This window comes from Phocaeicola intestinalis, from assembly GCF_014837065.1.
In the GTDB taxonomy this organism is placed as follows: Bacteria; Bacteroidota; Bacteroidia; order Bacteroidales; family Bacteroidaceae; genus Phocaeicola; species Phocaeicola intestinalis.
The window spans coordinates 1-52,884 of the sequence record NZ_JACSPP010000023.1; the positions used below are offsets into that span (position 1 = coordinate 1).

Annotated in this window: 28 protein-coding genes, 3 pseudogenes and 1 riboswitch; of the genes and pseudogenes, 19 read left to right on the forward strand and 12 right to left on the reverse strand. The window is 50.1% G+C overall.

Going from position 1 to position 52,884, the window contains the following annotated elements; all coding sequences use genetic code 11:
• Positions 1 to 193 precede the first annotated feature (193 nt).
• Positions 194 to 340 carry a hypothetical protein gene (locus H9625_RS08830; protein WP_162608538.1) on the forward strand — a complete coding sequence of 49 codons (147 nt, stop codon included), beginning with the start codon at positions 194 to 196 and terminating at the stop codon, positions 338 to 340.
• 833 nt (positions 341 to 1,173) lie between these two features.
• Here the strand turns inward: H9625_RS08830 and H9625_RS08835 are convergent.
• The gene (locus H9625_RS08835) at positions 1,174 to 1,560 is read right to left on the reverse strand and encodes a hypothetical protein (RefSeq protein ID WP_087251656.1); all 387 of its coding nucleotides are present in this window, start codon (positions 1,558 to 1,560) and stop codon (positions 1,174 to 1,176) included.
• Between the two features lie 197 nt (positions 1,561 to 1,757).
• Positions 1,758 to 1,863: riboswitch (SAM-I-IV-variant riboswitch) on the forward strand.
• Here H9625_RS08835 and H9625_RS08840 point away from each other — a divergent pair.
• The 3 genes and pseudogenes from H9625_RS08840 (at position 1,862) to H9625_RS08850 (ending at position 5,266) form a co-directional block, all read left to right on the forward strand.
• Positions 1,862 to 2,095 carry a hypothetical protein gene (locus H9625_RS08840; RefSeq protein ID WP_072531315.1) on the forward strand — a complete coding sequence of 78 codons (234 nt, stop codon included), beginning with the start codon at positions 1,862 to 1,864 and terminating at the stop codon, positions 2,093 to 2,095. Its footprint overlaps the riboswitch before it by 2 nt.
• 103 nt (positions 2,096 to 2,198) lie before the next feature.
• Positions 2,199 to 3,941: pseudogene (locus H9625_RS08845) on the forward strand (helicase-related protein); the annotation flags it as partial.
• 68 nt (positions 3,942 to 4,009) lie between these two features.
• Positions 4,010 to 5,266: a clostripain-related cysteine peptidase gene (locus H9625_RS08850; RefSeq protein WP_225226377.1), complete on the forward strand. Its 1,257-nt coding sequence runs from the start codon at positions 4,010 to 4,012 to the stop codon at positions 5,264 to 5,266.
• On the opposite strand, the gene H9625_RS08855 is transcribed toward H9625_RS08850, so the two are convergent.
• On the reverse strand, positions 5,232 to 5,939 hold the full coding sequence (locus tag H9625_RS08855; RefSeq protein WP_087251655.1) for an RNA polymerase sigma factor: 708 nt from the start codon (positions 5,937 to 5,939) through the stop codon (positions 5,232 to 5,234). The genes H9625_RS08850 and H9625_RS08855 overlap by 35 nt on opposite strands.
• 238 nt (positions 5,940 to 6,177) lie before the next feature.
• Between H9625_RS08855 and H9625_RS08860 the strand changes: the two genes are divergently transcribed.
• The gene (locus H9625_RS08860) at positions 6,178 to 6,891 is read left to right on the forward strand and encodes a DUF3592 domain-containing protein (protein WP_191763964.1); all 714 of its coding nucleotides are present in this window, start codon (positions 6,178 to 6,180) and stop codon (positions 6,889 to 6,891) included.
• Positions 6,892 to 6,909: 18 nt separating this feature from the next.
• On the opposite strand, the gene H9625_RS08865 is transcribed toward H9625_RS08860, so the two are convergent.
• On the reverse strand, positions 6,910 to 8,610 hold the full coding sequence (locus tag H9625_RS08865) for a DUF3592 domain-containing protein (protein WP_191763966.1): 1,701 nt from the start codon (positions 8,608 to 8,610) through the stop codon (positions 6,910 to 6,912).
• A 237-nt stretch (positions 8,611 to 8,847) separates the two neighbouring features.
• Between H9625_RS08865 and H9625_RS08870 the strand changes: the two genes are divergently transcribed.
• Entirely contained in the window at positions 8,848 to 9,561 is a 714-nt protein-coding gene (locus tag H9625_RS08870) for a DUF3592 domain-containing protein (protein WP_191763968.1), read from the forward strand.
• A 16-nt stretch (positions 9,562 to 9,577) separates the two neighbouring features.
• Here H9625_RS08870 and H9625_RS08875 read toward each other — a convergent pair whose 3' ends face one another.
• Positions 9,578 to 10,264, reverse strand: coding sequence for a hypothetical protein (locus tag H9625_RS08875; protein ID WP_191763970.1), 687 nt, complete (start codon positions 10,262 to 10,264; stop codon positions 9,578 to 9,580).
• Between H9625_RS08875 and H9625_RS08880 the strand changes: the two genes are divergently transcribed.
• Both H9625_RS08880 and H9625_RS08885 read left to right on the forward strand, forming a co-directional pair.
• On the forward strand, positions 10,258 to 10,572 hold the full coding sequence (locus tag H9625_RS08880; RefSeq protein WP_191763972.1) for a hypothetical protein: 315 nt from the start codon (positions 10,258 to 10,260) through the stop codon (positions 10,570 to 10,572). The genes H9625_RS08875 and H9625_RS08880 overlap by 7 nt on opposite strands.
• A gap of 7 nt (positions 10,573 to 10,579) precedes the next feature.
• A complete protein-coding gene (locus H9625_RS08885; protein WP_191763974.1) occupies positions 10,580 to 12,199 on the forward strand; it encodes a TIM-barrel domain-containing protein in 1,620 nt (539 codons plus the stop codon).
• Positions 12,200 to 12,348: 149 nt separating this feature from the next.
• Here H9625_RS08885 and H9625_RS08890 read toward each other — a convergent pair whose 3' ends face one another.
• The 8 genes from H9625_RS08890 to H9625_RS08920 form a co-directional block, all read right to left on the reverse strand.
• Positions 12,349 to 14,934, reverse strand: coding sequence for a glycoside hydrolase family 2 protein (locus tag H9625_RS08890; RefSeq protein ID WP_191763976.1), 2,586 nt, complete (start codon positions 14,932 to 14,934; stop codon positions 12,349 to 12,351).
• Positions 14,935 to 15,338: 404 nt separating this feature from the next.
• The gene (locus H9625_RS17695; RefSeq protein WP_317173097.1) at positions 15,339 to 15,758 is read right to left on the reverse strand and encodes a transposase; all 420 of its coding nucleotides are present in this window, start codon (positions 15,756 to 15,758) and stop codon (positions 15,339 to 15,341) included.
• Between the two features lie 12 nt (positions 15,759 to 15,770).
• Positions 15,771 to 16,178 (reverse strand): IS110 family transposase, encoded by a 408-nt coding sequence (locus tag H9625_RS17700; RefSeq protein ID WP_225226378.1) that lies wholly within the window; start codon positions 16,176 to 16,178, stop codon positions 15,771 to 15,773.
• 6 nt (positions 16,179 to 16,184) lie between these two features.
• The gene (locus H9625_RS08900) at positions 16,185 to 17,621 is read right to left on the reverse strand and encodes a DUF1593 domain-containing protein (protein WP_191763978.1); all 1,437 of its coding nucleotides are present in this window, start codon (positions 17,619 to 17,621) and stop codon (positions 16,185 to 16,187) included.
• Positions 17,622 to 17,665: 44 nt separating this feature from the next.
• Positions 17,666 to 20,173 (reverse strand): glycoside hydrolase family 2 TIM barrel-domain containing protein, encoded by a 2,508-nt coding sequence (locus H9625_RS08905; RefSeq protein ID WP_191763980.1) that lies wholly within the window; start codon positions 20,171 to 20,173, stop codon positions 17,666 to 17,668.
• Between the two features lie 19 nt (positions 20,174 to 20,192).
• Complete coding sequence (locus tag H9625_RS08910) at positions 20,193 to 23,075, reverse strand: glycoside hydrolase family 31 protein (protein ID WP_191763982.1); 2,883 nt, start codon at positions 23,073 to 23,075, stop codon at positions 20,193 to 20,195.
• A gap of 154 nt (positions 23,076 to 23,229) precedes the next feature.
• Positions 23,230 to 27,201 carry a hybrid sensor histidine kinase/response regulator transcription factor gene (locus tag H9625_RS08915; protein ID WP_225226379.1) on the reverse strand — a complete coding sequence of 1,324 codons (3,972 nt, stop codon included), beginning with the start codon at positions 27,199 to 27,201 and terminating at the stop codon, positions 23,230 to 23,232.
• 187 nt (positions 27,202 to 27,388) lie between these two features.
• Complete coding sequence (locus tag H9625_RS08920) at positions 27,389 to 28,639, reverse strand: glycoside hydrolase family 5 protein (RefSeq protein WP_087208890.1); 1,251 nt, start codon at positions 28,637 to 28,639, stop codon at positions 27,389 to 27,391.
• A 915-nt stretch (positions 28,640 to 29,554) separates the two neighbouring features.
• Here H9625_RS08920 and H9625_RS08925 point away from each other — a divergent pair.
• The 11 genes and pseudogenes from H9625_RS08925 to H9625_RS08970 all read left to right on the forward strand — a co-directional run bounded on the left by H9625_RS08925 (position 29,555) and on the right by H9625_RS08970 (position 52,744).
• Positions 29,555 to 31,993: a glycoside hydrolase family 95 protein gene (locus H9625_RS08925; protein WP_191764000.1), complete on the forward strand. Its 2,439-nt coding sequence runs from the start codon at positions 29,555 to 29,557 to the stop codon at positions 31,991 to 31,993.
• A gap of 76 nt (positions 31,994 to 32,069) precedes the next feature.
• On the forward strand, positions 32,070 to 34,424 hold the full coding sequence (locus tag H9625_RS08930; protein WP_191763984.1) for a glycoside hydrolase family 3 N-terminal domain-containing protein: 2,355 nt from the start codon (positions 32,070 to 32,072) through the stop codon (positions 34,422 to 34,424).
• Positions 34,425 to 34,676: 252 nt separating this feature from the next.
• A complete protein-coding gene (locus tag H9625_RS08935; protein ID WP_225226381.1) occupies positions 34,677 to 36,821 on the forward strand; it encodes a glycoside hydrolase family 43 protein in 2,145 nt (714 codons plus the stop codon).
• Positions 36,822 to 37,209: 388 nt separating this feature from the next.
• Positions 37,210 to 40,392, forward strand: a complete 3,183-nt coding sequence (locus tag H9625_RS08940; protein WP_191763985.1) for a SusC/RagA family TonB-linked outer membrane protein — start codon at positions 37,210 to 37,212, stop codon at positions 40,390 to 40,392.
• A gap of 24 nt (positions 40,393 to 40,416) precedes the next feature.
• The gene (locus tag H9625_RS08945) at positions 40,417 to 42,063 is read left to right on the forward strand and encodes a RagB/SusD family nutrient uptake outer membrane protein (protein WP_191763987.1); all 1,647 of its coding nucleotides are present in this window, start codon (positions 40,417 to 40,419) and stop codon (positions 42,061 to 42,063) included.
• A 12-nt stretch (positions 42,064 to 42,075) separates the two neighbouring features.
• Complete coding sequence (locus H9625_RS08950; protein ID WP_191763989.1) at positions 42,076 to 43,590, forward strand: glycan-binding surface protein; 1,515 nt, start codon at positions 42,076 to 42,078, stop codon at positions 43,588 to 43,590.
• 19 nt (positions 43,591 to 43,609) lie between these two features.
• Positions 43,610 to 45,061, forward strand: coding sequence for a cellulase family glycosylhydrolase (locus H9625_RS08955; RefSeq protein WP_191763992.1), 1,452 nt, complete (start codon positions 43,610 to 43,612; stop codon positions 45,059 to 45,061).
• 110 nt (positions 45,062 to 45,171) lie between these two features.
• Positions 45,172 to 46,695, forward strand: a pseudogene (locus H9625_RS17705) (glycoside hydrolase family 43 protein); the annotation flags it as partial.
• Positions 46,696 to 46,803: 108 nt separating this feature from the next.
• Positions 46,804 to 48,072 (forward strand): annotated as a pseudogene (locus H9625_RS17710) (glycoside hydrolase family 43 protein); the annotation flags it as partial.
• Positions 48,069 to 50,531, forward strand: coding sequence for a beta-galactosidase GalA (gene galA, locus H9625_RS08965; RefSeq protein WP_225226382.1), 2,463 nt, complete (start codon positions 48,069 to 48,071; stop codon positions 50,529 to 50,531). The pseudogene H9625_RS17710 and the gene galA, both read left to right, overlap by 4 nt.
• A 269-nt stretch (positions 50,532 to 50,800) precedes the next feature.
• Positions 50,801 to 52,744, forward strand: a complete 1,944-nt coding sequence (locus H9625_RS08970; RefSeq protein WP_191763996.1) for a glycoside hydrolase family 97 protein — start codon at positions 50,801 to 50,803, stop codon at positions 52,742 to 52,744.
• Positions 52,745 to 52,884: the final 140 nt, after the last annotated feature.

Sequence of the window (52,884 nt, forward strand, 5' to 3'; positions counted from 1 at the left end):
TTCTTTCATTTACAAATTTAATAATTCTCTTGGCTTTATGCTATTTTGCTAGCACATTACAAACATAGGAACTAAATTTGCACAAGGAAATATGATTTGACTTCTCCGGAAATTCATCTGAAAAAGTATCTCATCCGTACAGGTTCCGTGATGAAGCAACTGCCGGTTTGGAATTTGCAGCAAGCGTACTTCGATGTCCATGCTGCCCGGGGTCAGTGTAGGTGAAGGGGCATACATCAGCCGGCTGTTGAAGCTGGGGGAAGGAGGCTGCCGTCAACGGAAAAAGAAGGAAGGGTGTATCCTAATAAAAGAAGGGATATTGCCGGAAGGACGGCTGTGAAACCGGAGCGGTAACCGACCTATGTCAGCCGCCAGATACAACACTGGAGGAAGAGGGAAAAAGGTCTGTGCTACACACACCGAAAAATGGAAGAAGACAACAAAAGACGGAAAGGCTTCAGCCACATAAAAAGACGCACTTTCGAGACTCCGCTTTCTCCTGGTGCCTGAAGGCACCGGGTCATTTCCAGGGTGGGTTAAAACCGAGCTGCTGCAAATTGCCAAACTGCATATCTCACCAGATGATCTTGAGTATGTAGTGTGAGGTGCTGAATTTGAAAGCCGGAAGTTTTATTCCTTTAGACAAGTGTAGTCCCAAAGAAGGAAACAGGCGGATTACAGCTTAATCCTTAGATAGGGTGGGGAGGAAATATTTTACACTCACTTACAACGGATTACAGTTATTATGTAATTACGTAAGAAAGTAATTACGTTACAATGTAACATTATTACTTTTAAACCATATCTAAGATTCAATTCTCACCTTATGCGCACATACGTTTTGCAATAAGAGGCATGTCCTTATTCTTCACCCTCAGAATTTCATCATGGAACTCAGAAACCTTATTATACCGCCCTCTGTTCTGAACCACATTCATGGTCTCCAGTGGAACCTCGATTGTTTCTGTTTCCACTCCGTCCACCACAGCCGAGAAGATAAGTGAATTATCATCATTGAAATATTCAATGGAAGTATGAGATGAAAGTTGGACAATTCGCCATACCTAATCTGAGTAAAAGTTGCTATCGCGGTGCCGGAAGATACCCACAGACCCCAGTTATGCATATCCCCTAAACCTTTCATAAGGGCATAAGGGCACAATGAGCCAAGGCTTATTTATAATTGGCTGATTCACCGACAAGCTTCACACCTTCTTCTGTATAGTCAAAGAGATGAATGCTGGCATAGACATCATCTCCGTCTGTCAAACACAAGTAAACTTTCCACGCTTTTGCTTCGGCGACTTCGTCCGATGCCTTCCCCTTCTCGTCGAGGAAACCATCATTCACCAATATGGGATATAATTCTTTGTGGAATAGCCTCGTCATGCTCTTTTTGCAAGGATATTCGCCATAGTCAATTTCGTCATCAGATGTGACAAGCGACAAAGACACTTCCACAAAGTCCTTTGTTACCTTTGGTGTGATATTTTTCAATTCTGACACATAATCATAGTGGCAGATATAGTCCAAGGCTTCTTCAAATCTATCTTTCGTCATATATACTCCCTATATTACTTGTTCATTAATGAATGAAACAAAAGTAGGCATTTTATATCTGTTTATATGGGAACAAGATGCGATTAACAAAAATTTCATAGAAGCCGACTAAAAGTGGGACTGTAATGAAAAAGGCTATTAACACAAATTATCCTGTAAAATTTGCAAACCGACCTTTCACGACCTTATATTTGTAACCGAAACATCAAGAGCCGTTTAAGTACGCACCAACCGAGTTCCGATATTGTAACCACGGTGGTAAGACGATGTGGATTTGTCTAATAATCAAAATATAAACAATATGGATGATTTTACAATCACGGGGGAAAACCGCCCCGAATTCTCTTTTTACCAATCACTTTTTAAATATTTTGTGTTGGGACATATGGAAACGTACGATGCCAGCAAGCTGGACTGTTGGGCTTTCCATAAGTCTACAGACGAGAGGGATGACATGCCTCTTCGCATGGGAAACCTTTGTGGAGGTTATCCGTTCTCTTTTTACAGACATATTTCTCTACTTATGATTAAATAAGGCAATCCGCAACAACGCTTGGTAAAAAATGGGAAAGCTTGAAATTACAAAGAATGACTTGAAAAAACGTTTTGCGGAATACAACGATTTGTATTTTCAGAACAAGCTGGCGGCGTTCTACAACGAGATAACCGACTACCGCACGGCGGAGGACGTGGGCGTGGACCGTCCGAAGAAGAACGAGATACTGCACCACATACCGCCCACGCCCGACCAGGAGGTGTTTATCGAAAAGCTGATGCAGTTCGCCAAGTCGGGCGACGCGACCATTCTGGGCAGACCGCCACTGTCTGAAACGGAGGAAAAGGCGAAGATGCTCATCGCCACGGACTACGCAAGGAAGATGGCACTGGACATGCGCATGATTGACCCGGATTACGAGGACCACCCCGACAACAAGGCGAGCCATTGCGCCAAGATGATAGCGGAGTATTACCGCAAGTATGACGCGCACAAGGGGACGCAGTTCGTCTTTTCGGATTTGGGCACGTACCAGCCCGGTGGCGGCTGGAGCGTCTATACCGAAATCAAGCGCAAATTAGTAGAGGACTACGGCATACCCGCCCATGAAATCCGCTTCATTCAGGAGTGCAAGAACGAGAAGGCGCGGAAAGCGGTGATAGAGGCGATGAACGAGGGTCGTGTACGTGTGCTGTTCGGCTCTACCAGTATGCTCGGCACGGGCGTAAACGCCCAGCGAAGGGCTGTAGCCATCCATCATTTAGATTGTCCCTGGCGTCCGTCCGACCTGCAACAGCGTGACGGCCGGGCGGTCAGAAAGGGCAACGAGATTGCCAAGCTCTATGCGGACAACAAGGTGGATGTCATCATCTATGCGGTGGAGAAGTCGCTGGACTCGTACAAGTTCAACCTGCTGCATTGCAAGCAGACGTTCATCAGTCAGCTGAAAAGCGGCGCGTTGGGCGCACGAACCATCGACGAGGGGGCGATGGACGAGAAGTCGGGCATGAATTTCTCGGAGTATATGGCGATACTGTCCGGCAACACGGATTTGCTTGACAAGGCGAAGCTCGAAAAGAAGATAGCCTCATTAGAGGGCGAACGCAAGTCGTTCAACAGGGGAAAGCGCGATTCGGAATGGAAATTGGAGGGCAAGACAAAGGAGCTGAATGACAACAAAACCGTCATCGCCGCCATGACGGAAGACTGGGAGAAGTTCACCGCTGCCGCCAAGACCGGAAAGGACGACAACCGGCTCAACCCGATACGGATTTACGGGGTGGTTTCCGCTGATGAGAAAGCCATCGGCAGGAAGTTGCAGGAGATAGCCAAGAATGCCACGACTGGCGGGCAGTACCTGCAAATCGGCGAGCTGTACGGCTTCCCCATCAAAGTAGTCAGCGAGCGGATGATTTGCGACGGGCGCGAGACCATCGACAACCGTTTTGTCATCGAGGGGCATTATAAGTACAAGTACAACAACGGCCATCTGGCGATGGCAGACACCCACGCTGCCGCAGTGAACTTCCTCAATGCGTTGGAGCGCATCCCCGCCATCATCAAGCAGTACGAGGAAAAGAACCAAGTGCTGGAACGCGAGATACCGCAGTTGCAGGAGATAGCGGGCAAGACATGGAAAAAGGAGGACGAATTGAAGCAGTTGAAGTCCGAGCTTGCCGCCCTCGACCGCAAAATACAGCTGGAACTGGCACCCAAGCATGAGGAAACGCCAGGTCAGGGGCAGGAACAAGGCGGTCAGGCGGTGCCGAAAGCGGAGAACGTGCCGAAGCCGGACGATGCAGCCCGTGACTATATCCGTGACCATATTATAATAGGCAGGCCGGATATTCCCGGACACAAGGAATACCGGGGCGTGAAAATGTGACGGGAGGACGGCAAGGACGGTGATATACCGGGCCCGCCGTCCGCTTTTTTTTCGCCATTGTAACCCCGTTGTCATATCAAACCGTTACCTTTGGCAAATTAAACCGGAAGAGGAATATGAACAAGCGCAAGTTTTTCCGTGCGGCTTTGGGCTACTGCCTTCTTTTGCCGCTGGCATCCTGTTCGGAGGACGAGGAAATAATCGTACCGCCCGACCCTGTGTCCTATACCACGCTGGTGTATATGGCCGCCGACAACTCGATGGACTCTGAAGTGGACTATACCATCTCGCAGCTTAGGCAGGGCGCACGGCGCAGTGCGGGCACGGCGGTGGTCTATGTGGACAGGGAAGGTGAAACGCCGCGCCTGTTCAGTATCACGCAGCAAGGCGGGGAAGTCCCGCTGAAGTCGTATGCGGAGGAGAACTCCGCCAATCCGGAAACGCTGGCGCGGGTGATAAGCGAGGCCAAGGAGCTTGTTCCGTCCGACCGTTTCGGACTGGTGCTTTGGTCGCATTCGATGGGTTGGCTGCCAGGTGGTTACGATTCCGATCTTGTGCCGCAAGGCACGAGGGGGAATGCGGTTGACGGATTCCCGCGCACACGCTACATCGGCATCGACAACCATCCAGGGAATGACTCCTCGTCCGGCGTGATGGAAATCGATGCATTGGCGGATGCCCTCCCCGATGATGTGGCGGAATATATCTGGTTTGATGTATGCCTGATGGGGTGTATAGAAGGGCTGTATGAAATGCGCAACAAGGCGGACTATCTGATAGCTTCACCCACCGAGGTACTTGCGGAAGCCGACTATGACGCTTCGGGCATCCCTTATGCGAAGGTGCTTCCGTACCTGTTTGGCGGCGTGGAGGACTTGGAACAGGCCTGCGTCGCCTATTACGGCCACTACAACAGTATGGGGCACGACATACTGCGCTCGGCCACAATCGCGCTGGTGGATGCCGCCGAACTTGGCGGACTTTTCACTGCCACCCGGAACGTCCTGCAAGGTAGGTTGCACGACATGGAGGCTCTGGACACGTCTGTCTTGCAGGCGTACCACACGGACAACGTGCCCAACGTGTTTTTCGACATGGGCGATATAGTCCACACCGTTGTGGGAGGGCGGACGGACGAGTTCGACGCGCAGTTGCGCCGCACCGTCGTTTACAAGGCGGCCACGCCGCAGTTCATCAACAAGTTATCCATCAGTCAGGAACATTTCAGTGGACTGAGCATGTACGTGCCTTTAAGCAGGTGGAAAGGAAACTGCGAATACAGTTACTATTTCAATAATTTGGAATGGTCAGGGATTTATGAATGACGGAACTGGACATGATAATCAAAGCGGCATGTTCTGGATGACTGACACACGAAAGGATGGCGGACACATATCCGGCCTCACACAGTTTCAGACGTACTTCCTTTGTCATCACGCACACTTTTTTCCTGACGGTGGCTTCCGTAAATCCGTACATGTCAGCCACCTCTTTGGCTGTATATCCATTCTTCATACTGACGAAGACCTTTTTGTCCAGTTCACCGAACCTTTCAAGCACTTCATCGGTAATCGTATGGATGGCTTCCACATCCAGTTTGGAGAATACCGTCGGGTTATTATCCGCGATGTTCACCACCATGCGCCATATTTCCTCGTCGTCCAACGACACAATGTTATGGCAACTCTCCACCATCCGGTAGAAATCCAATATGCGTTTGGCTATGACGGCATAAAGCAAACCTTTTATTGTATGCCGTTTTTCGTCATGGTTCCCGATGATTTTCCCCGCATTGTCCCATACGTACATCCACAGGTTTTGTGACAGTTCGGATGCGGCCTCCTTACTGCCCGTCCGCGAATAGAATAGCCCGAAAGCCCACTTCGCATACTTGCCGTAAAGACGTGTGAATGCTGCCGTATCCATGTTTTCCGCAATGGCAGAAAGCAGTTGGAAATCATCTTCTTCCTTATCTTGTCCTAAAGCCGAAACATCCATAATATTTATATTTTTGGACGATGCAAAATTAGCCATACAGTGTGACACTCGTGTTACGTGCCAGTAACATTTATAATAAAAGGTAAAATTCATAGGGAAAGACCTAAAAAGTATCGCATTAAGCCTTTTCAACGCAAAATCGGGTAACACTCGCCCCGTCCGCTACGAATTACATACAGGAAGCAATCCTTTAATGATATAAGAAGTTGATATTTCATTAAACGACCCTTTTACAATTATGCGTTACAACAAAGAAAAAGCACTGGCCCGGGGCAAGAAAAAAGACAAGGCATTTGTTCGCATTTTCGGCGGAATATTTGTGCTGGTGGGCATCATCCTGTTTACCGTCTGTATCTTCATCTATACCAGCGGTCACACATTCAAAGCAGAAGCTACACCTGTGCAGGCAGTTATCCTGGCCATGCGTGGGGCAAATCACGAATCGCTGGGCACACCGGTGGTGGAATACACAGTCGGCGGAAAGACCTATACTTCCACGCTCAATCTGTCTTCATCGTCCATGCATCCGGGCAAGCAGATTACAGTCTATTACCGCAATGGCAATCCCCAAGAGGTGCGTTATCTGGATGATAACAACTGGATTATCGGCCTATTGCTGGCCATGGCGTTCGTGTTTGCCGATATGGGACTGGCTTTTATTCTGGTAAGGCGGAAACACCGGCAGAAAATAGCCCGCCTGCTTGCTACCGGCGATACAGTGGAGGCGGAGATAACAGGCATCCGTGAAGATGACAACCAAAGCATGAACGGACGGCATCCCATCATCGTGAGTTGCCGTTATGTGGCATCCGACGGGCGGATATACCTGTTTCACAGCGGTTCTTTCTGGTATGAGAGTTACGAGATAGATCCCAAAAGAAAGGTGCGTGTCTATGTTGACCGCAATAATCCTTTCAATTATTATGTGGATGTTGACAGTGTGGTGGGATGAGAACGGAAAAAAACGTGTTTAAGGCAAATTATCCTTGGCAACCAGCATCAGTTCGCCCGCTTTCTTCATCAGCGTTTCTTCGGATACATCCGCTCCTTCCATAAAGATAACCAAGAGATGGTCGCCCACCAAAGCAAAAACGTTCAGCACACGCCGTCCTCCTGCCTCTGCGCAGGCTAAGGTGTAGTAGGTAATCCATCTCTTGTCTTTCAGCGTCAGCTCCAGGTAGTCCTGCGTTTCATAGATGTCAGGGTGCTCCCGGAACAGGTGGTCCTTGTAACGCATCAGCCTGCCCAGCAACGAAGCCATGGCAAAGGGCGTGGCCTGGTTGAGGGGTGTGCTGCGTGCTGATGTCAGTCTGAATCCTTGTATTCCGACGGAGGCATACAACACTCCGAAACGTTCCACGCCGCCGGCTATCCGTGTCACTGCATCCGTAGCAAGGGTGTCTCTGTCGGACACTGCTTCTATAGTTGCGTAGTAGAACATTGTTGTCTTGTCTACCCTCAAGGTATCCGGATTCACGCCCGACGCTTTCAGGCGGATTTCAGCGGCAGCTGTCGCGCAGGCACCTCCCAAGGTGAGCAGCGGCCAATATCCTCCGCCCTCTATCTGCATCGTGTCTTTCAATACCGGGGAAAGGATGCAAAGGCCCGTGCGTGGCGCAAACCCTTTCAACAGCTTTTGCAGCTTTGGTTTCAGGTCGGCGTTCATGTCGTAGATGAACTCATCCAGCCTGTCGCGATAGCTTTCTGGAATCATCAGCATGCTGGTCGTCCTTGTGTGTGTCAATCCCTGTGTGCCCCACACCACAAACATGGGACGTTTGCATTTGTCGGTAAAGCGCCAGGAAGACGTCCAGTCTTCATATCCGTCCTCGTCGGTATAACTCCATCTGTTATTTCCGGGGAGGTATTCGTGCAATTCCGTGGCATAAGCATTGTAGTAGCTGAAACCGGGCGGGAGGTTCAGATCGGAAACCAGCACGTAAGCCTCAAACCTGTTGTATATTATGTAGCCGAATGCTGTTACTAAGACCATGACAAAAGCAACGATAGCCGATGGAAGCCACCTCCATTTGCGACGGCTACGGAACACCCGTTGCCCCCTCTCCTGGTGTCTGAGTATCGCTTCGCCAATGTTTCCCACGTTTGTGCCCTGCCTCTTTAGTTTTTCCAAGCTGTTGACAAACGTCTTTTCCTCCTCATAGAATTGGCGGACAAGGAGGTGCGTATATAAGTAGAACTTGTACGGATGGTCGCGGTCCACGAAAACGGGCACGCGGCTTCCCACCTCAATCAGTCTCAACAGCCCCGCCTGCGAGCCGTTGAGCTGTTCCTTAACCTTCCATTTCCGACCGCCGGGCAGGGTGAATTCATAGACTGCCACGAAAGCCTCTCCGCCTTCCTCGACATCTATCTCTTTCTGGATGGCCGTGACGACGGCTTCGGCCTGGATGCCATGCCCTATCAGCTTCCGCTTCTCCCTCAGGATGCCCAGCAGGGAATAGGCGATGTAGCCTGTCACCACCAGACAGATTATACCCGCCCAGCAACTCCCGATGCCTTGGAAGCCATGCAGGAAAAGATTTACTATTCCCGACCCGCTGAACACTCCGGCAAGCAGCAATCCACCCGCTATGGCAACCAGCCACCAGCACAATTCCCGCTTTAAGATTCGCCGGTACGCCTCTTTCCGTATGTCTGTATCGTTCCTCATACCGCTATCAGTTATTTGGGGAGCGAATGTAACGAATGGATGTTTCGTTTCGGTTACGAATCTGTGTAATTGTTTGAAGCCCTCAAAAGCGGACGGTCGGGAATAAAATTTTCCCGTTTAATGTTTATTAACGCAAAATCGGGTAACACTCGCCCCGTCCGCTACGAATTACATATAGGAAGCAATCCTTTAATGATATAAGAAGTTGATATTTCATTAAACGACCCTTTTACAATTATGCGTTACAACAAAGAAAAAGCACTGGCCCGGGGCAAGAAAAAAGACAAGGCATTTGTTCGCATTTTCGGCGGAATATTTGTGCTGGTGGGCATCATCCTGTTTACCGTCTGTATCTTCATCTATACCAGCGGTCACACATTCAAAGCAGAAGCTACACCTGTGCAGGCAGTTATCCTGGCCATGCGTGGGGCAAATCACGAATCGCTGGGCACACCGGTGGTGGAATACACAGTCGGCGGAAAGACCTATACTTCCACGCTCAATCTGTCTTCATCGTCCATGCATCCGGGCAAGCAGATTACAGTCTATTACCGCAATGGCAATCCCCAAGAGGTGCGTTATCTGGATGATAACAACTGGATTATCGGCCTATTGCTGGCCATGGCGTTCGTGTTTGCCGATATGGGACTGGCTTTTATTCTGGTAAGGCGGAAACACCGGCAGAAAATAGCCCGCCTGCTTGCTACCGGCGATACAGTGGAGGCGGAGATAACAGGCATCCGTGAAGATGACAACCAAAGCATGAACGGACGGCATCCCATCATCGTGAGTTGCCGTTATGTGGCATCCGACGGGCGTATATACCTGTTTCACAGCGGTTCTTTCTGGTATGAGAGTTACGAGATAGATCCCCAAAGGAAGGTGCGTGTCTATGTTGACCGCAATAATCCTTCCAATTATTATGTGGATGTTGACAGTGTGGTGGGATGAGAACGGGAAGACGTGTTTAAGGCAAATTATCCTTGGCAACCTGTATCAGCTCGCCCGCCTTCTTCATCAGCGTTTCTTCGGATACATCCGTTCCTTCCATAAAGACAACCAGCAGGTGGCCGCCCACCGAAGCAATGACGTTCAGCACACGCCGTCCTCCTACCTCTGCGCAGGCTAAGGTGTAATCGGTAGTAGGCCAACCTTTGTTCTCCAAACTCTGCTCCAGATAGTCCTGCGTTTCATAGATGTCAGGGTGCTCCCGGAACAGGTGGTCTTTGTAACGCATCAGCCTGCCCAGCAACGAAGCCATGGCAAGGGGCGTGGCCTGGTTGAGGGGCGTGTTGCGTGCCGATGCAAGCTTGAAGCCATGTATCCCGACGGAGGCATACAACTCTCCGAAACACCCTATGCCGCCGGCTATCCGTGCCATCGCATCCGTGGCGAGGGTGTCTTCATCGGACACCGCCTCTATGGCTTTGTAAAAGAACATCGTCTTGTTCACCCTCAAGGTATCCGGATTCATGCCCGACGCTTTCAGGCGGATTTCAGCGGTAGCTGTCGCGCAGGCACCTCTCAAGGTGAGCAGCGGCCAATATCCTCCGCCTTCTATCTGCATCGTGTCTTTCAATACCGGGGAAAGGATGCAAAGACCCGTGCGTGGCGCAAACCCTTTCAACAGCAATAGATGCCGATTCGGTGACACTGCATGTATATTCTCTGCCTGTTTTCCCGATTTATAAGGGAAGAGGTACACGCTTCGGCGTGTCGGTTGACGGGCAGCCTGTGCAGGTAACGAACAATGTGCCGGTGGAATACTCGAAGGAATGGAAAGACCATGTGCTTCAAAACGGAGTCAAGGCAACGTTTACTTTCCCGATCGACCGCAGCCGCGAGAAGCACACGCTGACTTTAAGTTGCGGAGACCCCGACGTGATGATACAGCGCATTATCGCAGACTGGGGCGGACTGAAGCAAACGTATGTGGGGTCTGATATAAGAATCCTGAAATAGTCTTGCCATGAAAAGGATTGTCATAGCAAGTCTGTTTGGCTTGGGCATGCTGACTGCGGTTCATGCCCAGACTCCTCCCATAACGCCCGCATGGGCGTTCAGGCACATCGTATGGGAAGACAGCCTGAACACGGAAACGGGAGCAAAGAAACTGGTCGACGGATATTTGTCAAGGGGCATTCCGGTGGAAGCTACCATCATCGACAGCCCCTGGTCGACTGCCTACAATGACTTCAACTGGGACAAAGCGCGGTATCCCGACCCTGAAGGGATGCTTTCCTACTTCAAGCGGAAGGGTGTAAAGGTCATCCTGTGGCTGACCGGCGTGGTGAACCAGAAAGGAAAGGACACTCCGCTGCAGCAGTGCGAGGCTTACGACTATGTGCGCAGCAACAAACTGGGGATAAACGGCAGCGAACCGCACGAATGGTGGAAGGGATACGGCATTCACATCGACTTTACCAACCCGAAGGCCGTGGAATGGTGGCATACGCAGTTGGACAAAGTATTTGTTGACGGAGTATACGGATGGAAGGTCGATCAGGGCGAGTTTTGGTTCGGAGACTATCTCCAGACCAGCAAGGGAACGATGAGCAATGCCGAGTTTCGCCCGTATTATTACGATGCCATGTACGACTATACCACGGCCCGGAATCCGGAAGGAATCATCATTGCGCGTCCTTATTCCCATCAGGGAGGCTATTCCGCCAGTCCGGACAAGATGAATCTGGGATGGTGCGGCGATTTCTCGGGAGATTGGAGCGGCCTGAAGCTGCAAATCGACAATATCTACCGGTCGGCTCTGCGCGGATATGCCTCGCCGGCCTGCGAAGTGGCGGGCTTCTTCATGCGGCGTGCCGGCAAGGAGGAATTTGTCCGCTATGCCCAGTTCGGCTGCATGACGGCCGCCATGATCAACGGCGGGGAAAACGGAGCGTTTACCAACCATCTGCCCTGGTTTCACGGACAGGATGTGGAGGATATCTACCGCTTTTGCGTGGTATTGCACGATGAACTGGTGCCTTATCTGTTCTCTACGGTTGTCGACGCGCATCTGCACGGAGGTTCGCTCCTGAAGAATGTTTCTTTTAGTGAGGAAAGCCACCAGGTGGGCGATTATATCTTTACGAAAGCCATTACTTCGGCCGGTTCCGGTCCGGTGGTCTTCCACCTTCCGTCTGAAGGAACCTGGATTGACTTCTGGACGGGCGACTCTTTTGCCCCAGACACCCGGATTTCGCGCCGGTATCCGTTGGACGAGTTCCCGCTGTTCATCCGGAAGGGGGCAATCATCCCGATGGATATCCGGTCGGGGGCAACAGGCATCGGCTGTGAAAAGCTGGAAGGCTGCCGCTCTTTCCTGATTTGTCCGAACGGCCTTTCCGCCCGCACGCTTCATCTGCCGCAGGGCGACGGTACGGAATATTACGATTGCACGGTCTCTTTTGATGAAGCTAAGGGTGAGCTCCGACTGAAATCAGACCGTTCATCCCGCTATGCCTTTATATTGCGGAATATGCCTGCCGTGTCCTCGGTAAAGGATGCGGCCGACTGGCAGTATGATGCGGAACGGAAAGAACTGCTGATTGTTGCGGAAGGCAAGGACATCAGCTTGCAGATTGACTGAAAACAGGAAAGAGTCTTGCTCTTGAGGGCATCCCAGAGCAAGACTCTTTTCTGTTTCCGTTCCGTCCGTCGGACATGAGAAAATTCTTGTTACGGTCAAAAATCTGTTCTGACCGCATCATCGCGCAGGCGGATGCTGTCCAAACCTGCTTAATCCAATTGTCCCAGAATTTCCACCTCGGCAAGCTTCGGCGTTACATATTTCCCGGTCTGGGGGAAGCTGAGGCGAAGATAGTGCATCTTCACCGTCTTTTCGGGTTTTATCTTGTCCGATCCGACCGGATTCTTGTTGCCTGTCTTGTCTGAGACCAGCATCCAATTCTTGTTGTCTTCTGACACTTCCACCTTATATTGGTATCGGTCTGTAGAAGCGAACCGTATGCTGACTTCACTCAGCATCAGGGAACGTTCCGTATCAAGCGTCCAATAGACATTTTGGTCAGAACTTTCGGGTTCCCACCACGTATCAAACTTGCCGTCGGCAGCATATCCTGTGGAGTGTCCGTCAGCAGCACTGCTCGCGAATGCGGGATTGTTCAGCCCGAAGCTCTGTATCTTCCCCTTTTTCTGCAAGGAGAAAGGAACATACGGACGGTCTGCCACCTTCGGAGTGACCCCTTCTTTGTAGGCCGGTGCTCCGGTAAAAGTCAGCTTGATGCGGGCAGGCTCCAGTCCCGGTGAGGTGGCTTCGATGACGGACTCGCCTGCATAATAGGAGCGGAAGGCTATCGCCGCCTTTCCGTCCATGATGCGGATGTCGCTTCCCGCCTCGAACAGGATGCTGCCGCCGGTAGGAAACTCTCCCGGACCCGATATCAGAGTAAGTTTTACATCCGGTGAATTGCTCAGTTCCCTGCCTTCCTCGTCGAGGACTGTCACGGTCAGATGAACATCGTCTGTACCGTCGGCCTTGATATCGGTATATCGCGATGCTTCCAGTCTCAGCTTGGCCGGGGTACCCGATACGCTCCATACCGGAGGGTTGACACCGGCATAAACGTTGCGGTACCAGTACCAGGAGCGCTTCGGGATGCGGAAATAGTCGATTATGCCCAGTTTGGCCATTCCTTCCCCAAAGAGGCTTCCGTGGTCGAACCCGCACCAGATGGCCTGTCCGCTCCGCCACTCCACGCCTTTCCATGCGTCATTCTTCTCCAGGTCTCCCCATCCCGGGATGTATTCGCCCGGGCGGTCGGCGTTTGTGCTCCCGTATTCCGTCACCATGCTCGGTATGGGAGGCTGCTGGAAATCGAGGATAGTGGCTCCGTCGCCGTTATATCCCACGATGTCGCCTATCAGATCAATCCGTTCTTCTCCTAACGGACGCTGTGCTCCGCCTATGCCGGCCGGTCGAGTCGGATCAAGCAGATGCGTATAGTCTACCATCCGCTTCAGCAGTTTCCTTACTCCGTCCATCGTTTCCGGTGTGGTGAAAAAAGGTTCGTTACACATGCTCCATGCAATGATGGAAGGATGGTTTCGGTGGATGCGTATCATCTCCTCCAATTGTTGCAGGACATTTTCTTCAAAAGCATCGCAGTCTTCCTGCCGGACGGGATAGGCGCTTGCCGTCCAATACCCGTCTTTCTTTTCTCCGGCCGTGGCCCAAAAGGGAGCTTCCGACCAGAAAAGCACGCCTTCTTCATCGCACGCCTTCGCGAATGCCGGGGAATGCGGATAATGCGAACCGCGAATCATGTCGAATCCCGCTTCCTTAACCAGAGCCACATCGCGGCGCGCGGCGGCGTCCGTTACGGCATCGCCCCATCCGGCCTGGTCTTGATGTACGTTTACTCCTTTAAAATACAGATGTTCCCCGTTCAGAAAGAAGCCGTGGTCTTTTGTCCACTCAAACCAGCGGAAGCCGAACGAAGTTTCATCCCGGTCTATCAGTTTGTCGCCTTTGAAAAGCAGACTCTCCAGCTTATACAATACCGGATGTGACGGATGCCACAGGCAGGGATTCTCAATCTTTTCCATCGTCTGCCTTACGGTTTGAGCCGTATTGCACTTCATCTCTATCTCTTTCTCGGCCGATGCGATAATCCGGCCGTCGGGAGACAGCACATTGGATACCAGACGGAAGTTGTCAGTATCGTTTCCCGAATGCCTGACCTCGGTTGAAACGTTCACAATCCCATATCCGCCGTTGCTCGTGTCCAGTCCGGATGTCGTGACAAACGTTCCGTACCAGTCGATGTAGGTGGACGACTTCAATACCAACCGGACATTCCGGTATATTCCCCCACTGAATACATGTTCTCCGCCGCGCGGCGCAAGAGTCGGCTGCCATAAATTGTTTACCCGCACCGCAATCAGATTGTCTCCCACCTGCGCCGCCTCCGTTATGTCGACTGAAAATCCGGTATATCCCCCGCGATGGCGGTCGACGAACTTTCCGTTTACAAATATCTCCGCCTCCTGAAACACGCCGTCGAACTCCATAAAGATTTTTCCCGAGAGATTCTTTTCCGTAAAGGCGACATGCTTGCGATACCATCCGTATCCTGTGTAGAAATCTCTCGACATGAAGTACGGAATGCTGAAGGAATGGGGCAGTCCGATACGCTCCCAACCGCTGTCGTCATATCCCGTCTGCTCCGCTCCCCGGCAGTCTCCGCGCATATACTTCCATTCCCGGTTCAGATTGATGACTTCACGCGGAGAATAGGCATATCCCGCGCTGCAAATACAAAGCAGCATCAGGCAGCTTATTATAAAGAAATGATGTTTCATATATATCCTTTCCATTTAAAATCCAAACAAAGTTGGATAATTCATTATTAATTAACTTTAGTTTTATATCTTTGTATCAGGATGTTAAGAGGAAGTAGGCTCTGCTGAGGAGCAACCTGCCAGCAATAAACATCCTGACGGTACGCAGTAATGCTACTTGGGGAGGCGGTAAGACGCCTCTCTTTTTGTATTACTGATATCGTCTGATATGGCTAAGAAAACCTAACCATAATCCTATGGTAAAACAAACTTTCCACAGCAGACACCGCATAAGGGGCTGCAAGTTCCTTTATCAGTCAAACCATTAATGAGGGTTACAAACTTTTTTGAGCGGACTTCAAAGCCGCATAAATATGATAGTATTTCCCTCAAAAGAAAGCTGTTTTACCTTATAGGATTCTGTATCATTTGACAACACACTGTATATATTCCTTTTCATGTTTGAGTACATAGTATATTCTGTTTACAAGCCGTCTGGCTATCTTTACAATTGATTTCTGAGGATTCATACGTTTACGGTATTCCGTATAGGCTACGGTCATTGCAGGATCCTTGCGGATTGCAATCCATGCGGCTTCTATCAAAAGACACCGAAGCATGAAATGCCGGCGTACAGTTATATCTCCTGTGCCGTTACATTCACCGCTCGAATGACACATTGGTACCAGACCGATGAAAGAAGCCAGATGGTCAGCATTCTTAAAACGCACTATATCATCAAGCTCAACCATCAGGGTGGCAGCTGTAGTAACGCCTATTCCGGGAACAGAAGTCAGAAGGCGTATCGGCTTCTCAAAAGGAGCTTTACGTGAAATCTCACGGATGGCACGTGTCTCCTATAGAAGCATCTTACGAAGACGCACGAACTGTTCCAGGTGCAGTTCCAAAGTCTTCTTGCCATACTCAGTGGACAGTTCAAGAGCCTGTAACCAGGAAAGGAAGCGTTTGGACCAACAGCCAATGGAGCAGCGGGTAAACTCTTCCGGTATCTCTACGCCATGAAAACGAAGAAGAGACTTGATGCGGTTCTTCGCACGGATGCTGTCTTTTACTATCAGGTTTCTCATCCTTATCAAAGAACGAAGTTCCAGAGTTTCCACTCCGGGAACGTATATTCCAACCAATGAACCGGAACGTAATTCACGAGCCAGCTTGTTGCAGTCAACGGCATCTGTCTTACGAAGTTTTTCCTTACTCATAGTCGGTACATCGGCAGGATTGACTACTATGTTGGTTATGCCCAAATCTGTCTAATTAACCGGACGTATAATCACCCTCCTATACCCAGTCAGTGCAGGAGAACCATTGTCCGTCACTTCACAAATCACATGTATTTCCTTACCTGCCGCATCCCGTGGTATACCCAAGATTGCAACAGACCTGTCGGCCTGCATAATATCCATACGGCCTGTATAGGTACCGGCCTCCGGCAATATCCACCAATGATATGCCAATGAATCATTATCCGCATCAAAAGATTCAGATGCATCCAACCGTATTTTCCGACCCACTTTCGGAGAAACCATGACCGACTCCAAACCTCTTTCGCCATTTATGCAGACAGACGGATTATGATTTCCTTCTCCGTAAGCCGCCCAATCCATCCGGGCCGCAAAATCAGCAAAGATGGCCGGATAAAAATATTTCTCGTATTTCTCGGATACAGCTTTAACATCCGGAGCTGCATTGGTGTAACACTCCGTCAGGCTGTCAGGCGAAAGCGCCCAACGGAAATAGCCGCCCCAACCCACCTGATTGCCCACAGCAGGATTATTCAACCCATTGGGAAAGACATGCAGATAAGAAGGCGTATCCCCTTCTACTCCATATTTGTTTTTCGGATAGACCTTTCCTAAATGGCCATGTCCCTGTATATGGGTGGCATATTCATTCCAATTCATACTTCCAAGCGTGTTCTGCACAAGCCAGGCACTTTCATCCCAGAAGAAACGCAACTCCTTTCCGCAAGTCTTACGCAGCCATTGATGGGAACTGAACGCATAATCTACAGGAGGCCCCCCACATACGTCCTGATCTGTAATCGTATATACACACAGTTTATCCAGAAACTTATGCACTTCCGATTCGCTCCGTTCCTTTCTAACCCGCCACACAGCCTGTGCCAATGTGTTGGCACCACCCCATACAGTAATCCATAAAGGACGACTATCCTCTTCATCAACTAACTTGATTATCAAGTCACTTCCCGGAGAATCATTGCCTTCACCAATCCGTTCTATTCCCAGACCCCTGCTTCCCAACATCGTACGACTGCGCAAATAACCGGCACTGGGCCAATAGCCCAATTCCTGCTTACCATTCTCCTGACTTTCCGGTAAAAAGTCTTCCTGCTCCGACCGTTTCATCAGATTGGGTAAATCTTTTTCATAAGCGTCGATGACCGTCATCAAACTGTCCATCCAACTTTCGGGATAGGTACCGCCACAGATATTCCATCCGCCTGTAGCGACCAGTCCTTCTATCTCAAACATATCTGCATGAGCCAACAAGCGGACCATGGATTCCATGTCATCAGGCTCAACATCAGCCGGAGCAATATCTGTCAAGACGACAATACGAGGTTTCAACAAGGACTCTTCATTCCGTTTGCCTGTCTCCGCCGATACAGAAAGACCCAGGACCAGCAATCCGAAAAAGGTCCAGAATTTCTTTGCTCTTAAATTCATGACTATTTCTTTTTTTATTTTTATGAATCTTTATAATCGTTGAATCAGTCAATCACAATCTCCACATCAGCCGGCTGCAACCCGTCAGACATCGCCATTAAATGCACCATGCCCTTCTTTCCTTTATTCTGAACCACAACCAGACATTTTCCATAAAACGCCCGACGCTTAGTGTCCTTGAAACGCTCCATTGAAATCGGATTTCCGTTATCCACCCCGGCAATGAAAGCATCTCCTTTCACGTTGAAGTTTACCAAATTATCGGCATTCGGACATAAGTTTCCGTCCTTATCCAGAATCTCTACTGTTATGAAACTCAAGTCTTTTCCGTCTGCCGCCAATTGAGAACGGTCGGGAGTCAGACGAATCCGGGCCGGTTCGCCTGCTGTACGAAGTTCCTTCTCGCCTACAATCTTCCCGGCTTTTCGGGCTACAACCTTCACACTTCCCGGCTCAAACCTGACTCTCCACACAGTATGCAAACAGTCCGGAGTCTTTGACCTCACACCTTGCGACTTCCCGTTAACGAACAACTCCACTTCGTCCGCATTGTTATAATAACACCACATATCCACGTCCTGGCCTTCCTTCCAGTTCCAGTGCGGGAACAGATGAAGCACCTGCTTGTCCGACCATTCCGACTGATAAAGATAATAAGCGTCCTTCGGGAAGCCCGCCAAATCGACAACACCGAAATAGGAACTGCGTGCAGGCCATCCGAACGGAGTAGGCTCGCCTATATAGTCGAACCCTGTCCACAAATATTGTCCGCTGATAAAGTCATTGTCACGTATCAGCTTGATAGTTTCCTCGTGCGTATTCCCCCAAGGCACATGACAATTGTCATAAGAAGAGCACGAATAGCTGGAATCAGTAAACGGCTTGTCCCATCTTTCCGGCCAAATATACACCTTGTCGCTCGGCATCCGGTAATACCCCCGGGTAGCCAACGCCGAATTACTCTCCGTAATGATGAAAGGCTTCCCAGGAAAATTTGCAGGTACGTCCGGGACATTCACATTATGATAGTTGTAACCTATAATGTCAAGCGCCTCCGACCGGAACAGATGGTTGAACGGATTCGGTTCATTGCATCCTGCCGTAACAGGGCGTGTCGGGTCGAGCTGTTTCACTATATCAGCCAATTTCTTTGTCAGCAACGAATTCACACTCATCTCCCCGTCCTTTGCCAACATATCCTTCGAATGCCCGAAGTTCAGTATCAGGTTCGCCTCCTCCAGACTCAGAGTGTCCGCATCAGCATGACTCCACTGCTCCAACACCTCATTTCCGATGCTCCACATGAAAATAGAAGGATGGTTGCGGTCACGCAGAATGAAATCGCGCAAGTCCCGCTCATGCCATTCGTTGAAATAACGGGAATAGTCGTGAGTTGTCTTTTTTTTGCGCCACATATCAAATGCCTCATCCATCACAATGAATCCCATACGGTCGCACAAGTCGAGCAACTCCGGAGCCGGAGGATTGTGGGAGCAGCGTATGCCATTGCATCCCATCTCTTTCAGAATCTCCAGCTGGCGTTCGATGGCACGAATATTCACCGCTGCGCCCAGGCAACCCAAGTCATGATGCATGCACACTCCGTTTATTTTCATCGGCTTTCCATTGAGGGAAAAGCCTTTCTCCGCGTCAAAGCTGAAAGTACGGATGCCCACCGGAGTCTCGTAACGGTCTACGCAGCGGTCTCCGTCAAACAGTTCCGTCACCAGTGTATAAAGATAAGGTTCCTCTATTCCCCAAAGCTGCGGACTTGCCACTTTCAGCTGTTGTACGGTTATTGTGTCCGTTCCTCCGCCGACCGTGCATAATGTATCGGCTTTGGCCACACACTTGTTTTCCGCATCGAACAATGACGAACAGACGGTAATCTGCGTACTTGCATCCGTTTCATTAAAGACGATTGTCTGTACGTTCACCACTGCTTCCGACTCATTAACCACAGGAGTGGTCACATAAGTTCCCCATTCGCCGACATGCACGGAAGCCGTCTTCACGAGCCATACATTCCGATAGATGCCACAACCGGAATACCATCTGGAATTGGGCTGTTCCGAATTGTCCACACGCACGGCCAGTACGTTCTTCTCTCCCCATTTCAGATGTGGGGTGAGGTCGTAGCCGAAAGTGATATAGCCGTAAGGACGATGCCCCAACAGGACCCCATTGAGATACACATCCGAATTCATATAGACACCATCAAATACAATCCGGATTTTCTTGTCCACATCGGACTTTTCAGGGACAAAAGTCTTTCGATACCATCCGACACCTCCGGGAAGCGCACCGCCCCCCGTTCCGGACGGATTATCTTTACTGAAATCACCCTCTATGGCCCAATCATGGGGGAGATTCAACATCCTCCACTCCTCGTCCACAAAGTCTGCATCGGCAGCTTCTGGAGTGTCTCCCAATCGGAAACGCCAGCCTTCGGTAAAATCAATTCGTTCACGAGGAACATCGGGAGATGTGCCACATGCCATAAAAAACATGCAGCAGATTCCCGACACAAACAACACTAATCTATTAACCATATAAACAAATCCTATAATATTACAATTTCACAGTCTGTGCGCTTCCCGTATACTTTACTTCAATGCCTTTTGCATTAATATCAAAAGCCTGCGGCTTGTCCTCATTAACTACAACCACCGTAAACGTGCGCTCCTCCAACATGCCAGGGAACGAACCTTTGCGTTCGCCGATTGTCAAAGTACGGGTTTCATCGTCATATTCCATCGGAATCATCCCATACATTCCCTTTTCGTAGTTATAGTTCACGCCCTCATCTTCATAGAGTGTAAACTCGCCGTCCGCTCCCTGATATATATACAGCCTGATATGGTCGGCCGGCTTCTCGCCCGTATATTGAATGTCTTCGCCGAACGGCACGATAGAACCTGCACGCACATATAGCGGAACGCGCTCATAAGGTGCCTCCACCTCGGCTTTCACTCCGCCTTTCTGATATTTCCCTGTATAGAAGTCATACCAGCCTTCCGACTTCGGGAAGTACATCTCACGGCTGCGGTCTCCATAACGGTAAACAGGAGAAACCATGAAAGCAGGACCGAACATGAACTGGTCACCAATGTTGTTTACATTCGCATCAGCTGTAAAATCCATCACCAGCGGACGCATGATGGTATAGTCCTTGAACCACGTCATGCCCGCCAACGAATAAATATACGGCATCATATTGTAGCGTAACTTTGTATAATAAACAATGGAATTGTAGGCGGGATGACCTTCGGGGGCAATCTCCCACGGCTCACGATACGGATATTGACCGTGTGCACGATACAGCGGACAGAACGCTCCGAACTGGAACCAGCGCGTATTCAGTTCGCGCCATTCTTTATAGTCGGCATTTTCCGTCCTCGTTTCGTTCCATTGTTTCTGGCCCTCCACATAACGGTTTTCCACACAGAAGCCACCGATGTCCATCGTCCAATAAGGAATGCCGCTCATTGCGAAATTCAGCCCGGCGGAAATCTGTGCCTTCATGTCTTCCCAACGGGTAGCGATGTCACCACTCCAGGTGGCCGTAGAATACCGTTGCAAACCGGCAAATCCTGAACGGGTCAGCAGAAAGACACGCCTGTTGTTGTCCACACTCCGTTGCCCGTTATAGATTGCGTCCGCATTCATCAGCGCGTAGGCATTGAAGAACTCCGTAGAGGAACCTAATGCCGTAGGTCCGCACAAGTCCTTACGGTACTGCATATCCGTGCAGTCACGCACATTCGGTTCACTGGCATCCATCCACCACGCATCGATGCCCAACGGATAATAATGTTCGTACATCTGTTTCCAGAACAGCTTGCGTGCCTCGGCACTGTATGCGTCATAGAAGCCGTATGTGTACCCTTTGCCAATCCAATCCTTCAGGCTGTCCTTCACGGACTGCGGATAAATCCAGCCGTTCCTGTCAAATTCCTTGTAATGCTCGGTCGTGGTATAGAACTTCGGCCATACGGACACCATTATGTGCCCGTGCATTGCATGAATGGAATCGACCATCGCTTTCGGATTCGGGAAATGTGCCTTGTCGAACTCATGGCTTCCCCATGCGTTTTCCGGCCAGTGGCTCCAGTCGAGCACAATATTGTCTATCGGAATTTTCCGGTCACGGAAACCTTTCAACGCACCCAACATTTCATCCTGCGACTTGTAACGCTCCCGGCTCTGCCAATAGCCCATCGCCCATTTAGGCATGATGGGAGACTTGCCTGTCAAGGTACGGTAACCGCTGATTACATCATCCATATCGTCACCGGCGACAAAATAATAGTCCAGCTGAGGAGTCATTTCACTCCACCACGACTGTTTGCCCTGCTCTTTCGGGTCAACCGGACTGAACACACGCAGCCCGGAATAAGAAACCGCTCCGTCCGGATTCCATTCCACCTTCAACGGCACACGCTTTCCGGCCTCCAGATTCACGGAGAACTTATAGCTGTTCGGATTCCATGCCGTGCGCCAGCGCTCCGGAACCACCAGTTTGTTGTCGATATACACTTTGGTATAGCCTGCATAATAGAGGATGAACTTGAATTCCCCGCTCTGCGAAGGTTCAATCTCCCCTTCATAAGTGACCTTTGAGCCATACAGCGGAAAGTCTTCCGGCAAATTCACCACATGATTCAGGTCGCCTCTGACCAGATGCTCAAAATAAAGCGAGTCCTCCCGGCGGACCAATGTCCCGGCACCCGATTCCGGAGCGGGGACATAAGTACCTGTTATCGCTCCCTCTTTTCCGTCCTTGTCATACAGCTTGAACACATCCCCCAACTGAGAATAATCGTTCGGATTCCCGAAACGACAAAACGAATAACTGTCAAGCAGCACGCCATAGTTTTTGTTTGAGACAATGAACGGAACGGAAACCTTCGTATTATACTGGAACAGCTCTTCGTTCTTTCCCTTATAATTGAATTCATCGGCCTGGTGCTGGCCTAATCCGTAGAACGCCTCGTCATCCGGCGACTCGAACACCTGACGGATTGTGTAACCTTTTGTTCCTTCCACTTCTATCGGCGTGAAGGTCTTGCCTCCTCCCTCGTTTTCCCGAAGAATCATATTCTCATTTTCATCGGTGAACCAGACTTCCCCTGTCGATGCAAGAACGGAAGCACGGACTTCATCCGTGGAAACCGTCACCGTATCTCCCTTCTGGATGACCGTAAAAGGAGTTCGTTCCTTCTGCGGAACGACAATCAGACTTTGCGAATCGGCAAACCTGTTTTCAGGTGTGGCCGATACATGGATGAGCTTGTCGCCCATCACCTGCAGACGGACCAGACGTGCACCTGCATCATCTTTCTTTGTCCGCACCTTCACTATCACTCCATTATCTGTCTGTTCGTAAACGCCGGAGCATGAACCAAGCAGCAAGCCGGCCAGCAGACAATAAGAAATGCCTTTCATATTCATATACCCAACTGATGTTTAAAGTTAAACGATAAGACTTCTTTTCTCTTTTACAAAAATAGAGGTTATCAATCAGATTTATGAATTCAAATGTTTTATACAAGGTTCCTATTTAACCCACGCCCATCCCATATGTTTCTACATAGGGTACCGTTTGTTATTTCCCCTCCTTTTCCTGATAGACAGAAGGCTGTACACCGAACTCGTCCTTGAAATAACGGCTGAAATATCTCGGACTGTTGAAGCCTACTTCATACGCCACCTCCGATACATGAAGCTGACTTTCACGCAGCAATTGGGCGGCACGTTTCAGACGAATCACACGGATGAACTCAATCGGTGTCTTTCCGGTAATCTGCAGCAGCTTTTTGTAAAGATGCACCCGGCTCATCCCGAGCTCGCGGCTCAGTTCCTCAACGGACAGGTCGCTTCTCGAAATATTGTCCTCGACATACTTGACTGCCTTTTCTATCAGTTTCTCGTCCAACGAGGTAATCACAATGTCACTGGGAGTCGGATCTATCGTCGCATGGGTAACCTGACGGTAACGGCTCAATTCAATCAGCTTGCGGATACGCAAAACCAATACAATCATGTTGAAAGGCTTAGTCACATAGTCATCCGCCCCCGTTTCAAGTCCCTTCACTTTCGACTCTACCGCCTGACGCGCCGTAAGCAGAATCACCGGAATATGGGATGTCCGCTTGTCCGACTTGATCAGCCGGCACAATTCATTGCCGTCCATTACCGGCATCATCACGTCACTGATTACCAGATCCGGCTGTTTTTCCTGTATCTTCTTCCATGCCTCTTCACCGTTCGAAGCTACCTCCACCCGGTACTGCAGTTCCAGACTGTGCTGCATGAACTGACGGAAATCCTCGCTGTCATCCACCACAAGCAAAAGCGGAAAGCTGTCCCTGTCAGTCTGTTCCACCATTTGTTCCGGAACACCATCCGCTTCCGGCCGGACAACGACCGGTTTCGGAAGTTCGGCAACAACATCCACATGTCGGACTGGAAGATGCACGACAAACACCGTCCCCGTACCGATATTGTCGAATACCTCCACCGTACCGTCATGCAAGCTGACAAAATCACGAACCAGGCTCAGGCCGATGCCGCTTCCCGTGGTCTCTTCCATACCCTTATGGTCGGTCTGATAGAAACGGTCAAAGATACGCTCCTTGTCCGCATCGGGAATGCCGATGCCCGTGTCCGAGACCTTTATTTCCAGCATCTCCGGTTCACTTTCTATATGTTCCAGCATAACGGTCACACGCCCTCCGTCGGGAGTATATTTGAAAGCGTTAGAAAGCAGGTTCATCACTACCTTGCCTATCTTGTCCGCATCAAAAGCCATCGGAAAATGTTCCATGCCGGAAAAGAAAGAGAACTGTATATGTTTCTTGTCCGCCATCAGAAGGAACGAATTGCATACCTCACGTATATACGGAACGACATCGTTCTCCGACAAGGAAAGCTGGTGTCCGCTCATCTCTCCCTTGCGGAAGTCAAGCAGCTGGTTGACCAACACCAGCAGACGCTGCGCGTTCCTGTACATCAGTACCAGCATAGACCTTCGCGATTCGTCCTTCTCCTTTGCCAGCAGCTCTTCCAACGGAGCGACAATCAAGGTCAGCGGAGTGCGGAGTTCGTGACTTATATTGGTAAAGAAACGGAACTTCATCTGATTGATTTCCTCGTTCTTCGCCGCTTCCTGCTCCACCTGACGGATATGGAACTTCTCCCGCTCCCGCCTCAACAGATGCCTACGGGCAAGCAACAATGCCAGCACAAAAATCAGGACATAACATATGTACGCCCACCATGACATCCAGAAAGGAGGATGCACAAAGATTTCCAGACGGGCTACCTCCGTGCCCTCATATCCGTCACTGTTTATCGCCTTTACGTTCAACACATATTTTCCGGATGCCAGATTCGTAAATGTCAGGCGGTTCATGCCGGGCGGCAGGGAAAGCCACTCGTCATTGAACCCGTCCAGCCTGTACATATAAGTGGTCTTCTCCGGCAAATTGAAATTGTCGGAGGCAAGTTCTATCGTAAAGATATTCTGTCCGTAATCCAACTCGAATTTCCGGAGGACGTTCAGGTCTTCAGGAAGCACCACATGACCTCCGTATTCCTTGCCCGCCTCTATTTCCTTATTGAACAGATACAGTGCGGAGAACATCACTTTCGGCAACACCTTGTTATAGTGTATTCCGTCCGGATCGAACACATTCAGCCCATAAAGGCCACCGGCCACGACCATGCCGTTATCCAAAGTCTTTATCGCCCTCAGATTGAAATCGCAGTTCTGAAGACCGTCCTTGTCATTGTATATATGCGATTCGAACGTATATTCCCCCTTGCTGTCCTTTGACACTTTCAGATGAATCATCCGCCTCGTCGATGAAATCCACATGTCATGGTTATGGTCTTCCGTCACTCCCGCCATGATTTCTCCCGAATTGCCGGTGATGTCCGTGAAATCCTTCACCGAATGACGTTTCTTGTCATACATTTTCAAACCTTCGCGCATGGCAATCCATACCAGTCCGCGGCTGTCGCAATACACCTGATTGACATCCTGCCTGCCCGACGTGTTTCCATCGGGAATCGTATGCTTCTCCAACGTGCGGGGGTCGACGAGCGCAACCTCCATGGGCATACCGACCGCCAAAGTATTGTCATCCGACACACTCAAAGAAGCCACAAACCCACTTATCCCCTCGTATGTCTCCAGCGTGTTGTCCTTCAGATTCCAATATTGGAGCCCTCTGTCCAGATAGCCTATCCAGAGCCGTCCGTCCGTTTCGGCCAGCGTCCAGACGCTGTTCCCCAGCAAACCGTCCTTTCCGGAAGTATAGCCGGTCAGTCCCGACCTTTTGTCCAGACAATAAAGCCCGCCGTTGAAAGTACCTATCCACAAACGTCCGTCCCCAGATTTCAGCAAAGCCACGACAGGAACGGAAAAGTCATACCGCTTCTCCGTCTCGCCCGTCCGGATGTTCCACAGAAGAAGCCCCTCATCGTTCGTCCCTAACCACAGACGTTCCTCATCGGCCTGCTCAATGCAGGTGATGTCCCCCAACTCGTGCATGTTGAACTTGAACATACTTTCCCCGTAGCAGGAGACACCTTTCTTGTAAGTTCCCACCCACATCAGCCCGTTGCGGTCGGCATACAGACAATAAACCGTATTGTGCGACAGGCTTCGGGGAGCGCCCGCATCATTGACCACCCGGACGATTCCACCGGTACGCTTGTCGAACACGTCGATACCTCCATAGTCCTTGCCTACCCATATCCGGCCTTCCTCGTCCTGCGACACGGCATGAACGATGTCGTTCTGTCCTTTCCAATGTGCAGCCAAGTCTGTCCGCCATCTGTCCGCCACCGTATCATACACCCACAAACCCGAAGAGCTGTAAATCCAGACACAACCCTCCTTATCTACGAACAAGGAGAAAACACCTAAACTTCTACCGTCCATTATGTCATCCTTCACCCACTTCAGCGTCATTTCAGACCGGTTGACGCAAACAAACTTTCCCGAATTATACAGCAGCAGGACACATCCGGCACACTCGCCGATAGCCGTCACTCCCGCATCGGGGAGTCCACAGACATACAAGGAAAGAAATTTCGTCTCCTCCCCTTCCCTGTAACGGTAAAAACCCTCCCCCGCCACAGATATCCACGTATACCCTGAGGAATCCACATAAACGCATTCAGGCATTCCTTTGCTCCCCAACTTCCCCATAAAGCCTTTCAAGTCGGGTTCAAACGTGTCTTTCGCCTTGTCGAACCGGGCATATCCGGTGCCTGTCTTCAGCCAGAAATAGTTGTCCGGCTCCTCCATTATCCCCCAGACGTAATTGTTGGGAAGCGAACAAGAATCACCGGACAGATGCCGGTAAATCTTGAAAGTATATCCGTCGAAACGGTTCAGTCCGGAATTCGTGCCGAACCACATGAAGCCGTCCCTGTCCTTGAATATGGAATAGACCGAATTGTTCGACAATCCGTCGGCCACCTCCAGATGTCTGAACATGAAAGGTTGGGCAGATAATGAAAGAAATGCTATCAGGAGAGCAAATAAGGCTACTGTTCTGTTCATCGTGTGTTTATCTTGATTTAAGGACAAAGAAAAGAAAAAATCCGCTTTTCCGCAAATGAACGTCCCTCATTTTTCACGCTTACCCGCAGTGAGGGCGTGTCGAATTTGTTTTTTGAACACAGAGGTACGTCTACCAGATATATAATGCGAATCGGTGCATCAACTCCCGATTCGCATTATTAATTGTTCATTGTTCATCCTTCATTCCCACAGGTGCCCTGTTCTCATAAACCCATTGCAGCGTATAGGACTTATCCTCCGTAAAGATACCCCGCTTCATCGCCTCGACCACCTCCCGACCATTGTTCAGCCACTCGCCCGTGACACGGTCAAACAAGCCTGACATCTCGGTTCCGCTTCCCGAACCGCCGTTGTCCCAATAGAAAGGAGCCATCCCGTAGTCCTTTGCGGCCTTGCATACATATTCCAGATAATACAGGCGGAACGCTTCTGCACGCGCGTCGCTACGGTGCACGCAGCCCATCTCCCCGATATATACCGGAATTCCCTTGTCGATAAAGGCAGACTTCATCTTGCCGAACTGGGCACGCACATTGTCCTCGTCGCCCCAGGAAGCCTTCTTTGCGGGGTCGCCCGTATGCCCCCACTCCGAACGGGTAGCGTTCAATGCAAAATCCACCGGATCATAGAAGTGGACGGCAAGCATCAGGCGGTTGTCGGCCTTATCCTCCGGAAGCACGAAGCTCTCCACCGCAATGTCAATATTGGTCACGTAGGCCGGAACGCCGAGATAACGGTCCGCATTGTTCCCGCCCGTGGCACGCACCGCATCCACGAACGCCTGGTTCCACTCGTTCATCACGGCATATTGCCTGCCGCTGTCCTTGCGGTTGTTCCCCCATCCCCAACCGCCGTCGTGAATCTCGTTCATCGCCTCGAACGCGAGAAAATTCCCCTTGTCCCTGAACCGGACGGCAATCTGCGTCCATATTGCCTTTAACTGGGCCTTGACCGTTTCGTTCACCTTTTCGTCTGCAGCGGCCCGCTTGATGTCGAGCCAGTCCCCGTCGTGGTGGACATTGACAAGGACGTTCAGCCCGGCACGCTCCGCATAGCCCACCACTTCCGCCACACGGTCCATGTAGGCAGGTTCGACGGCATAGTCCGGAGCACCGCCGAAATGTCCTTTCCACGTAACCGGAATGCGGACGGTAGTGAAGCCGGCGGACGCCAGCCCGTCGAACAGTTCCTGCGTCACGGAATCATTGCCCCAGGCGGTTTCTTCCGCCACTCCGTCACGGAACGCATCCAGCTGGTTCCCGAGGTTCCACCCCAGTCCCAGACTTGCCGCCACTTCGTAAGGGGTTTCGCCCGATATGCAGTTACTTACTTTCTTTCCACACCCCGTGAGAACCACCACGGCAAGGGCCGCCCATGCGACCGCCGTCCATCCCATTCCTGATAAATGCCTGTTCATAATGCCTTAAAGTTTTTAGGAAAGTAAAAATACGTCTCCTATGCCAAACACGAAACTTCATTTGTTTCTTCGGAAGGTATCAAATGTTTCCGGACACACATTGAAACATTCCGACAGGTATACCCAAGCCCTGACACTCTTTTTGTCATTCTGACACAATGTCAATTCCGGGCGGCGAGAATCGTCCGCATGGAAGCAAACCCGGAGGAATCCGGAAAAACGAAAAGAGAAGAAGCCGCAAGGAAAACAGACTGAAAGCATATTCGGGTTTTTAAAGAACAAATATAACGTCAATCGATTTTTCTATTTCCTTACAGATACTGACGGGCAAAAATTAGTTTCTTTATAACACTCTACAAAGCGATTCGGGAAAGGAGATTCCGGAGAAAAAAGCGGGCGCTCCGCCATGTTCCAAAGGCTTCCGGGAAACTTTTCCCAAAGTAACGGGACGTTTTATAGGAAATGTCCCGTCACTTTCCAGCAAACGACGGGACATTTTGCTCCTCGAATCGGGTCATTTTTGCGGAAATGTTCCGTGTCCCCACCCCTTCCAGAGAGCTTCTGAACGGGGTTACGCTTTATATTTATTAAGAAACGGCTTCTATTTCAGGGAAAATTCCATCGGGTCCGGTCAGAGAAAACCGGTGTTATGTGACATTTTGTTCTCTAATCTACAAAATTGAAGTTTTGTTATATCGTCGGACGAGATGTTACCAACAGGGTATTCATTTGTATCTGTGCCTGTTCAAGCAACATCCCGCATTCCTTTCTGAAACATTCCGCCTTATATATATGGTAAGGAAAGCCCTTGCCGTTCCAGTAAAAAAACTTACCTTTGCAGAAACCGGGAGCCGGAATACCGACAGGGATGGCGTGCTCCCAATCCGCATTATTCATAAAAAGGCTATCACACCCATGAAAATCAACAAGAGACACATCATTGCATTGGCCCTGCTGTTTTCATCGCCCGCATTCTCCCTGCCCGCGGACTACGGAAGAAAAGAATCGCCCGACTTGACCTTATGGTACGACAAGCCCGCATCCCAATGGGAGGAAACTCTTCCGTTAGGCAACGGAAGATTAGGCATGATGCCCGACGGGGGAATAGAGAGGGAACATATCGTACTGAACGAAATCAGCATGTGGAGCGGTTCGGAAGCGGATTACAGAAATCCGAAAGCGTCCGAGAGCCTTCCCGCCATCAAGGAACTGCTGATGCAGGGCAAAAACAAGGAAGCCCAGGAACGGATGTTTTCTGACTTCGTGCCTGTACAGCCGGAAACCGGGAACACCTACGGCGCATTCCAGATGCTCGCAGACATGTATGTCGATTACGTTTATCCCGACACCGGCTCCGTCCGTTCCTATCGGCGGCAGCTGAACCTTGACGAAAGTGTCGCCTACACAACATTCACGAAAGGGCGTACAAACTATGTTCGCGGATATTTCGTTTCACGAGACAAGGATGTCATCGCCGTACACTTGAAAACCGACCGCCCCGCCTCCCTCCATTTCCGGCTGACACTGAGCCGTCCGGAAAGGGGAATTCTGCGGAAGCCTTGTGAAGGAAAGCTGGAGCTGACAGGAGAGCTGGACAGCGGAAATCCTCAAAGGCAAGGAGTGCGCTATGCAGCCGTGGCCGAAGTGAAACTATCCGGAGAAAAGAGCCGTCTGCGTCCACAGGAGAACGCACTTGAAGCTGTATCAGCCGATGAAGCGTGGATAATCGTCTCAGCCGCCACGTCTTTCCTTTCCGGAGAAGTCTACCAGACCAAGGCGGAACGCCTGCTTGCCGACGTAACCGGCAAGGAAGAATGCCTGAATACACTAAAACAGGAAACCGTCCAGAGCTATCGGCACTTGTTCGGACGGACAGGAGTCAGCCTGCCGGAAAATGCCGTGATATCCACACTTCCCACCGACAGAAGGCTGGAAGCATTCCAGAAGCAGGACGATCCTTCGTTCGCCGCACTTTATTACAACTACGGACGCTACCTGCTCATCAGCAGCACCCGTCCGGGAAGCCTTCCTCCCAACCTGCAAGGCCTGTGGGCGAACGAACCGGGAACACCATGGAACGGAGACTATCATGCCAATATCAACATTCAAATGAACCACTGGCCGGTAGAACCGGGAAACCTTTCCGAGCTTTACCAACCGCTTATCGACCTGACAAAACGACTGGTACCGAACGGAGAAGCAAGCGCGAAAGCATTCTATGGCGAAAATGCCAAAGGATGGGTGCTCCACATGATGACAAACGTATGGGAATACACAGCCCCCGGAGGACATCCCTCCTGGGGAGCGACCAATACCGGAGGCGCCTGGCTGTGCGCACACCTGTGGGAACATTATCTCTACACGGGCAACAAGCGATACCTGTCGGAAATCTATCCCATACTAAAGGGAGCGTCGGAATTCTTTCTCTCAACCATGATAAAGGAACCGAGGCACGGATGGCTGGTCACAGCACCGAGTTCTTCGCCCGAGAACACCTTCTATGTGGGAACAGACCGCACTCCTGTCAGCGTATGTATGGGACCGACAATGGACATCCAGCTGGTACGCGAACTGTACACCAACGTAATTGATGCCGCAGCCGTCCTGCACACCGACACAGCATATACCCGACAATTGAAAGAAGCCCTGAAACAGCTGCCTCCCCATCAAATCAGCAGAAAAGGATATCTGATGGAATGGCTGGAAGACTATGAAGAGACAGACATACATCATCGTCACGTCTCCCACCTATATGGCCTGCATCCGGGCAACCAGATTTCATTGGTCAAGACTCCGGAACTGGCGGAAGCCTGCAGACAGACTTTAAACAGACGTGGTGACGGAGGGACAGGATGGAGCCGGGCATGGAAAATCAACTTCTGGGCACGGCTGGGTGACGGAAACCGGGCTTACTCCCTGCTACGCAACCTGCTCCATCCGGCCTATACCCCAACAACCCCCTCACAGCACGGAAGCGGGATTTTCCCGAACCTGTTCTGTTCGCATCCGCCTTTCCAGATAGACGGAAACTGGGGAGGCACTTCGGGTATCAGCGAAATGCTGCTCCAAAGCCAAGACGGATTCATAAATCTGCTTCCGGCAATCCCTGATTCATGGACAGAAGGACGTTTCTACGGTTTCAAGGTACGCGGAGGAGCGACCGTTAGTCTGGAATGGAAGGACGGGAAACCTCAAAGGGTGGAAATCACCGGGGGATGGAATCCGGACATCACACTGAAAATGCCCGGGAAAGTACGCCGGGTTCTGGTGAACAGGAAAAAAGAAAAGCCGGACGATTACATGAAACTATCACTGAAAAAAGGCGAAAAGGCCGTCATCGTTTTCAAGTTCTAATCGTCAAAAATATCAGTATCTGTGTAACAGGCTTCTGCTACATTTGCATAAAACAAACCCAAACATATAAAGATTCATGAAAAACATTACTAAAATCGCACTGGCATCCATGATATGCACCAGTGCTGTACTGCAGACCGGCTGCCAGCAGACAAAGACTGCTCCCGCCATCCCTTCCGATCCGGAAATAGAGAACAACATCCGGCAATGGCTGGACAAGATGACACTGGAAGAGAAAATCGGGCAGATGTGCGAAATCACCATCGACGTGGTGACTGACTTCGAGGCGAGCCAAAAGAACGGATTTACTCTCGACAAGGCGAAACTGGACACCGTAATCGGAAAGTACAAGGTCGGCTCCTTGCTGAACGTACCGCTGAGCGTTGCCCAGACCAAGGAAAAATGGGCCGAATCTATCAGGCAGATTCAGGAACTCTCGATGAAGGAAATCGGAATCCCCTGCATCTACGGCGTGGACCAGATACACGGGACAACCTACACGCTGGACGGAACCATGTTTCCGCAGGGAGTGAACATGGCGGCCACATTCAACCGAGACCTCGTAAAACGGAGTGCGGAAATCTCTGCCTACGAGACCAAGGCCTGCAACATTCCGTGGAACTTCGCGCCGGTAGTCGATTTGGGAAGAGACCCGCGCTGGTCGCGCATGTGGGAGAACTACGGCGAGGACTGCTACGTGAACGCGGAAATGGGTAAAGCCACAGTGTCGGGTTTCCAGGGAGAAGACCCGAACCACATCGGCAAGAACAACGTGGCGGCCTGCATGAAGCACTACATGGGTTACGGAGTTCCCGTCTCGGGAAAAGACCGCACACCCTCGTCCATCTCACGGAGCGACATGCGCGAGAAGCATTTCACCCCCTACCTCGAAGCGGTACGCCACGGCGCACTGAGCGTGATGGTCAACTCCGGTGTGGACAACGGGATGCCTTTCCACGCCAACCGGGAGTTCCTCACCCAATGGCTGAAAGAGGATTTGAACTGGGACGGACTTATCGTGACCGACTGGGCGGACATCAACAACCTCTGCACGCGCGACCACATTGCAGCGACCAAAAAGGAAGCTATCAAGATTGCCATCAATGCGGGCATTGACATGTCAATGGTGCCGTATGAAGTAAGTTTCTGCGACTACTTAAAGGAACTAGTGGAAGAAGGCGAGGTGCCGATGAGCCGCATCGACGACGCCGTTTCGCGCGTGCTCCGCCTGAAATACCGCCTCGGTCTGTTCGACAATCCGTATTGGGACGTGAAGGAATACGACAAGTTTGGCTCGGAAGAGTTCGCCAAGGTCGCTTTGCAGGCTGCTGAGGAATCGGAAGTGTTGGTGAAGAACGAGGACGGCCTGCTTCCGATTGCCAAGGGGAAGCGGATTCTCCTCACGGGACCGAACGCCAACTCCATGCGCTGTCTGAACGGAGGATGGTCGTACAGCTGGCAGGGACACCGGGCAGACGAATGCGCGCAGGCTTACAATACAATCTATGAATCACTGTGCGACAAGTACGGGAAAGGGAACGTCATCTACGAGCCGGGAGTGACCTACGCTCCGTACAAGAACGACAACTGGTGGGAAGAGAACACGCCGGAAATCGGAAAGGCTGTGGCAGCCGCAAGTCGTGCGGACATCATCATCGCCTGCATCGGCGAAAACTCCTATTGCGAAACTCCGGGCAACCTGACTGACCTGAACCTCTCCGCCAACCAGCAGGAACTGGTGAAGGCGCTGGCGAAGACCGGAAAACCCGTCGTGCTCATCCTGAACCAGGGCCGCCCGCGCCTCATCAAGGACATCGAGCCGCTGGCCAAGGCTATCGTCAACGTGATGCTCCCGAGCAACTACGGAGGTGACGCGCTCGCCAACCTGCTCGCCGGAGACAGCAACTTCAGCGGAAAGATGCCGTTCACTTATCCGAAACACATCAACGCACTCGCCACATACGACTACAAGCCGTGCGAGAACATCGGGCAGATGGGCGGAAACTACAACTACGACTCGGTGATGGATATCCAGTGGCCGTTCGGCTTCGGACTGAGCTACACCACTTATAAATACGCCAACCTGAAGGCGGACAAGACGACTTTCAACGCCGATGACGAACTGACCTTCACGGTGGACGTGACTAACACGGGCAAAATAGCCGGAAAGGAAAGCGTGCTCCTGTTCTCGAAGGACCTGGTAGCGAGCAGCACGCCCGACAACATCCGCCTGCGCAACTTCGACAAGATTTCGCTGGAACCGGGAGAGACCAAGACCGTCACGCTGAAACTGAAAGGAAGCGACATGGCGTTCGTGGGCTACGACGGAAAATGGCGGCTGGAGGAAGGCGACTTCAAGTTCAAGTGCGGCGACCAGTGGATTGACCTGAAATGCAACGAGACCAAGGTCTGGGACACGCCGAACAGATAAATGTACATCAAAACTCCCAAGGTATTTACGATTTCGTATATTCAAAGAACCGGTGACCAACCGATTATGCAAGGATCTCCCCGTCCGTAAACTCGGGACTGGTGTTGCAGCCGAATCTCTGGCAATGGAAACGTAGAGAAGACTTATAGACATCACAGATATACATATACAAATGACTTTTAAACCGTGAATCAGGAAACATTTTCACCTCCTGATTCACATAAATAATATTCAATCAGGAGGACAAAAACAATGAAAAGGAATCCATCGCCTAACATGACTGGCATACAAATCCGAAAGGTCTTGACATTTGCCATTATTTTCAATCTGACAATTTTTACGGCATGGGGACAGCAAAAATCCTGGACAGCCGACAACGGAAACGGAACATTTACAAACCCCTTGTTCTACGATGAATTTTCCGACCCCGACATGATTCGGGTGAACGACACATTCTATCTTGTAGGTACAACGATGCATTGTAACCCCGGTCTAGTTGTTCTGGTATCAAAGGATCTTGTGAATTGGGAATTCTGTAGCTACGCATTCGATCATATTCCGGTCAACGACCCCCGATTCCGCCTAGAAGACGGAAAAGAAGCATACGGGCAAGGCATCTGGGCTCCCTGTATCCGGTATCATGAAGGAAAATTTTACATATTCTCAAACATCAACGGAATCGGAATGCAGGTTTTCGTTTCTAAAGACCCGAAAGGACCATGGGAACATCACAATATGGGAGGAGCCACCCATGATGTTTCCGTATTGTTTGACAACGGGAAAATATATGCGATTTACGGCTATGATGAAGTTCATTGCATCGAAATCAAACCGGACTTGAGTGGCTTTGTGGAAGGCAGTGACCGGTGTCTTATCCCCCGTGGAAACGCTATGGGAGAAGGACACCACGCCTACAAAATTAACGGGAAATATTATATCATCAGTGCAGACTACGCGCCTATGGGACGGATGATGTGCGCACGTGCCGACAAACTGGAAGGCCCTTATGAAACACGTGTAATCAGCAACCGCGAAACAATGGGAACCGAACATTCCACATGGATCACGAACGTGCCAATGGACGGTGCCATGCCAGAGATGAAGAAATGGAAGATGGAAACCTACAAACCCAATGCAGACAATATGGGATGTGCGACACTTCACCAAGGAGGGATAGTGCAACTGGAAAACGGCGACTGGTGGGGATTCTCCATGCTGGACTTCCTTGCGGTCGGACGCACCACTTGCCTTTCACCCGTAACATGGGTGGACGGATGGCCGTATTTCGGACTTGAAAACAACCTGGGACGCTCTCCGAGAACATGGTTCAAGCCCGATGTGTCAACGAAAGTCACGCCCCACGCCCCATACGTCCGCAGCGACAACTTCGACTCAGGGAAACTATTGCCCGTCTGGCAATGGAACCATCTCCCCGATGACAGCAAATGGACCATAAAGAAAGGCAGACTCCGTCTGCACACGATGCCTGCCAAAGACTTCTATTGGGCAAAGAACACCCTGACCCAACGGGGTATCGGTCCGGTTTCCGTCACTACCGTAACGCTGGACGCTTCCCACATGAAAGAAGGAGACATTGCCGGTCTCGGACTGCTGAACATCCCTTATGAGTGGGTAGGCATCGCCGTAAAGGACAAAAAGCCCTGCCTGCACTACTATAATCTGGGCACGGACGAAACTATAGAAATGCCTTTGGACCAACCAAGAATATTCCTGCGCATCACCGGCGACTTTGAGCACGAATGGGCAGAATTCAGTTACAGCTTTGACGGCGTCAATTTCCGGAATATAGGGAAACGGTTGCCCGTACCGTATCAGACCAAAATCTTTCAAGGCGCGAGATACGCACTGTTCGCATTCAACCGCCAAGGGAAAGAAGGCGGATATGCCGAATTCGACGATTTCAATGTGGAAGAGCCTCTTGCCGACCGCAGCTGCAATATCCCGTTGGGCAAGACCGTCAGTTTCCTGAACCTCGGCAACAGACAATGGATGCAGGCAAACCCGCGCAGAATGGTCTATTCCGTATGGGAAGACATGAAAAAGCGCAACCCTTCCGACTGTATGTTTGAAGTGCAGGACAGAGGAAATGGAAAAGTCGTCCTCAAGGCCGTAAACGGGACAGGCTATATGACCGTAGCCGGTTTGGGCATGTCCGGTGACTTACGCCTGTCTCCGGTGGAAACGGAGGATTGCCTGTTCATGTGGCAGGACATGCTCCACGGACAATGTATGCTGATGTCATTGAAGACACACCGCTATGTAGGGCTTGATCCTGCATCGGGCGAAGCCTATGCCGCCGACTGGCCGGGAACATCGGCAAGCCGGATGAACGGAACCGTATTCCTCTGGGAGGAAGTGGGAAGCAACGGCAAATGAAAACCGACATACATGAAAGACGACTGCCAAAGTCCGACATTCGTCCGGAGAAGGGGGTGTGCTGAAATAAAAATGACTTTTTATTTGACACACCCCCTCTGCCCGACGCAAGTTCCGACTTACAGCAAGCACACGAAAAGGAACAACACACGCAATGATTCCAAAAGCCCGTTTCCCTGCCTACAATACCCTCTGAAACGGGTATGAAAAAATTCAGGCAACATTCCAGACATCTGAAAAAAACATTCAAACATCCTATTCTGAAAAAACAACACACCTCAAAAACATCCTAGCATCCGCTTCGGTACAACTTTTCTTACATTTGTCTAAAAAAAACAAACAGACAAGAAAACAGAAACAATTCGGTTAATTTTTAAAATATTGTATCATGAAAAACAGTTTTAGAACAAGGCACAGAAGTCTTTATCTGTGGTGCATTGCATGGACCTTACTTTTATTTGGTCCTGTTAATCTCACTTCCGCTAGTCCGCTTCAAAACAGGACTGTAACAGGGACAGTTACATCCAGTACAGATGGAGAAGGACTTATCGGCGTCAGTGTACAAGTAAAAGAAAGGCCCAACGTAGGAACAATTACCGATCTAGATGGAAAGTATTCCATTCAAGCCCGTTCCAACGAGACACTGATTTTCTCCTACATCGGCTACCAAACCCAGGAAATCAAGGCGAACAAAACGATTGTTAATGTACAGTTGAAAGAGGACTCAAAAATATTGGATGAAGTAGTTGTAGTAGGTTACGGTACGATGAAAAGAAGTGACCTGACAGGTGCAGTGACTTCCATTAGCGAAGACGAAATCAAACAGTCGGTCATCACCTCACTTGACCAGGCACTTCAAGGCCGTGCCGCCGGTGTATCCGTCACCCAGAACTCGGGAGCTCCGGGCGGAGGTATCTCCGTCAGCATCCGCGGTATCAACTCACTCAACGGAAACGAACCGCTCTACGTTATAGACGGTGTAGCTATATCCGGAAACAACAGCACTAATTCAAGCGTCCTTTCAGCCATCAATCCGTCCGATATCGTATCCATGGAAATTCTGAAAGATGCTTCTGCTACAGCCATCTATGGTTCGCGCGCATCAAACGGTGTCGTTCTGATCACAACGCGCCAAGGACAAGCCGGCAAAACCAAAATTTCATACGAAGGATACTATGGATTACAGCAACTTCCTAAAAAACTGGATGTCATGAACCTACGCGAATATGCAGAATATCAAAACATGCGTGCCGATATAATAGGATTCGGTGAACGTGAAGAATTTGCTGATCCCAGTTTGTTAGGAAATGGAACAGACTGGCAGAATGAGATCTTCCAAAACGCATCCATGCATAATCACCAGATAAATATATCCGGTGGTAATGACAATGTAAAATATTCCATATCCGGCGGGTATCTGAAACAAGAAGGAATCGCTATCGGTTCCGACTTCGAGCGTTTCTCCGCACGTGTCAACATCGACAACAAGATCACAAAATGGCTATCTACGGGACTGAGAGCTTCCGTTGCAAAAACGACACAACACAATACGATAGACAATGGCAACATCATCCGCACAGCCATCGAACAATTACCAGATACACCAGCGCGTAACCCGGACGGAAGTTGGGGAGCACAAGAAACAGAAAATTTCGGAACTTATTTTGCCAATCCGGTTGCAGAAGCCCTTTTACGTGAAAACTATGACAAAGGAACACAAATGTACATTGACTTTTTTGCAGACCTGACACTATGGAAAGGACTCGTATTCCGTGCAGAATATGCCGGAAATTATTCTTACAGCAACAATTATTACTATCAACCGTTTTATGACTATGGGCACTATACACAAACCTCAGAAGGAAGACGCAGTGCCAACAATGGTTCCAACTGGACTCTCAAAACTTATCTAACTTACAACGGAACATTCGGGAAACACAACATTTCGGCAATGGTCGGTCACGAGGCACAAGAAAATTCATGGGAGAATCTTCAAGGAAGTCGTCAAAACTACATATTCAACACGATACACGAGCTGAATATGGGGGATGCAACTACAGCCAAAAACAGCAGTGGCAGAGGTTCATCTGCCATTGAATCCTACTATGGAAGATTCACTTACGGATATGACGAACGTTATCTTGCCACATTTACACTTCGCGGTGACGGGTCGTCCACTTTCGGTCCTGCTAACCGTTGGGGTGTATTCCCCTCCGTTGCATTGGCATGGAAAATCAACAACGAAAAATTCCTGAAAAATGTAAAATGGCTGAACAATCTAAAGCTGAGACTCGGATGGGGACTGGTAGGTAATCAATCTGCCGACAGCTATGCATATGGAGTGACAATGGCATCAGCTGCCAGTATCTGGGGAACAGGATTCTATGCAGGTAATTATCCAAACGATAAGCTTAAATGGGAAGAAACAAAAGCATACAATGTCGGACTTGACTTAAACCTTTTCAACAATAGAGTAGAATTTATATTCGATACTTACTTCAAGAATACAGACAATCTATTAATGCGTGCTTCTCTTCCCACTTACGTAAGTGGAATTATCCAGTCTCCTTGGGTAAATGCAGGCGCCATGCAAAACAGAGGAGCTGAATTTACATTAAACACAGTCAATATTTCTACCAAAGATTTCGTATGGAGGTCGGGGCTAACCATCTCTTTCAACAAAAACAAGATCACTGACCTCTATACGGAAACTTCAAGCATGTCTGGAGTTTTAGATGCAACACAAACTCTGACCCTCTCCGTTGTGGGGCAACCGGTCGGACAATTTTATGGCTATAAAGTAACCGGAATGTTCAAAACAGAAGATGACTTTTATCAAAGAGACGGGAACGGAAATTTCCTTCTTGATAAAAACGGCAGTCGGATTCCAGTTGCCCTCCCGGAGAACCAGCATATCGCTCCTGATGAAACTTGGGTAGGCGACTTCATCTTCGAAGACCTGAATAAAGACGGAGTAATAGACGAGCAGGACCGTACTTTTTTAGGAAATCCGGAACCTAAATTCTCATACGGATTCAACAATACGTTCACTTATAAAGGTTTTGACTTAAACATCTTCATCAATGGTGTTTATGGTAACAAACTACTCAATTTGATTCGTCAAGATTTCACAAACCCGATGAGAAACAGTAACCTGTTGGAAGAAGCGACAGGTATAGCAAAAGTAGAAGTGATAGACCCCAACTCACCGTCTGATGCCATTTGGAATGTACGAGTCAGCAATCCACAATCTGCAACTGTACAACGTCTCAGCACCGCAGACGCCAATGACAACAACCGTATGAGTGACCGTTTCGTAGAAGATGGATCTTATCTGCGTATCAAAAACATTTCGTTAGGATACACTTTTCCACAAAAATGGATTCGTAAATGGAAAATAGAGAATCTGAGAATCTATATGAATATCCAGAATGCTTTTACATTCACTAAATATAAAGGTTATGATCCGGAAGTCGGAGCATATAACTACAACGTATTACTGCGAGGAGTAGATTCTGCACGCTATCCGTCACAACGTATTTATACTTTTGGATTGAATCTAAGTTTCTAATATAAACATAAAAAACGCATAACAATGAAAAACAAAATATTATCAACACTGCTTGTATTCGTAGGCATTTATTTGTCCGGATGCAAAGACAGCTTTCTAGATAGAACTCCTGAGAGTTCATATACCGCCGACAATTTCTATGCTTCAGACGAAGCACTTGAAGCGGCGACAGCTCCATTATATAATCGAGCATGGTTCGACTACAACAGTAGACCCATTATGTATTTAGGCAGCACACGCGCCAATGATTTTTATAGTCCATGGGCTTTCCCCGAATTTACAACATTCCAAGTGACTGCACTAAGCGAGGATTTGGCGAATGCATGGAAATCATTTTACAGTGTAATTACAATAGCTAATCAAACTATTAATGATGTCAATACTAAATGTACAGCAGATGTAAGTGAAGAGGCAAAAGTAAAAGCTATCGCTGAATCACGCCTGATGAGAGCTTGTGCTTATTTCTATATGGTTAGAGCATGGGGACCTGTCATCATTATAGAAGATAACCAAAAAATTGTAGATAATCCCGTACTTCCGTTAAACCGCGAAGAGGACGTATTCCAATTCATTATAAATGACTTGACTTACGCTTCTGAAAATCTTCCAGAAACAGCAAGCCAACAAGGAAGAGCAACCCGTTGGGGTGCTGAAGGAATGCTGGCAAAAGTCTATCTGGCACGTTCCGGCTGGAAGAAAGGAGGACAACGCGATGAAGGGGATCTGGAACTCGCCAGACAATACGCCGCAGATGTCTGCGACAACAGCGGACTGGAGCTCCTCCCCAACTATGAAGACCTGTTCAAATACAAATTCAACAACAACGAAGAATCATTGCTTGCCATGCAATGGGTACCGCTGGGAGAATGGGGAGTCTGCAATACCCTATTGTCAGAACTGGCTTTCTCTCCAGAAGTAGTAGGAGGAGTAAGTGCCTGGTCAGGCTTTTATGGCGGTATAGACATGCTCGAACAATATGAACTGGCAGATACTTTACGTCGAAACGCAACGTTTTTCACCAACGGGTCCTATTATCCATATATTTGTATGGCAGACGGAGGGTATACCTATACAGGAACCGGAACGCCTATAAAAAAAGGAGTACCGGGAGGACCGGATGATGACAACGACGGTTATGTAGCTGCCATGAACTCACCCCTCAACACCTATATCCTGCGCCTGGCAGATGTATACTTGACCTATGCGGAAGCTTGTTTAGGTAACAACGAGTCCTTGAGTTCAGGACCGGGACTGGAATATTTCAACAAAGTACGCTACAGAGGATTTAACGGAAAAGGGAGTTGGAGAAAATCTTCCATTACATTTGATGACATCATCAAAGAACGGAGAATAGAGCATTGTGCGGAATTCAGCAATTGGTATGATATGGTGTCATGGTATTGCTGGCAACCTCAAAAAATGTTATCCTATTTCAACAATCAGAAACGAGGATATAGAGCAGATGTCACTATAAAAGACAAACAAGGATATTTACATTTCGGAAACCGAGATTCAGAAGGTAATTTTCAAGAAGGACCAGACCATTGGACAGCTCCAACTGTAGAAATTAACATCACAGATAATGATATATTCCTTCCCTATCCGGAATCTGACGTTATCCAGAATCCATTGTTGAAAGAAGAACCGGTTCCTTATACTTTTAACGAATAAACTAAAAAGATTATGAAAAAAATAATTCATACAATAATCCAAAATGGATGGTCAAGCCTACTATTGTTGACCATATTCTTTGCGTTTACCACCACTTCCTGTAAAAATAATGAAGGAGATGGAAACGGAACGCCTGTCATCAAATATATCCGACTCACTGATCCTGCATTAGCAGACAGTACATTTACGGATGTAAATCCGGGAACAATGATTGCAGTTATCGGAGAAAATTTAAGCGGTGTTATGGAAGTCTATATCAATGGACAAGAAATCAGTTTTAATTCTACATATTCAACCCCTACAAGTCTGATTATTTCAGTCCCATACGATGAGGATTTTAAACTATCCGGTCCCAATCCGGAACTACCGGCCGAATTGCGTATCGTTACAAATCATGGAACTGCCGTGTTTCCGCTACATGTGCTTTCACCAGGACCGAGTATAACCCGAATTGCCGCCACCTACCCACTACAGCCTGGTGATTCCATCACTCTGATCGGTGCTAATTTTTATGAGATACAGCATCTTTATTACACGACAGACTCTGTTAATGTGACTCAAGAAATAACTGACTATCAAATCAATAGCGATTTTGAGGAGCTTACATTTGCAGTGGGAGACCAAATGACTCAAGATGGATGGATTATTTTAGATTGCTACACAGACGATGCAAGCATAGAGTTTAAACCGAACGGGCCCAAACCTATAATTACAAATATCAGTTCTATAATGCCGGTAGTCGGAAGTGAAGTAACAATAACTGGCCAAAACTTCATAGAAGTTTCAAACATCAACATAAACGGAGAATTTGAAGTTCCGGGAGAGGATGTAACAGTTTCTGAAAGTTTCGATGAACTTACGTTTATCATGCCACAAGCACCTACACATTCCGGTCATATTACCATCACATCAATAGGCGGAACGACTGAGATGGAAGAAATATTCTATCCAATAGAAAATGTAATAATAGATTATGATGGAATCGGTAGCTTCAGCTGGGGAACTGATCCTCCGTTTGTAGCAGACGGAATAAATCCGCCATATGTTTCAACCGGCAATTGCATAGGAGCAAAAGGTACGATTGACTCCAGCAACCTATTTTGGTGGAAACAGTTCATCAATACAGCAAAATGGCCTTCAACCGATGTTATTCCATCATACACCCAGATTTCTGAACTGGAACTCCAATTTGAATGTTATCTGGAATTACCCATGGATGGTCCAGTCATCCAAATTTCAATGGGACATCCCAACGGCAATGATACGGGGGGTAATCCATACTTTACATTAGAAAACTATGTACCCATCAACAGTTTTACAGAAGAAAGTGAAACCGGGAAATGGATGCAATGTTGTATTCCATTAACTAGTCTTATACAAGAAACGACATGGGGTGAGTTCCTAAACAACAAGATTAGTGATGAATTGAATTTCTATATTAATTATTCAAGCCTTACCCAACCGACTGATATAGAAATTTATGTAGACAATATACGAATCATGCAAACCAAGCAAGAAGAAAATTAACTTTTTAGACAAAAATTATATGAAAACAAAAATAACTTATCTTTTACTGATTATCTCAACAATCATTGTCGGGTTTCAGTCATGCAAGGACGACAAAGTGGACGGAGCGGTTTTCTCGCTCAGCATTGACGGACTAGAATCGACAAGCATCACGTTCGGCTACGGACAGACATTCGTCATGGCGAAGCTTTACTCCAATACGGGATGGAGCCTGTCAAGCGACCAACCCTGGTGTACCTTGTCAAATGTATCAGGCGACCCGACTGACGAACAATACATTAAAATCGCGGTAGAAAGGAATACAACTGATGCGGGACGTACAGCAACCATAACCATGAACGCAGGCGGAAATATCCGTCAGTACACAGTCACTCAGACCTCAAAGAATGCGGAGACTTACCCTGTGGGAATGGAAAAGGATGCCATCGAAACCATCAAGTCCATCCAGATGGGTATCAATCTGGGGAACACGCTGGAAGCTACAGGCGGAGAGGAAGCCTGGGGAGCCCCTCATACGACCCAAGCTATAATTGACCAAATGAAAGCATGGGGCTTCAATGCCATCCGTGTCCCCTGCTCATGGAACCAGTATCTGGAAGCTGACGGCATAACCATCAAACCAGACTGGATGAACAGGGTCAAGGAAGTGGTGGACTACTGCATGAATGCAGACATGTACACTATCATAAACATCCACTGGGACGGAGGATGGATGGAAGGTTCCTGCGATGCTTCCATGATGACCTCCGATTCCATTGCAAGAGTGGAAGCAAAAGTATATAAATTATGGACACAGATAGCCACCACATTCAGAGACTACGACGGACGGCTACTTTTCGCGGGAGCTAACGAGCCTGTGGTAGAAAGCCGTGAAGACATGGCAGTCCTCAACAGATACGAACAGGCGTTTGTGCATGCCGTCAGAAGAACAGGTGGGAACAACCTTTACCGCAATCTTGTCATCCAAGGCCCGCGGACCGACATCAACAGAACGGACATGTGGATGGAATTGCCGGAAGATACTGTCTCAGCACGTACAATCGTGGAAGTACATTATTACGACCCGTTCAATTTCTGTCTGAATGATGATTTGAGTAGCTGTACCTATTTCTGGGGAGAGCCGTATGCCCAGTATGGACAAATTGACGATGGATGGCAGGAATTACACGTATGTGAACAATTCGAAAAAATGAAAAAGAAATTTGTGGACAAGGGAATACCTCTCGTATTGGGAGAATATAGTGCCATGTACCGTACTCATCCTGTCGACTCGCTCCAAGAAGTCTGCCATGAATCGGAAGGCTACTTCACAGGCTATGTTACAGAACAAGCTAAAAACAACGGACTGGCTCCTTTCTTATGGGATATACAAAATGGAGGGCTGTTTGACCGCAGTACCGGAACGATACTGCTGCCGACTGTGTACAACCAGCTGAAAGAAGGAGCGGAAAGAGGACAATATCCATACTGAGATAAATCTTAAACTCAAAGGCACAAAGACACATAGGCCTTCAAACTACTGTCTCGCAGGCTGTGTGCCGATGTGCCTTTGTCTTTTCACCGAAAACAAGACCAAGAAACATGAAGAAACTGGCATTCTATCTGATCACACTATTGTTCCTGACAACAGGAAATAGCCTTGCACAAGGATATAAAAATCCGGTCATTCCCGGATGTCATCCCGATCCGAGCATCTGCAAGGCAGGAGAAGACTACTATCTTGTGAACAGCTCGTTCGAATATTTTCCGGGAGTTCCTCTTTTCCACAGCAGGGACCTCGTGAACTGGGAACAGATCGGGCACGTGCTGAACCGGGAATCCCAACTGAAAATCAACGGAGGAAACATGTGGGGCGGCATCTACGCACCCACTATCCGTTACAATGACGGTACTTTCTATATGATTACAACCAACACTTCAGACAGGGGAAACTTTCTGGTATATACCGATAACCCGTATGGAGAATGGTCGGACCCTGTCTGGATCAGACAGGGAGGCATCGACCCTTCACTCTATTTCGAAAACGGCCGCTGCTATCTGGTGAGCAATCCCGATGGTGCCATCTGGCTCTGCGAAATCAACCCGAAGACAGGAGAGCAGCTTTCCGAATCGAAGCGTATATGGGGAGGCACAGGAGGACGTTTCCCCGAAGGACCGCACATCTACAAACGCGACGGATGGTATTACCTGATGATAAGCGAAGGCGGAACAGAATACGGGCACAAGGTGACCATCGCCCGCAGCCGGAACATCGGAGGCCCGTATGAGAGCAATCCTGCCAATCCGATTCTGACCCACATCAACCAGAACGCAGAAAACAATCCGATACAGGGAGTCGGCCATGCCGATATGGTGCAGGCACACGACGGTTCCTGGTGGCTGGTATGCCTCGGTTTCCGCACGCAAAACGGACAGCACCACGTGCTGGGACGCGAAACATTTCTGGCTCCCGTCGCATGGAATGAAGACGGATGGCCTGTCGTAAACGGAGACGGTACCATCAATCTGGATATGAAAGATGTCAAGACACTTCCCCAAACCACCGTCAAAAACAGTCCGGACTGGGATTTCAACAATCCGCAGTTAGGAGCGGAATGGAACTGGATTGGCATCCCAGACAAAAAAAACTATTCGCTCACGGAGAAAAACGGATTCCTCCGCATAAAAGGAAGCGAAAAAAAACTGGATGACTACGGCTGTTCACCAACATTCGTGGGACGCAGACAGGAAGACATCGATTTCCAGGCCACCACAAGAATGCAGGCAAGAGGAAACGGAAACGCCGGAATGACTGTCTACCTTTGTCCTTCCGCCCACTATGACCTGTTCGTTTCCGAGAACAAGCTGAAGCTGCGCTACCGCCTGAGCGAACTCTGCTACGAAAAGGATATCTGCCAGGTGCCTGATGATTTCATTTATTTGAGAATCAAAGGAGATGCGGCCACATACACCCTGGCTTATTCTACAGACGGCACACATTACACTGAAGCAGGACGTATGAATACCCGTTATTTGAGCACTGAGACCAACGGAGGGTTCACCGGTGTCTATCTGGGACTTTTCGCCGAAGGGCAAGGATATGCGGACTTTGACAATTTCAAATACATGCCTGTCGTTCCGGAAGTTTCTCCAAAACTGACTTCAAAAGACGCGAACCCGATATTGGATTTCATGTTTACCGCCGATCCGACAGCAATCGTCCACGACGGACGACTGTACGTCTACGGCACAAACGACCAGCAACAATATGAAGCAGTGGGACGTGACGGCAGAAACACGTATGAACACATCAAAACACTGGTCATGATGTCAACGGACGACATGGTGAATTGGACTTATCACGGTCTGATCAAGACAGACAGCATCGCGCCATGGATTGTGGCATCATGGGCTCCGTCCATCGTCAAACGGAAAGAAAAAGACGGAAAGACACATTTTTACCTCTATTTTTCCAACAGTGGAGTAGGCACTGCCGTACTGACCTCCACTTCTCCTGTCGGTCCGTGGTCCAGCCCGCTCGACAAAAGCCTCATCGACGGGAACAATCCCGAGTTGGGTGACTGTAGGGTTCCTTTCGACCCCGGAGCCGTCATTGACGACAAAGGTATCGGATGGTTGGCCGTAGGCGGGTCATGCGCACGCATCATGCGGTTAGGAAAAGACATGACAAGCATTGACAGCCCGATAGTACCCATCTATGCTCCCCATCATTTTGAGGCAAATGAACTGAACTTCATCAACGGGACTTATGTATATACATACAATACCGACTGGCAGGACTACAGCGACTGGCCTTTCCCGACCGAAAAGCCGACCACCTGCTGCATGACATACATGACCAGCAAGAACCCGCTTGACAGCTGCAGCTGGGAATACCGTCACAATTACCTGAAAAACCCGGGAGAATACGGCTTCGATTTCAGCAACAACCACACCCATCTGGAAAAATACCGAGGGAAATGGTACATTTTCTACCACACGATGAGTCTGCAGCACAGTTACAATACGGACGGAGGGTTCCGCAACATTTGTGTAGATGAAATCAAGGTGGACGAAAAGAACCTCGACATCCACATGGGGAACCAGACACTGAAAGGCGTGGAACAGATACAGCCCATGAATCCGTTCACCATCCAGCAGGCATCCACCGTTGCAGCCACTCAGAAAATCCGGTTCGTACAGGGGGAAGAGCCCGGCGAGATGCTGGCGGCGACCGTCTCCGGCGAAACAGGCATTCTGTGTGTAAGAGGAGTAAAGTTCGGGAAAGCTCCTTCCGCGCTGCAGGTGAAAGCCTGCGGACAGGGAACGATCGAAGTACGCCGCAGTACTCCGGAAGGCGAACTCCTCGCCTCCGTCAATATAAACAATACGGAGATGCAGGTTCTGGAATGCAAGCCTTCGGCAAAGATAAAAGGAACAGCCGACCTGTTCTTCATATTGAAGGGAAAACAAATCGAATTCAAATACTGGACATTCAAATGAGCATGAGTCACAAGAAACTGACTACCCGCATTCTGGCCGCAGCCGTCCTGTTCTGTATGCTGGGACACAGCACCATCATCCGGGCACAGCGCGAACGGATCCGGCTTGACGAGGACTGGCAATTCGCCTTCGGGAACGCCGCATCGCCCGAAAAGGACTTCGGGTGCGGAACGGAAGCCTTCAACTACCTCACCAAAGCCGCATCCGTACACAACACGGGACCATACTCACCGAAATTCGACGCTTCGGGTTGGAAGCGCGTGGATGTCCCGCACGATTGGGTGGTGGATATGCCCTATTCCAAAGATGCCAGCCACAGCCACGGCTACAAGACCGTCGGGCACAAATATCCCGAGACGAGCGTGGGATGGTACCGCAAGACTATAGCTATCCCGGAGACGGATAAAGGCAGGCACATCTACCTGCAGTTCGACGGCATCTTCCGCGACTCCCGCGTCTGGGTGAACGGATTCTATCTGGGCGGAGAACCCAGCGGATATGCCACTCAGGTGTATGACATCTCCGAATACCTGAACTACGGAGGAGAGAACCTGATTACCGTCCGCGCGGACGCAACCATGGAAGAGGGATGGTTCTACGAAGGGGCGGGAATCTACCGCCATGTCTGGCTGAACAAGACATCTACGCTCCATGTGGCCCCATTCGGCACATTCGTCCGCAGTACGCTCAAAGAGCCGTATGACCGGGCAACGCTCACCATAGAGACGACAATGGAGAATTCCGGCACGGAGACGGTTCCCTCCTACCGTCTGCGCCACACGCTGCTTGACAGGGAAGGCAGGGAAGTGAAGAGTTACGAACAGGAGGGAAGTCCGCTGGCACCGAAAACCATGCAGACAATCTCCACTGAACTGACTGTAGACAATCCAAGATTGTGGAGCGTGGACACGCCCTACCTCTACAAGGTGCGCACAGAAGTATTACGTGACGGAAAGCTCGTGGACACCTACATGACCACCACCGGAATACGTGACATCCGTTTCGACGCGGACCGGGGATTCCTGCTGAACGGGAAATCCCTGAAGCTGAAAGGAGTGAACATGCACCAGGACCACGCCGGAACCGGGGCCGCAGTTCCCGACGCGCTGCAGACTTTCCGTCTGAAACGTCTCAAGGAATTCGGATGCAACGCCTACCGCTCTTCGCACAATCCCATGACTCCGGAACTGCTGGACGCATGTGACAGTCTGGGCATCCTGGTCATCGAAGAAAACCGCCTGACCGGGGTCAACGAGGAACATGTCCGCCTGCTGAAACGCATGATAGAACGGGACCGGAACCATCCGAGCATCATCCTATGGAGCGTGGGCAACGAGGAATGGGGGATGGAATGGAGCGGACAGGGAGAGCGTGTCGTCGCCTCCATGCGTGCATACTGCCACCGCTTCGACCCGTCGCGGCTCATGACCGTGGCTTCCGCCGGAGGTCCGTCCGTGCTGATACCCGCGGACGTGGCGGGCTACAACTACATCCTCCAGAACCCGATAGACAAATACCGGACGGAATACCCCAAACGCATCGGTATCGGCACAGAGGAAATCTCCGGATGCGGAACGAGGGGAATCTATTACGACAACACGAAGGAGGGACACATAGCCACACTCAACCGCACCCCTGACGAAAAGGACGGAACGCTGAACCGCATCGGACGGGGATGGAGGTTCTACGACGAACGTCCCTGGCTCGGAGGACTGTTCTACTGGATAGGATTCGACTTCCGCGGCGAGCCGAACCCCATCGGATATCCGCAGACCGGCTCGCACAAGGGAATCTTCGACTACTGCGGATTCCCGAAGGATGAGGCATGGTACCTGAAGGCGTGGTGGACGGACGAGCCCGTGCTGCACATTTTCCCCCACTGGAATCTGGAAGGACACGAAGGGGACAGCGTGAGCGTATGGGCGTACAGCAACTGTGACGAGGTGGAACTCATAGTCAACGGAAAGAAACTGGGACGCAAGCCGATGCCGGAGAACGGCTATCTGTCGTGGGAGACGGTCTACCGGCCCGGGACGGTGAAGGCCGTCGGCTATCGGAACGGAAAACGCCTGCTGGTCCGCACCGTGCGCACCGCCGGAGCGCCGCGGCGCATCCTGCTGGACGCGGACCGTGACACGATATGCGCGGATAACCGTGACGTGGCGGTCGTCCGCGTAGAACTTCAGGACGGGAAGCGGAACTTCACCCCGGCCGCCTGCATTCCGCTCAAGCTGACGGTGGACGGCCCGGTACGCATACTCGGCGTGGGCAACGGAGACCCGGCCTACAAGGAGGACGAGCGTCCGACGGACCGCAACGCCCGCACCTACCATGTGAAGACGTTCAACGGCTTGGCGCAGATTCTCCTCCAGAGCGACGGCGGAACCGGAACGGCTACGCTGACCGTGGAGGGGGAAGGCATCGGAGCCTCCACCCGCGAAATAACGTGCGCGCGGTAGGGAAAAGTAGCAAAACGTCAGGAAAAAAGCCGATACCGCCCGAGGACAACACTAATCCTACAGGATAAGTACTGTCCCCGGGCGGGAAAGTGCTTATCCTGTAGGATTAGTGTTGCCCCCGGCGGGGACGGTGCTTATCCTGCAGGATTGGAGCTGTCAGAGGTCAGGACAGCCGTGCCGGACTTGCGCACGACCAGAAGATTCATTATTTTATAACGAAAAAAAACGAACGATTGCATTCATCAACAAAACCATACAAAACTTTCACCATGAAAAGACAAATCGCATTATTCGTGCTCGCGCTGGGGGGCACATCCCTCTGGGCGCAACAGGCCACGGTTTCCGGACCGGACAACCTGCTTAAAGTGGACATATCAGTGACGGACGGCAATCCGTTCTATTCAGTGACCTACCGGGGGAAAACTATCCTCGAGAACTCCCCCCTCGGCTTCGTCTCGAACGTCGGCGACTTCAGCCGGGAGATGACCTACGCCGGACAGAAGTCCCGTACCGTCGAGGAGAACTACCGGCTGGACCGCATCAAGCGTTCGGAGGTCGCATACCGTGCCAACGAACTGACGGTGACCCTCGAAAACGCGGAGAAGAAGCCGGTGGACGTGACTTTCCGAGTGAGCGACAACGACATCGCCTTCCGCTACGAGATGCCGCGCTACGGCGAGACGGGCAGCATCGTCATCAAGCGTGAGGCCACGGGATTCGACTTCCCGTCGCACACCACCGTGTTCCTTACCCCCCAGAGCAAGCCGATGATAGGATGGAAGCGTACCAAACCGAGCTACGAAGAAGAATACATCACGGACGCTCCCCTCACCACCCGCTCCCAGTTCGGCGAAGGGTTTACCTTCCCCGGCCTGTTCCGCATCGGCGATGACGGATGGGCATTGGTGAGCGAAACCGGTGTAGACTCAAGGTATTGCGCCTCGCACCTGAGCGACGCCACGCCGGAAGGCCTGTTCACCGTCGCCTTCCCCATGCCGGAGGAGAACAACGGGAACGGAACCGTCGCCCCCGGCCTTACCCTGCCGGGCTCGACCCCGTGGAGGACAATCACGGTCGGCGACAACCTCAAGCCGATAGTCGAGACCACCGTCCCCTGGGACGTGGTGGAGCCGCGCTACGCTTCGGAACACGTCTACCGGTACGGCAAGGGCACATGGAGCTGGCTGGTATGGCAGGACGCGAGCATCAACTACGACGACCAGGTGAAATTTGTCGACCTTGCCTCGGAGATGGGTTTCAAGTACACACTGGTCGACAACTGGTGGGACACGAACATCGGCAAGGACGGAATCGAGCGGCTCGTCTCCTACGCACGCTCTAAGAACGTCGACCTGTTCCTCTGGTACAGCTCGAGCGGCTACTGGAACGACATCGTGCAGGGACCGACCAACCGAATGGACAACCCCATCGAGCGCAAGAAGGAAATGAAATGGATGAAGAAGATAGGCGTGAAGGGCATCAAAGTAGACTTCTTCGGAGGAGACAAGCAGGAGACGATGCGCCTCTACGAAGCCATTCTGAGCGATGCGGACGACTACGGGCTGATGGTCATTTTCCACGGATGTACACTTCCCCGCGGATGGGAGCGCATGTACCCCAACTATGTGGGCAGCGAAGCGGTGCTCGCCTCGGAAAACTTCATGTTCAGCCAGCATTATGACGATATGGAAGCGTTCAACGCCTGCCTGCACCCGTTCATCCGCAACACGGTAGGCTGCATGGAGTTCGGTGGCAGCATCCTGAACAAGCGGTACAACCGCACGAACGACGGAGGCGCAATCAGAAAGACCACCGATGCATTCCAGCTCGCTACAGCTGTCCTCTTCCAGAATCCGATACAGAACTTCGCCATCACGCCGAACAACCTGACCGACGCTCCCCGTCCCGCACTGGACCTCCTGAAAGAAGTGCCTACCACATGGGACGAGACTGTGTTCATCGACGGCTATCCCGGCAAGTTCTGCGTACTGGCCCGCCGCCACGGTAACCGCTGGTACATCGCCGGAATCAATGCCGGGAAAGAACCCTTGAAGCTGACCTTGAACCTTCCTATGCTCAGCGAAGGGGACGAAGTGTCGTACTATTCGGACACGAAAGACCGCACCCTTCAGACGGGAAAGACAAGGATAAAGAAACCGTCCGGAGTGAAAGTGACCATCCAGCCCGAAGGCGGGACAGTGCTGGTGAAATGACAGTCTCCCGCAAGAGCGAATCACCTAAATCAAACGACAATGAATCTGAAAAAAATATAATTATAAGAAACTGTTTTGAATTGATTCAAGAATAATGTTATAAGCATCTTCAGATCTCAAATCAGTCGGTCAATTGGAAA

Bases quoted from the DNA above. Each gene is read 5' to 3' on its own strand.
- H9625_RS08830 (WP_162608538.1), top strand. From the start codon at position 194: ATGTCCATGCTGCCCGGGGTCAGTGTAGGTGAAGGGGCATACATCAGC.
- H9625_RS08835 (WP_087251656.1), bottom strand. From the start codon at position 1,560: ATGACGAAAGATAGATTTGAAGAAGCCTTGGACTATATCTGCCACTAT.
- H9625_RS08840 (WP_072531315.1), top strand. From the start codon at position 1,862: ATGGATGATTTTACAATCACGGGGGAAAACCGCCCCGAATTCTCTTTT.
- H9625_RS08855 (WP_087251655.1), bottom strand. From the start codon at position 5,939: ATGGATGTTTCGGCTTTAGGACAAGATAAGGAAGAAGATGATTTCCAA.
- H9625_RS08860 (WP_191763964.1), top strand. From the start codon at position 6,178: ATGCGTTACAACAAAGAAAAAGCACTGGCCCGGGGCAAGAAAAAAGAC.
- H9625_RS08865 (WP_191763966.1), bottom strand. From the start codon at position 8,610: ATGAGGAACGATACAGACATACGGAAAGAGGCGTACCGGCGAATCTTA.
- H9625_RS08870 (WP_191763968.1), top strand. From the start codon at position 8,848: ATGCGTTACAACAAAGAAAAAGCACTGGCCCGGGGCAAGAAAAAAGAC.
- H9625_RS08885 (WP_191763974.1), top strand. From the start codon at position 10,580: ATGAAAAGGATTGTCATAGCAAGTCTGTTTGGCTTGGGCATGCTGACT.
- H9625_RS08890 (WP_191763976.1), bottom strand. From the start codon at position 14,934: ATGAAACATCATTTCTTTATAATAAGCTGCCTGATGCTGCTTTGTATT.
- H9625_RS08900 (WP_191763978.1), bottom strand. From the start codon at position 17,621: ATGAATTTAAGAGCAAAGAAATTCTGGACCTTTTTCGGATTGCTGGTC.
- H9625_RS08905 (WP_191763980.1), bottom strand. From the start codon at position 20,173: ATGGTTAATAGATTAGTGTTGTTTGTGTCGGGAATCTGCTGCATGTTT.
- H9625_RS08910 (WP_191763982.1), bottom strand. From the start codon at position 23,075: ATGAATATGAAAGGCATTTCTTATTGTCTGCTGGCCGGCTTGCTGCTT.
- H9625_RS08915 (WP_225226379.1), bottom strand. From the start codon at position 27,201: ATGAACAGAACAGTAGCCTTATTTGCTCTCCTGATAGCATTTCTTTCA.
- H9625_RS08920 (WP_087208890.1), bottom strand. From the start codon at position 28,639: ATGAACAGGCATTTATCAGGAATGGGATGGACGGCGGTCGCATGGGCG.
- H9625_RS08925 (WP_191764000.1), top strand. From the start codon at position 29,555: ATGAAAATCAACAAGAGACACATCATTGCATTGGCCCTGCTGTTTTCA.
- H9625_RS08930 (WP_191763984.1), top strand. From the start codon at position 32,070: ATGAAAAACATTACTAAAATCGCACTGGCATCCATGATATGCACCAGT.
- H9625_RS08935 (WP_225226381.1), top strand. From the start codon at position 34,677: ATGAAAAGGAATCCATCGCCTAACATGACTGGCATACAAATCCGAAAG.
- H9625_RS08940 (WP_191763985.1), top strand. From the start codon at position 37,210: ATGAAAAACAGTTTTAGAACAAGGCACAGAAGTCTTTATCTGTGGTGC.
- H9625_RS08945 (WP_191763987.1), top strand. From the start codon at position 40,417: ATGAAAAACAAAATATTATCAACACTGCTTGTATTCGTAGGCATTTAT.
- H9625_RS08950 (WP_191763989.1), top strand. From the start codon at position 42,076: ATGAAAAAAATAATTCATACAATAATCCAAAATGGATGGTCAAGCCTA.
- H9625_RS08955 (WP_191763992.1), top strand. From the start codon at position 43,610: ATGAAAACAAAAATAACTTATCTTTTACTGATTATCTCAACAATCATT.
- galA (WP_225226382.1), top strand. From the start codon at position 48,069: ATGAGCATGAGTCACAAGAAACTGACTACCCGCATTCTGGCCGCAGCC.
- H9625_RS08970 (WP_191763996.1), top strand. From the start codon at position 50,801: ATGAAAAGACAAATCGCATTATTCGTGCTCGCGCTGGGGGGCACATCC.